Origin of the sequence: Chitinophaga sp. RCC_12 (assembly GCF_041360695.1) — a bacterium.
Taxonomy (GTDB): domain Bacteria; phylum Bacteroidota; class Bacteroidia; order Chitinophagales; family Chitinophagaceae; genus Chitinophaga.
Genome location: NZ_JBFUPS010000015.1, coordinates 57,375 through 115,045, shown reverse-complemented (window position 1 = coordinate 115,045; position 57,671 = coordinate 57,375). Strand labels below are relative to the sequence as shown.

Genomic DNA, 57,671 nt, shown 5'->3' with positions numbered 1-57,671 from the left:
TTATACCCATGAAAACGTACTTTCAAAATAAAACGGTTGTCATCACAGGCGGATCGTCAGGAATTGGAAAAGCCCTTGTAACAGAATTACTGGGACATGGCGCTCATGTGGCTGTGTGCGGCAGAAAGCAGGCTGCCCTCAACGACCTGCAACAGGAAGTCAATAACACCCGGCTGTTTACTTTCGTCGCAGATGTTAGTGTAGAGGCCGAATGTAAAGCCTTTATCGAAAGTACCATCCGTCAATTCGGAAAAATAGATATCCTTATCAACAATGCAGGCATTTCCATGCGCGCCCTGTTCCGCGATCTGGATGTAAGCGTGTTGAAATCACTTATGGATATCAATTTCTGGGGAACCGTATACTGTACCAAATTTGCATATCCCTCTATTCAGGCTAACAAGGGAACGATTGTGGGAGTATCTTCCATTGCCGGGTACAGGGGCTTGCCGGCGCGTACCGGCTACTCCGCTTCCAAGTTCGCCATGCAGGGTTTCCTGGAAGCACTGCGCACCGAAAATTTACATACAGGCGTTAACGTGATGTGGGTATGCCCCGGATTCACGGCCTCGAATATACGTAACACCGCACTCAATCCACAGGGACAGGCACAAAGCGAAACCCCGCTGGACGAAGGTAAGCTGATGAGCGCAGAAGCAGTAGCAGCCGCTATTGCCACCGCTATCGCCAAACGTAAACGTACGCTGGTACTCACCAGCCAGGGCAAACTCACCGTGCTGTTAAGTAAACTCCTCCCCGGCTTCCTGGACAAAATGGTTTATAATCACTTTAAAAAAGAACCCGGTTCCCCTCTTCAGTAAGTAACCATTCTTTTCACTGTAGCCGTTAACGTTAGTGCAAAAAATTCCGCTTAAAATACGATCGCCTCGGCTTTTTTGTCTTTATTTGCACTAAGTTTAGTTCACTTAACCCCCAATGGCATCTTTTTTGGAAGGAAAGCGCACTTTTAATTTGCCATTCCGGATAAATGAAAAACGGATAGACGAGTGAGGACGGGAATTGATTCGTGGGTTTTGAACACTGGGATTTGGATTTAGATTTTCGGGCATGTCCATTATAACTTTAACATCAGACATAGGAATGCAGGATTACCTGGTAGGTGCCATCAAAGGGCAGCTCTGGCAATACTGCCCGGAATGTCATGTTACGGACGTCACACACCATATCAGCCCTTTCAATCTACCACAGGCTACTTATATCTGTAAAAGCGCCTTTGCCTATTTCCCGCTGGGCACCTTTCACTTTGTATTAATCAATTTATTCGATAAACGCCCGGATCATGTACTGGTAGCAGAACATAACGGGCAATACATCGGCTGCGCAGACAATGGCCTGCTCACCATGATTGCCGGAGGTATGCCGGAGAAGGTCATTAAACTGCCCCTTCCGCCGGATGCACCCAAAAATACATTTACCATCATCCAGCTGCTGGCATCCGCCGCCCGGGAGCTAAGCCGCGGCAAAGCCCTCGGTGAACTCGGCCCGCTCACCCAGCAGATCCACGTAAAACACAACCTGCAGCCACTTGTGGGCGACGACTTCATAGAAGGACAGATCATTCATATCGACAGCTTCGAAAACGTTGTCGTGAACATCACACGGCAACAGTTCGATATGCAGTGCAAAAACCGGAAGTTCCGCATCTTCTTCCGACGCGATGAAGTCATCAGCCAGATCAGCGAAACCTATGCAGACGTTCCCGAAGGCACCAAACTCGCCCTATTCAACGCTGCCGGCTACCTGGAAATAGCCATCAACAAAGGAAATGCCGCCGGCCTGTTCGGCCTGCAAGGCTTCCGCCGCGACCAGCTCACACAGCCAGCCGGATACCAGCAACTGTCATACTACCAAACTGTTAGAATAATTTTTCAATGATTAACCGTATCGTTAAAATGGAATTCGACCCGGGAAAAGTAAACACCTTCCGGGAACTCTTTGCCAAACAACAGGAACTCATCCGCCACTTCCCCGGATGCCTCCACCTCGAACTGTGGGAACACACCGCCTCCGGGAATACCTGGTTCACCTTCAGCCAGTGGGAATCTGAAACGGCACTCGAAAAGTACCGGCAATCCCCCCTCTTCCGGGAAACCTGGGCCGCCACCAAAGCGCTTTTCAATGCAAAACCTGCCGCCTGGACCGTCCAAACTGCCGTGAGCCTGTAACCAACAGCGCCTGATCATTGAATTATAATGCTTTTTTAATCTCCCGGAAAACTCCCTTCCGGCGCCCGGATGCGGCTAGCCAAAAGGGTAACAGCTAAAAAGATATTTACAAAAAGTTAAAACTGTTCGCCAGATTAGCATAATTTGCTGTTTTTTATATTTTTGTCGGACCTTAAAACAACCTTATGAATTTTAAAAGGACCAACAACATGGTCGGCTGGGTCATTTGCATCATCGCCTGCTTTGTTTACATTAAAACGATGGAAGCTACAGGCAGCTTGTGGGACTGCGGCGAGTTTATTTCAAGTGCTTACAAAGTACAGATTCCCCATCCGCCCGGAGCGCCATTGTTCGTGTTGCTTGGAAGATTGTTTAGTATGTTCCTGAAACCATCTCAGGCCGCCCTGGGCGTAAATACCATGACAGCCCTGGCCAGTGGTTTCACTATCCTGTTCCTGTTCTGGACCATTACCCACTTCGCACGCAGACTCATGGTGAAAGCCGGTGAAGAGATCTCCCGTGAAAAAATGATCGCTATCATGGGCGCAGGCGCCGTAGGCGCTTTAGCATACACCTTCTCCGATTCATTCTGGTTTTCCGCCGTGGAAGGTGAAGTATATGGTATGTCCTCCTTCTTTACCGCCATCGTTTTCTGGGCCATCCTGAAATGGGAACATGAAGCCGATGAACCCTATGCCGACCGCTGGATTGTCCTTATCGGATACCTCCTCGGCCTCTCCATCGGTGTCCATCTGCTCAACCTCCTCACCATCCCCGCCATGGTAATGGTGTACTACTTCAGACGCTTTAAAGTAACCGGCTGGGGAACCTTCTGGGCCTTTGTTATCGGTTGCGGCGTCACCGGCCTCGTGCAGAAATACCTCATCCAGGATACCGTAAAGGCCTCCGGATATATGGACGTTTTCTTCGTTAATAGCCTCGGAATGGGATACTTCTCCGGATTTACCTTCTATTTCGTACTCATCATAGCCTTACTGGTAATTGGTTACCAGAAGCCGAAGTTCGGTATCTACGCCCCCTTCATCGTAATCGCTACCATCATCCTGGTACCCGCATTTAACGAGGCAGGCTCCGGTGCTATCTTCTTCAAATTCCTGCTGGCCGCTTTCTTTATAGCCATCCCATACCTGCTGAAAGCAGTAGGCGTGAAAATGGATATATCCAGAACAGCACACTTCAGCCGGCTCACCATCTCCTTCGTGCTGTTCATGCTCGTAGGATACTCTACTTATATTACCACCATGGTACGTTCTACTGCCAATCCTTCAGTAGATATGTACAACGTAGATAACCCCATCTCCCTGGTAGGTTACCTCGGTCGTGAACAATACGGCGACTTCCCGCTGGTATACGGCCAGGTGTTCACTGCCCGCCCAACAGGGTACAAAGAAGGCGGCAACATCTACGCACGCGGTGCAAAAAAATATGAAATCGCCGGCAAGAAAATGGAACCGGAATATGACCCGGCTGATATGATGCTCTTCCCACGTGTTTGGGACGCCAGCAACGATCAGGGTCACGCCGATTACTACCGCACCTGGCTGGGCCTCCAGCAAGGTGAAAGACCAGGATTTGGCGATAACCTCAAATTCTTCCTGCAATACCAGGTGAACTTCATGTATGCCCGCTACTTCCTCTGGAACTTTGCAGGTAAACAAAACGACACACAAGGCTACGGCAACGTACGTGACGGTAACTGGATCTCAGGCATTCCGTTCATCGATAACTTCTTATATGGCGACCAGTCCATGATACCGGACAGTCTGAAAAATAACAAGGCTCACAACACCCTGTTCTTCCTGCCATTCATTCTCGGGGTCATCGGTTTCTTCTATCAATATAATAATCACCGTAAAGATACCCTCATCGTATCTCTCCTGTTCTTCTTCACAGGCTTCGCTATCGTCATCTACCTCAACCAGGCAGGTAACCAGCCGCGTGAACGTGACTACGCCTACGTAGGCTCCTTCTACGCATTTGCTATCTGGATCGGTTTAGGCGTACTGTCGGTATACAGCTTCCTGAAAAAGAGGATCAAAAGCGCCATCACCCCCGTATTGGCTACAGCTATCTGCCTGCTCGCCGTACCGGTATTAATGGCCTTCCAGGAATGGGACGACCACGACCGCTCCACCAAATACGTAGCCAGGGACGTGGCCAAAGATTACCTGGAGTCCTGTCAGAAAAATGCGATCCTGTTCACTGTCGGAGATAACGATACCTATCCCCTCTGGTACGCACAGGAAGTAGAAGGCATCCGCCCCGATATCAGGGTGATCAACCTCAGCCTCCTCGGGGTCGACTGGTACATCGATCAGATGCGCAGAGCCGTAAACCAAAGCCCTGCCATCCCAATGACCTGGTCTGCCGATAAATATAAAGGTGAAAACCGCAACTATATCCGCTTCTTCGATCCGGGAAATATTCCTGCCGACAAATACTTTAACCTGAAAGAAATCATGAACTTCATGGGAAGCGATGATGTAAACAGTAAAGTAACCACGCAGGACGGCGGCGCAGAAAACTTCCTCCCTACCCGTCAGCTGTTTATTCCGGTCGACAAACAAACGATCCTTGCCAACGGCGTAGTAGCGGCGAAAGACAGTGCGAAGATCCTGCCTTCCATGCCTTTCAAAATCACCAAAAGCTACCTGCTGAAAAACGACCTCGCAGTATATGATATCATCGCTGCCAACGACTGGAAACGGCCTATCTATTTCACCAGCCCTACCGATCTTGGCCTGAATGAATACATGCAAACCGATGGTCTTACCTACCACCTGGTGCCTTTGCCTAAAGCTACATCTACCGATCCGCTGGGCATGGACATCAACGCGAACGTAGGCGTGATGTATGATAACCTGATGCACAAATTTGAATTCGGTGGCGCTCAAACACGCGGTACCTACTTCGATGAGCCCAACAGGAAAATGATCATGTACCTCCGTCAGGCATTTACCAAACTATCTGTAGCCATGACGCAGGAAGGCGCCTCTAAAGACAGCGCCCTCAACGTGCTCCGCTACATGGACAAAAACATAATGGAAACCAACTTCCCTTATGCCATGACCACTCCGGGTAATATGCACAACTATACTTCTATTCAAACCATCTACGCCTACTATATGGCCGGTGATGCGAAAAGAGCAGAAGAACTGTCGAACCAGGTGATCAAAGACTGCGAACAGCAACTGCGCTACTACAGCTCACTGCCGCCAAACAGAATGACCAACGACTTACAACGCGATGGTCAGAATGCACAACAGTTCATTACCTGGTTAAACCAGATGAAAGGCGAGTTTGGCCCTAATGGTACCAAAAGAAACAAAGACGGCGCCGGCGCCATACAAGTAAATACGGAAGATTCTACACCGGTGCCAAAGCCGGCAGATTCAGCGAAGTAACCGTTCTTCCGGATATAAAAAAGAGAGCCCGTACCATTGGTACGGGCTCTCTTTTTTATCAACATTAATTACTCTGCTCTTAAACTCTTAACCGGGTTGGCCAATGCAGCCCTGATGGCCTTATACCCTACCGCTATCCACGCAATTAAAACGGACAATACAATAGCCAATACAAAAATGCCCCAGCCTATGTCTATATGATAGTGGAAACCAAGTAACCACTTCTTCATAAAATAATATCCCACCGGAGCTGCCACCAGGAATGCAATACCTATTAACGTGGTAAACTCCCTGGAAAACAGGTACAGTATGCTTTGTACAGAAGCCCCCAGTACTTTACGGATACCTACCTCTTTGGTTTTCTGTACCACCATAAAAGAAACCAGTCCATATAATCCAAGGCAGGAAATAAAAATGGCCAGGAAGGCAAATACCTTGAACAATGCCGCAGTAATGGCTTCAGCCCTGTAGAAGTTTCCTATCTGGTCATCAAAAAAAGTACAATCATAAATGTAAGTAGGATATACCGCAGTGAATATTTGCTCCACCTGCTTTAAGGTAGCGGGTACTTTTTCAGGGTTCAGGCGGAGCGCCAGTGTGCCATAATCATTATTATCAGCCGAAATTACAGATGGTGAAATCTCATCTCTCAGTGAATTATTATTAAAATCGCGTAATACGCCAGCCACCGGGAATTTACGGGAGCCGTTATCAACCGCAACTATTTTCCCGATAATATCCTCTGCAGAACGCAATCCCAGTTTTCTGACTACCGTTTCATTTACCAGTACTTCCCTGGTGCTATCGTCGGAAAATGGATAACGCCCTGCCACAAGGCCCAAACGGAATGTATTGAAATAACCGGTATCGGCATTAATCCGCTTCACACTGTAAGGCTGCCTGTTAGCTTCGTTATTATAATAGAAATCAGTGAAGCGCCCGAAATGGGAAGATGGCTCTATAGAGCATAAACTGCCCGCTTCTACTCCGGGCAGCTGCAAAAGCCGCGATTTCAGGTGGGAATATTTTAGTCTTAAAGTACTGTCGCTGGGCAGGTCAAGCAATACCACCGCTTCTTTTTCAAAGCCCATAGGTTTTTCCCTGAAATACTTCATTTGCTTTACCACCACCAGCGTGCCTATTACCAGCAACTGCGCTACCACAAACTGGAACACCACTAAAGCCCGGCGTAAGGAAATACCGTTTGCCGGCCGGATGCTGATCCTGCTCTTAATAGCGGCCACCGGGTTGAATCCCGAGAGCACAATAGCAGGGTAAAAACCAGCCAGGAAAGTAACTATCACACCGGATAATATTAAAAAGAGTAATATCGACGGATGGCGCAGCGGGTTCAACTCCAGCGTTTTTCCTACCAGGTTGCTCAGGTAAGGAATAGCCAGCCAGGCCATTATGCTGCCCAATATGATGGCGGAAGCCGTGATCAGGGCAGTTTCTCCCAGGAACTGTTTTAATAACTGGAGACGGTTACTGCCCAGTACTTTTCTGATACCAATTTCTTTGGCCCTGTTAACCGATTGTGCTGTAGCCAGGTTAATGAAGTTGATACAGGCCACCATTAATAGGAACAGACCGATGATAGCCAACGCCCATAGTTCTGTGGCCGACAGCGAGTCGTCTTTTACGGTAGCATAACGTTTGTCAAGATGCATTTCCTTCAGCGGCTGAAAAGTCAGGCTGCTAAAGCCTGTTGTCTGATTCACATCTTCCCGGTAATTATTTTTCACAAACGCCGGCAGTTGCGCCTGCAGCTTGCCTATATCATCTTTCGGGGAGGTGAGCGCAAAACATTGTGTTCCGCCACTAAGCGAGCGCCAGTCTTCCCGGGTTTGGCGTTCATGATCATCCATCCTGAGCCAGGTAGCATGAGATGCTGCCATGCGTACCGGCAGATCTGTGTTATACGGCAGGTCCTTAAAAACGCCGGTCACACGCAGCGGCACACGGTAAGACCATAGTTGTATTATTTTGCCAATGGCGTTTTTATAGTTGCCAAAATAGGCCTCGGCCATACTTTGCGTAAGCGCCACGGTGTTGGGCTCCTTTAATTCCGCTGCACTCCCATAGAGCCAGGTAAAATCGAAGATGTCGAAAATAGCAGGTTCCACAAAAAAGAGTCCCCCGCTTTCTTTAAATTTTTTCTCTTCTCCCCCGTTTTCCCCCGGAACATATACCTGCGCGCCGCCGATATATTCTGCAACCGCTACTTTTTCAAGGGAAGGAAAATCCCGTCGCATAGCAGATGCCAGCGGCGCCGGCACCATACTATGCCTCCACTTTTCACCGGTACTGCGGTTGGTGAAAGTAGTCACTACCCGGAAAATTCTTTCGCGCTTACTTTGATAAGTATCATAACTCATCTCGTTGCGGATCACGAGGAAGATCAGCAGGCTGGCGCCGATGCCCACGGCCAACCCTACGATATTGAGCAGGGAGAATGATTTCTTTCTCCAAAGAGTTCTGAATGATAATTTGAAGTAGCTATTGATCATAACAGGAAGTATTGCCGCTTTGCCTGCAAAAACCGGGACAGGAATATATTTGTTTAATTTTCAAAGAGATATAAAAAAAAGAAGGCGTGCGAATGTTCAGTAAAGAACAGGGAATGTCCGGTATTGAACATCCATAAAAAAATCCGGAGATCCCGGCCAGGCCGTTATCTCCGGATTAATTGTCCGTAAGGACAATAATTTATTACAGGTTGCTAACGATCGTTCTCCAGAACGCAGCGCTGGCCTTCACTTCAGGAACATTGTTATCCCAGTTGTATTCATATTCCGCAGAAAACAAACCTTTGAACTTCTGGGTTTTTAATGTTTCCAGCACTTTCGGCATCTGGCAAACACCATTACCCCAAACTACATCATGGGAATCAGCAGATTTGTTGTTCAGATCTTTGAAATGCAGGCTTACAATATGACCATCCAGCTTTTTGATACATTCTACCGGATCAAGGCCAGAGCGTACCCAGTGACCAATATCCGCACAGGCGCCCATTAATTTACTTCTACCTTTGATCGCTTCCAGTACCGTTTCAGGGTTCCAGTAACGGCTCGGTTTCGGGTGATCATGTATCGCCAGCTTAATCTGGTATTGATCACACAGGGAAGAGATCAGGTCCAGGTCTTCCGGCTTAGGCTCAGAAGTAATGCTCTGGATACCCATCCTGTTGGCAAAATCAAACAGCATACGCCATTCAGCAGCCGATTCCGGCACTACCACGCCAAATGCCTGCAGCACCTTGTGCTTTTTCTTAAACAACGCCTTTACTTCTTCCTGTTTGGAAGGCGACATATGGTAATCAAATTTACCTTCTATACCACCGCCAATCACTTGTCCGGGAAATGCTTCCACGTACTGGATACCACAGCTGTCCATCTTATCCAGCGCCTCTGCCAGCGTAAAATGATTGAATGTCCACGCCTGCGCTCCCAGCTTCCATCCCAATGCATCTGCCCTGCTCTGGGCAACTGCCGATTTTGCAAATAATGCAACCGCCAGGCCGCCTGCCAGGATCAACGCATTTCTCAGTTTTTTCATATAGTTATTTTTTTGATGATTGAAAGTAGTTGGTTTCAATCTAAAATGCAAGTTTTAAGCGAAGAAAAATCCGCGGAGGATCGCCTTCGGCGATTTTTAAATTGTCTTACTGCCTGATTACGCTGATTATACTGATCAGGATGATTTGATTATGTTTTGATTATAATGGATTTTATAAAGGATGAAAGAATATATAAGCGGATATCAGCTTTTATCTCTCTTAATTATTATTAATCATAAAAAAAATCAAGCATAATCAAATCATCCTGATCAGTATAATCAGCGTAATCAGGCAGTAAGACAATTTAAAAATCGCCGAAGGCGATTCTCCGCGAAAAGTGGTAAATTTAATTCAGAAGATGAGCTAAGCTATGAGAGGAATACAATTTACCAGGTTCAACCCGGACGAAAACAAAAAACCACCTTTCCAGAAATTACTGGACCTTTTTACCCAACTCCTCACCTACACCAGCGGAGACGTGTCAGAAGCCCTGCAATGGCTCACTGAGCTGGACAACGAATATAATCTCACCAGCCAGGATTACGGCATCGGCGATTTTATCCAGGAGTTGAAAGATAAAGGATACATCCGCGAAAACGAGGAAAGCGGCGCCATAGAAATTACTTCCAAAGCAGAACAAACCATCCGTAAAAACGCATTGGAAGAAATCTTCGGTAAACTGAAAAAATCAGCTACCGGCAATCATAATGTCCGCAAATCAGGCATGGGCGACGAGCTCAATGCCGAAACACGCCCCTTCGAATTTGGCGATGGCGTGGATCAGCTGGATATTACCGCCTCCATCCGTAACGCACAGATCAATCACGGTATAGACAGTTTCTCCATCAGCCAGGACGACCTGGAAGTAAAAGAAACCGACTTCAAAACACAAACGTCTACCGCCCTGATGATCGATATCTCCCATTCCATGATCCTTTACGGGGAAGATAGGATCACGCCCGCTAAAAAAGTGGCCATGGCCCTGGCAGAACTGATCACCACCCGCTACCCGAAGGATACCCTCGACATCATTGTGTTTGGAAATGATGCCTGGCAGATAGAAATCAAAGACCTTCCCTATCTGCAGGTCGGCCCATTCCATACCAATACTGTAGCAGGACTGGAACTGGCCATGGACCTGCTCCGCCGCAGGCGCAACCCGAACAAACAGATCTTTATGATCACAGATGGAAAACCCACCTGCCTGAAAATAGGATCACAGTATTATAAAAACAGCTTTGGCCTCGACAGGAAAATACTCAACCGTACCCTCAACCTGGCCGCCCAATGCAAAAAGCTGAAAATTCCCATCACCACCTTTATGGTAGCCACCGATCCGTGGCTCCAGAAGTTCGTAACAGAATTTACCGAAACCAACAACGGTAAAGCATTCTTTTCCGGCACCGATAAACTGGGACAGTTTCTTTTCCGCGACTTCGAAAGCGGCAAAAGAAAGTTTTATTAATAGTAAACAGCAGCATAGACAAAAACGGATCCCCGCATCCGCCAACAGCTACTGCCAATTTGTAATGCGTAATTATTAAAGATGAACACAAACATAAAAACACTAGGCGAACTCAAAAAAAGCGGCTATAAACCAGTTTCCGTAAAAGAAGAAATCAGGCGTAACCTGATCAGAAAATTAAAAGAAAAGGAAAGCACTTTCCCCGGCATCATCGGCTATGAAGACACGGTGATCCCCGACACCGAAAGAGCCCTCCTGTCAAGACATAATATCCTCTTCCTCGGTTTACGCGGCCAGGCCAAAACACGCATGGCCCGCCAGATGACCGACCTCCTGGATGAATATATTCCCGTAGTGGAAGGATCTGAAGTAAATGATGATCCCTTCCACCCGCTCTCCCGCTACGCAAAAGACCTGATCGCCGAAAAAGGCGACCAGACGCCCATCACGTGGCTTCACAGCAGCGCACGGTACGGCGAAAAGCTGGCTACACCAGACGTTTCCGTTGCCGACCTCGTAGGCGATATAGACCCTATCAAAGCCGCTAACCTGAAACTCAGCTACGCAGATGAAAGAGTGATCCACTTCGGGATCATCCCCCGGTCAAACCGCGGCATCTTCGTCATCAACGAACTACCCGACCTCCAGGCACGTATACAGGTATCCCTGTTTAATATCCTTCAGGAAGGCGATATACAGATCAGGGGCTTCAAAGTGAGAATGCCGCTCGATATCCTGTTTATCTTCACCGCTAACCCGGAAGACTATACGAACCGCGGCTCTATTGTAACCCCGCTGAAAGACAGGATCGAAAGCCAGATCATTACCCACTACCCGAAAACAATAGAAAACTCCCTGCTCATCACAGAACAGGAAGCCGATATCCACGAAGATCAGCAAGCCAAAGTACAAATCGCCGATATGGTAAAACGCCTTATCGAACAGGTGTCCTTTGAAGCCCGCTCCAGCGAATACGTTGATAAGAAAAGTGGTGTTTCTGCCCGCTTAACCATCGCCGCCTACGAAAACGCGGTGAGCGCCGGCGAACGCCGCGCCATCATCAACAAGGAAAAGGAAACACAGGTGCGCATCGCCGATCTGCAGGCCATCATCCCTGCCATCACCGGCAAAATAGAGTTGGTATATGAAGGCGAACAGGAAGGTCCGCTCCAGGTGGCCCATAACCTGCTCGACAAAGCCATCCGCACCCTCTTCGCCATCTACTTCCCCAACCCGGATTCCTTCAAGAAAAAGAAAGCCGGCGCACCTGCTGAAAACCCCTACCGCAGCGTTATCCAGTGGTTCGATAAAGGCAATTCCGTTCAGCTCCTGCAGGATATCAGCGACAAACAATACGACGCTACCCTCAGCAAAGTAGACGGACTGAAAGAACTCATCAAAGCCCGCTTCCCGAAAGCCAACAGCAAAGAAGCCCTGCTGCTCATGGAATTCGTACTGCACGGCCTGTCGTCCTACTCACTTATCAGCAAAAAAGTAGTAGAAAACGAAACCCGCTTCAGCGACCTGCTGGGCACCATGATGAACTTCAGCCTCGGCGGCGAAAGCGGCGAGCCGGAGGAGGAGTAATCGCCTTCGCGGATTTTGTCTTGGCTCAGGATTACGCTGATTTTACTGATTAACTGGATTTTTACTTTTGGATTTTATAAAGGATTAAGGGAGATAGAAGCGGATATTCGCTTTTATCTCCCTTAATTATATTAATTATATTGAATCTGAAAAAAATCCAAAAAATCCAAGTGGATATATTCGCTTTTATCTCCCCTAATTACTATTTTAAGAAAATCTAAAAATCAAAAAAGTAAAAATCCAGTTAATCAGTAAAATCAGCGTAATCCTGAGCCAAGACAAAATTCGCATCGAAGGCGATAAACTCCACTTTTTTCCCTATTTTGTATTTTTAATTGTCAATTTAACAATTCCACATTCCACAAAACGTTTTATTACATGAATAACTCCCGTAGAAACTTTATCAAATCCGCCTCCACCCTGGTGGCAGGAGCAGGATTGGTGTCTGCACTGCCAGCCGGACTGCAGGCATTCCCATTGCGAACCGTAGCCGCCAGCGACCGGCTCAATATCGCCGCCATCGGTATTAACGGTATGGGATGGGCCGACCTTACCTCCATGCTGAAAAACCCTGCCGCACAATGCGTTGCCCTCTGCGACGTAGATAAAAACGTGCTGGATAAACGGGTCGCCGAACTCGCACAAAAAGGCATCAAGGTAAAAGCCTACAGCGATTACCGCAAGCTCCTGGAAGACAAAAATATCGATGCCGTTGTTATCGGTACACCTGACCACTGGCACTGCCTGCAAATGACAGACGCCTGCGCCGCCGGTAAAGATGTGTATGTAGAAAAACCCATGGGCAACTCCATCATAGAGTGCCGCTCTATGGTAGGCGCCCAACAGAAATATAACCGCGCTGTACAGGTGGGGCAATGGCAACGCAGCCAAAAACACTTTAAAGACGCCATCGAGTTTGTACACTCCGGCAAACTGGGCAAAGTACGCCTGGTAAAAGCATGGGCCTATATGGGCTGGATGAAGTCCATTCCCGTAAAACCGGACGGCACCCCGCCCGAAGGCGTGGATTATAAAGCCTGGCTGGGACCGGCCACTACCCGGCCCTTTAACCCCAACCGCTTTCATTTTAACTTCCGCTGGTATTGGGATTATGCGGGCGGCCTGATGACCGACTGGGGCGTGCATCTGCTCGACTATGCCCTGCTGGGTATGAAATCCGGCGCACCAAAATCCATCATGGCCGCAGGCGGTAAGTTCGCCTACCCCGATGATGCCGCCGAAACACCGGATACACTCACCACCGTTTATGAATTCGATGACTATAACATCCAGTGGGAACAAGCTATAGGCATTGATGGCGGCCCTTACGGACGCGATCACGGTATTGCCTTTATCGGCAACAACGGTACACTGGTGCTGGATCGCGGCGGATGGGAAGTGATCCCCGAAAAAGGGAAAATGGAAGCCGTACCACGTCAAAAGTCCGTTGATAACGGCCTCGACCTCCATACCACCAATTTCGTGGAAGTAGTGAAGTCCAGGAAACTCGACGACCTCCACGCCTCCGTACAGGTAGGCTCCCTCGTAGCCACCACCGCACAAATGGGGAATATCGCCTATCGCACAGGTAAAAAAGTATACTGGGATCAGCAAACAGGTAAATTTACCGACAGCGATGCCAATAAACTGTTAGCAGCCCAATACCATAACGGGTACCATCTGCCTAACGTTACCGCCTGAACGAAAACACATATTTAAATATCATCTACCCAATAAAAATAAAAAGACACATGCGTACGCTACTGCTATCTGCCTGTACCCTGCTTGCCGTTACCGCAACAGCGCAAAACAAAGAGCAGATGAAACCTGAAGCCACGGAAGTATGGGAGCCGGTACCAAAAGTAATTACACCAGGTACAGCAACCCTTACGGCGCCATCAGATGCGATCATACTGTTTAATGGCAAAAACCTCGACAGCTGGGAATCAGAAAAGGGAGGACCCGCAAAATGGGAGGTGAAAGATGATGCTATGACAGTTGTAAAAGGAGGTGGTGTTATTAAAACAAAGGAACAGTTTGAAGACTTCCAGCTGCATATCGAATGGCGCACCCCTGCTGAAGTAAAAGGCGAAAGCCAGGGCCGCGGCAACAGCGGTGTATTTATGCAGGAACAATACGAACTGCAGGTATTGGATAACTATAACAACCGCACCTATTCCAACGGGCAGGCCGGCAGCTTTTACAAACAAAAAATTCCGCTGGTAAATGCCTGCAAAAAACCAGGCGAATGGCAAACCTATGATGTAATCTGGACCGCTCCCCGCTTTAATGGCGACGGTTCCCTGAAATCTCCTGCAAGAGCCACTGTACTGCAAAATGGCGTACTGGTGCAGAATAATGTGGAGCTGGAAGGTAAAACAGAATATATCGGTAAACCAACCTATGTAAAACACGGTGCCAAATCCATCGCACTGCAGGATCATGGAAATCCGGTAAGCTTCAGGAATATCTGGATAAGACCCCTGTAAGCTATCATCCTTTTATATGTTGTGCAGCGGAGGAAAATCCTCCGCTGCATTTTTTTTAAGTTAAACTGTCCTCTTCAATATTCAGCGATAAATACACTGCGTCGCTGATGGGATTGTCATAATACGCAGCGATCGGCTGAAATCCGAGTGAGGTGTACAAATCAATTGCAGGACGCATATGCGCTAATGTATCCAGCAGGATCCGCTTGTATCCAAGCTCCCGGCTCTCTGCAATGGCGGCACTGGCCAGGGCCTTCCCTACGCCGTGTCCTTTAAAGGCATCCTTTACGAAAAGACGCTTCATTTCTGCGGTACTGTTGTCGAATGACCGCACGGCCACACATCCGGCCAGCTGTCCATCTACCAATGCCAGGAACAATGCGCCGGTTGGAGGCACATACACACCCGGCAGGTTCGCCAGCTCATCTTCAAATTGTTGAAAACTAAGATCTACATTTAGCCAATTGGCATATTCGCGGAAAAGCAGCTTCACCTGGTTAAGGTGCTTGGAATCTTCGGCGGTTACTTTAATAATCTCTGTCATAACCACTTCTTTTTAATGTATATAAAACGCAACAAGCCTTCTGCATGCAGAAGGCTTGTTGACCGGAAAATGATGGCAGCTCCATATTTTAATAGAAAATGCCGCCGATATCTTTATTATCAATTACACACGCTGTGTTTAGATAGCTATAGTAAATTATTGATAAATCTCTTGCCTTCTGATAACCTCACCTGCCTCTTGCGGGGTATGCAATATAATCTTTTGATTTGATATTTCAACACACTTTGCATTATTTCTTTTTGACCCCTGAAGCCAGCCAGCAGCGGGCATCTCCACCTCAAACACACCTATACTTCTCAGATACCCCCGTATTCCACCCAGCCCCTTTGGCACATAATATGCCGGTTGCCATTACAAAAATCTATTACAGTTTTACCGGAAATGAAAAAGCCGCGGTGTACGCGGCTTTAAGAAAGAGATATGTAGAGGTTCCGAGCGGATTCGAACCGCTGTACGAGGTTTTGCAGACCTCTGCCTAGCCACTCGGCCACGGAACCATCAGTTTCAAAATGTTCGCCGTAAGTCCCCCACTGGCGTACATCTCATTCGTTTTGTGGGATTGCAAAAGTAGTGAATTTCTAACAACCACCAAATATTATTTAAAAAATATCTGAAAAAATATTTTGATAATATAGCAGAACAAAGGAATATTGACACTGGAAATGTTGATTTGCGAATAATAAAAATTAGTACAATGGATAACCGTATTGCAGAATCAGAACTGATCATCAACAACCGCGGAGCCGTATATCATCTTGATGTAAGACCGGATGAACTGGCCCATACCATCATCACCGTAGGCGACCCAGACCGTGTAGGCGCAGTAAGCAAACACTTTGATAAAATAGAAGGCAAATACCAGCACCGTGAATTTGTAACGCATACCGGCTATATCGGCAACAAACGCCTCTCCGTAGTTTCTACCGGCATCGGCACCGATAATATCGATATCGTGCTCAATGAACTGGACGCACTCGTAAATATAGATTTTGAAACACGCCAGGTGAAACCAACCCTCACCTCCCTGCAAATCATCCGCCTCGGTACTTCCGGCGCCCTGCAGGAAAATATACCGGTGGATAGTTTTGTGGTATCCTCGCATGGCCTGGGCCTCGACAACCTCATGAACTATTACATGTTTGAAAATACCAGCGCAGAAAAGCAGCTGATGGAGTCGTTCCGCGGACAGGTATTCCTGCAGCCCGGTGGCGCCAACCCCTGCCTCTTTGAAGCATCTGCAAAACTACAGGAACATTTCACAGATGGTTTTCATACAGGCATCACCGTTACCTGCCCCGGTTTCTATGCACCGCAGGGCCGCGTACTCCGTGGCGCCCTGTCTAATCCAAACCTGATCGATAAACTCACCAGCTTCAGCTACGAGCACCACCACATCACTAACTTCGAAATGGAAACCTCTGCCATCTATGGCCTGGGCCGCGTACTCGGACACGAATGCCTTTCCATAAGCGCCATCGTTGCCAACCGCATCCGCCAGGAATTCAGTAAAGATGGCGGCGCAGCAGTGGCAGCCCTGGTCGAAAAAGGACTGGGCATTATTGCCGCCATTTAACAGTGCGGATTTTGTCTGAAGCACTGATTACGCTGATTTTACTGATTTTACTGATTTTACTTTTTGGATTTTTTTGGATTTTTAGATTTAATAATAAATAAGGGAGATAGCAGCGAATATATCCGCTGCTATCTCCCTTAATCCTTTATAAAATCCAAAAGTAAAAATCAAACTAATCAGTATAATCAGCGTAATCCTGAGAAAGACAAAATCCGCGCATCGGTTAATTTTTTATCTTTGTACCCATGAACAAAATCCACTTCTATAAATATCAGGGAACCGGCAATGACTTCGTCATTATGGATAACCGGGATGGACAATACGACTGGCTGACAGACGAACAGGTGAATGAACTATGCGACCGCCGCTTCGGCATTGGCGCAGATGGCCTGATGCTGCTCAATAAAAGCGAGGACTACGACTTCGCCATGAAATATTACAACGCAGATGGCCGCGAAGGCACCATGTGCGGTAATGGCGGCAGATGCCTCGCGGCTTTCGCCCACAAAATGGGCGTAGGCGACGGTAACCTCTATTTCATCGCAGTGGATGGCGAACATCAGGCTACCATGGATGGTAACAACTGGGTAAACCTGAAAATGCAGGATGTAGATGATGTGGAACATGGCCCCCTCTACTACTACCTCAATACCGGCTCACCACATTTTGTAAAATTTGTGGAAGACGTACAGGCAGTAGATGTGTTTAATGAAGGCCGTGGCATCCGTTACAACGACCGCTTCGCAGCAGCAGGTACCAACGTGAACTTTGTGCAGAAATTTGAAAGTGGGATATTTGTCCGCACCTACGAAAGAGGCGTAGAAGATGAAACCTACTCCTGCGGCACCGGCGTAACCGCCGCCGCACTTACTTTCGCCGGCACAGAAACAAAAGAATACACAGTGCCGGTACAAACTTTAGGTGGACAACTGGAAGTACGCTTTACCAAAACCGGTGAACGCACTTTTGAAAACATCTGGCTCTGTGGCCCCGCCACACTGGTGTTTGAAGGGGAAATCTCCAAATAATCAAAATATAAATAAATGAGAAAGCCGCCCAAAATGATTGGGCGGCTTTCTCATTTATGCCTGTATCCTTATTTCCTTCTGAATACCTTGTTGGCTGCCTTACGTAACGTAGCGGCAACAGTATGATTAATATCTTCGGATACCTGCATCAGCAATATGGCACCTCCAAACAACACCAGGAACAATACTCCGTGTACCACAATACTGATAAAAGGATTACCTAACGGCGGAAGCAGGCTGCTGATATAGTAAATGGCCACGCTGGCCGCTAATGCCTTTAATGTGTTAATAGAAAACGGCTGCAGTCCAAAACGCTTCCGGATAAACAATAAACGGATACCGTTAAACACAAACTGCGAGATCATCATGGAATAACCTGATCCCACCATCCCGTACTTCTTTATCAGGAAATAATTCAGCGGAATTGACAATATCACCAGCACCGTGGCCGAAGTAAGATCAAAGCGCCAGAAACGGGAAGTAGCCAGCAACTGCTGATTCACCCCCGTGCCCATGTCAATGATCTTGGCTATGCCCATGAAAAAAACCAGGTATTTAGCCGAAGAATACGCATGCGGCATAATCCGGTATATATCATCAATGTTGAGCCATATCTCCCAGAAAATAAAAAGCGCAGCCACCAGCTGTAAAATCGATGACTTCTTATAAATTTCATCAATCTTTGCCATGTTCTTGTCCTTCCACGACTGGGCAATAATAGGTGTGGCAATCGAGGAAATGCTTCTTTGCGGTACTTGTATCAACTGCGCCATGTAAGTGGCAATGGTCATATACGCGGCCTCGTCCAATCCGCTGATGCTCGCAATGATCAGCGCCCCGATATTCTGCGACAGGAGATTAAAAATAGTAGCTGAGGTAAGGGAAAACGCATAGATCATCATTCGCTTATACAGCCGCGAGGTAACACTGCTCACCTTTATGGAGAAATACAACAGGTTCTTACGCCAGAGATAAAAAAGCAACAACACCAGCGCAATAATGTACAGCAGGCTGAAAAGCCACATGAAAACAATAAAACTGATCAGCTTGAATACATACAGCCCTATAATGGCAGAAGTCATAATCCTGATCAGCAACTCCTTCAGGAAATTAGGCGCTACCGTTTCGTGCCGCGACCAGCTATAGCTTTCAAATACAGAAAACAATACGATCCCCGTCACAAAAGGATACAGGAAATAGAAATATTCTATCAGCAGGGGCGACTTCGTTACATATTTCCGGACAATCAGGTCCTTAAACACCACCGTTCCCACAAAAAATAACGCCAGCCCTATCAGCGTGGCAATTACCACCCACCCCATCAGGTCGTTTTTCTTCTCCGGCAAATGATAGGCATAATAGGGATAAAACCGGTTAATCATCAAACCCGTGCTGAAGGTACAAAACGGCACCACAATCACCCCTATATCCCCTATAATCCGGGTTAACCCGAATTGATCCCCGCTGAAAAATACCGGAAACAGTAATAACGTATTGATCCCGCCTATCGCAAAGCCCAAATAAATCAACACAGACGACCGCAGACTCTGATGTTTTACAACTCCCATTTATATATAAAATATTTTAACTGTTTCCTGTTGCACAATATTACATCAAATGAAAACAGGATTCAACATTTTAACTACCTTTGCGCCCGATGATCCAGTATTTTACAAATATAGATTCCAAAACTGTAGAAATACACCAGCCGGAAAACGGCGCCTGGGTAAATATTACCCCACCGCTTAAACAGGCCGAATTTGAACAGTTATCCGAGGAACTCGATATTCCCCTGGACTTCCTCACGGATTCACTCGATATTGACGAAAAATCCAGGTTTGAGCTGGAAGACAATGTAAAACTCATTGTCCTGAAAACGCCGACCGAAAACAATTCGATCAATGAAAGTGAAGCCTATTACATTACCATCCCCATCGTAATTATCCTGACCCACCACCAGATCATTACGGTAAATTCTTTTGATAATACCGCTATCAAAAAGTTCCTGAATACTTTTCATAACCGCTCTCCCGAAAAAAGGAATATGATGGTCCTGAAAATATTTGAGAAAGTGGTGATCAATTTCCTCGATTACCTGAAGGAAATTAACCAGCGCAGGAACATGCTGGAAGCTAAACTATATGATTCCAACCGGAACGAGGAACTGCTGGGTATCATGCGTATCCAGAAAAGCCTGGTGTACTTTGTAACCGCGCTGCGCAGTAATGAGCTGCTGCTCATGAAACTGGAACGGACTAACTTCCTGGGACTGAACGAAGATGAAAAAGAATTCCTGCAGGATCTGATCGTAGATACCTCCCAGGCCCTGGAAATGGCCAACGTATATACGAATATCCTCAGCAGCACCATGGATGCCTTTGCCAGCATCATCTCCAATAACCTCAACGTGGTGATGAAGCGGCTCACCTCCATTACCATCATCCTTACATTCCCCATGCTGGTGGCCAGTATCTATGGCATGAACGTGGATATCCCCTACCAGCATACCCTTCATGCCTTCTATATACCGGTTATCTTGTCTATCGCTATTTCTGTAGTCATCAGCTGGTATTTTATGAAGAAGAAATGGTTTTAAGCCCTTTTAATTAAGCATATGCAAACAGGATTTAACGTAAGAGTATACGGCATCATGATCAACGATCAGAAGCAGGTGCTGGTGAGCGATGAATATATCCGTGGGGGTTATTATACCAAATTCCCCGGCGGTGGCCTGGAATTCGGGGAAGGCACCCTGGAGTGCATCGTACGCGAATGGCAGGAGGAACTGGGCCAGGATGTAAAAGTGGTAGAACATATTTATACCACCGACTTCTTCCAGATCTCAGCGTTCGACAACGTTACACAAATCATCTCTATTTACTACCTCGTAACGCCACTGTCGCCGTTTACGGCATCCGTAAGCACCACGCCGTTCGACTTTACCATACCGGAAGGCGTGGAAGAAGTGGAACGCGCCCGCTGGATCAGCTGGGACGACTTTTCATCAGCAGCCGTTACCCTGCCCATCGATAAGGTAGTGGCCGACCTGGTAAAAGCAAAATATTAAAAAGAGAAAGGGGCTGTTTGATCAAACAGCCCCTTTCTCTTTATCAGTCGTTCGTAACAGGTTCTTCAAACGGTTGCTCCTTCCCCATCGCCGCCGCCTTCATCTGCTTAGCGGTATCATGCCCCAGGTAACGCTCTATCCGGTGTTCTATCAAATAGATCAGCGGCGTGAGCACTACCGCCACCACAAACTTATAGCTGTAGTTCACCAGGCATATGGCCAGTACCCGCTGCCAGCTCCAGTCGTTGCCCAGCTTAAAGGCGATATACAATACAATAAAACTGTCCACCAGCTGCGATACAATGGTGGAACCGGTAGCCCTCAACCATACATGCTTCTCTCCTGTACGTTTTTTAATTTTATGGAACACGGTCACATCCACGATCTGGCTCACCAGGAAAGCCGTTAAGCTGCCAAGTATGATCCACATGCCCTGGCCAAAAATACTGGTGAAGGCATTCTGCATGTCGGGAATACCGGCATCCGCCCGGCTGCCCTTCCACCAGCCATCTGCAGGCACGCTCATGGCTACCCAAAACATAATAAACGCATAGGAGATCAACCCCACCGCGATATAGGAAATACGGCGCACCGCCTTCGGCCCGAAATACTCATTGACAATATCCGTCATTACAAACTCCAGTGGCCATAACAACACCCCTGCCGTTAAGGTGTACGCCAATCCGCTTTCGCCAAAAAGGGTGAAAGTATGCACGGGCAATCCCAGTAACTTCTCCAGGGAAAACAACTTACCGCCAATACATTCTGCAATCAGCGCATTGGCTACAAAGAAGCTGGTAAATATCACGAACAGTTTAGTGGGCTTATCGTTTAACAGATTTCTGAGCATTAGTAATTAACTATAAGTTGAAATATAAGGATAGCAATATTGAACAAATATAACCAGGGCGGCAATGTTTTCCATTGTATTTTTTTTAACAATAATAACACGCCCGTCAGCACACACAAAATGGCATTCAGCGGGAAAGCAATACCTACACCCAATACCAGTATGTGATTCACCACGTTATCAAAAGAATGATCATAAGCCGTGATGCGCAGGATTTCACTGGTTATGAAGCACAGATTGCATATAAATGCAAATTTTAAGAGGAACCGGATCCTGCGCATATTGAAATTTCGGATAAATTACAGTTATTTTTGTTTCTTTAAAACTAAATCCAAAATATCCGATGAAGCAAAACTGGCTAAAAGCCATTCTTCCACATGTTGCAGCAATAGGGATCTTCCTCCTGCTGGCATTTGTGTATTGCGCTCCTGTCCTTGAAGGCAAGGTGGTGAATCAGAGCGACATGAAGAATGTAAAAGGAATGGCGAAAGAGGCAAAGGACTTTTATGAAGCAACCGGCGAACGTCCGTTATGGACCAACAGTATGTTCTCTGGTATGCCCTCCTATGTGATATTTACAGGTCCCGGCGCCAATAAAATAGCGTACATGAATAAAATTGTGACGCTGAATACGCCGGATCCCGTTAATATGCTGTTCCTGGCCATGATATCCATGTACCTGCTCCTTTGTATATTAGACTTCAAATACTGGATCAAGGTAATGGGCGCCATTGCATTTGCTTTCTGCTCCTATAATGTGATCCTCATTGATGTAGGTCACGTTACCAAAATGTACGATATTGCCCTGATGCCCGCGGTACTCGCAGGCATTGTCCTCACCTACCGTGGCCGCCTGCTCACCGGCGCTGCGTTAACCGCCCTGGCCACGGCCATGCTGGTTTATAATAACCACCTGCAAATCATTTACTACACACTGATCATGGTGTTTTGCCTGGCCGTGTGTGCATTTATACATTTTTTCCGGGAGAAACAATTGCTCCAGTTCTTCAAAGCTTCGGCCTTACTGGCCGTGGCCGGCATATTGGCGGTGCTCACTTCTATGGACAGTCTCATGATCCTGCGTGAATACACCGACTACACCATGCGCGGCAGCAAATCGGAACTCACACTGGATAAAGATGATGTAAACCAGAAGAAGTCTACCGGCCTGGATATCGATTACGCCTACGACTGGAGCTATGGTAAAGCAGAATCGGGCACCCTCCTCATACCTGGCTACGTGGGTAATTCCTCCGGCCAGAAGCTGAAAGTAAGCTCCAACTTTGGCCAGCAAATGATTAGCCTTGGCGCCGCAGAACCACAGGTAGAACAGTTCCTGAGCCAGCAGAAATTACCGCTCTATTACGGCGCCCAGTCGAAAGGTACTTCCGGTCCCGTATATGTAGGCGCTATCATCTGCTTCCTTTTCGTATTATCGTTACTGTTAGTGAAGAGCTGGCATAAATGGTGGCTGATTGCTATAACGGTTATCGGCTTCATACTGGCATGGGGTAAAAACATGGCGTTCATCAATGATCCGCTGTTTTACTACCTTCCGCTGTATAATAAATTCCGCGCACCTGCGCAGGCGCTGGTATTGCCGTCACTCACCTTTGTGGTGCTGGCCTGCTGGGGCTTGCAGGAAATTGCCAATGGCAAGCATACCACCAAAGAATTATTAAAAAAACTGAAAGAGTCGGCGCTGATCACCGGCGCATGTATCCTTGGCTTTATTCTCATCAGCTATTTCTTCGTAGGCTTCAAATCTGCCAGCGATGAAGGCATGCTGCAATATTTCGCCCAAATGATGGGTGGCGAGGAAAACGGTAAACTGCTCATCCGCGCGCTGGAGAAAGACCGCGCCAGCCTATTGCTTACAGATGCGTTCCGCTCCGTGTTCTTCATCCTCGTGGCCGCAGGTGCTATCTGGGCTTTCCTGCTGAATAAAATGAAGTGGCAGGTATCAGCGATCATTATCACCGCAGCCATTACCATCGACCTGTGGCAGGTAGATAAAAACTACCTCGGCAGCGACAGTTTCGTGGATGATATGAGCTATATGCAGGACCTGCAGCCATCCGCTGCCGACCTTCAGATCAAACAGGACCCGGACCCATACTACCGCGTGTTCAATCTTACCACGTCCCCGTTTGATGATGCGTCTCCTTCTTACTTCCACAAAAATATCGGTGGCTACAGTCCCGCGAAATTGTGGGTTTACCAGGATCTCATCTCCCACCAGATCGCCAAAAATAATATGCATGTGCTAAACATGCTCAACACGAAATACTTTATCGTTCCGGATCAGAAAACAGGGCAGCCTGTAGCACAACGCAACCCGGACGCCTATGGCAACGCATGGTTTGTGCGTGATATCGTATGGGCGCCCGATGCCAATACAGAAATGAAAACGCTGGATGCGCTGAATACCCGCGACTCCGCAGTGATCGATAAACGGTTTGAAAAGCAACTGGGCAGCTTCAAGCCAGGCGCCGACAGCACCGCTGCCATCAAACTCACCAAATACGGCCTGAATAAACTGGAATATACCTCCCGTAACAGCCAGGAAGGTTTCGGCGTGTTCTCTGAAATATACTACCCCGCCGGATGGAACGCATTTATCGATGGTAAACCCACCGATATTATCCGTACCGACTACGCACTGCGCGGACTGAAAATACCCGCCGGGGAGCATAAAATAGAAATGAAATTTGAGCCGCAGACATTCCTGACAGGACTCAAAATTGCCAATATCACGTCTATCCTCCTACTCTTGCTGGTAGCGGCTTCCCTCATATTTGAGGTAATCAGGCAAAACAAAACAGGTGTTGCACCCGAACCGGTGGCCCCGGAAAAACCTGCCAAAAAGTAAACATCTTACTATGATATAAAAGAAGAAGGGCGGAGAATCATCTCCGCCCTTCTTCTTTTATATCATTTATTGTTATTGCTCGCTTCTGCCTTTTTTCACTACCGGGTACAATGATATCAAACCGGCATAGGTGACGATGATTTTCCACGCATTGCTCCATTTCAATTTTGCCACTGCCAGGAGGAATGGCTTCCCCAGGTCTTTCAGCACTTTGAGATAAGCAATAAAAAGGTTGCTTCTTCGTATATCCATTAAGGTAACCAAACCATACACCTTGTATTGCTTAATGATCATGTCTTCGCTTTCCTTCCGGGCGTGGCGGTCATGGCAAATGGTTACCGCGGGGCAAATACCTATCTTAAATCCGTAATAAAGCACCCGCTGCGCCAAATTATTATCTTCTCCATAATGAAAAAATACCGGGTGAAACAAACCCGCTTTTTCCAGGCACGCCTTACTCATCATCCAGGCGGCGGCATTCACAAACTCCACAGGGTATATATCCTTTACGGGTTCTCCGGGAGCCACTTCGCCGGCACGGTAATACTGCGCAAAACCAGCATCCATACCACTGTAATCACCACTCAGATGCACCGGGCTTATAATCCCGTATTCCGGGTGTTGCTCCATCATATTGATTAGCACAGCAATGGTGTTCTCTTCTGTCCAGGCATCCTGGTTCAGCAGGAAAACATAGTCCGCACCCTGTTGCAACGCCTGTTTAATAGCTTTGTTATTCGCCTGCCCAAATCCCAGGTTCTTGCCCGAACGTATCAGCGTTACTTCCGGGTAATCCGCTTCCAGCATAGAAATGGTAGCATCTGTTGAGCCATTATCCACCACGATGGTTTGTACCGGATAACTGCCCGACCGTAAACTGCCAAAACATTTATGTATCCACTTCGTCCCGTTATAGGTGACAATAACGACAAATACCTTTTTCATTCCGGCTATTTTCTGTATTTCTCCTGCAGGAATTCAAAGAAGTAATGAGAAGGTTTCAGGTTAATCAGTTCATACCGTTTCTTTTCAAGATCGGCATAGCTCATAGCTTCAATGGCAGGTATGCTTACATCCAGCACACTTTCCGGAGTGCCTTTGGTAATAACCCCAATACCCCAATCGCTGTCGATGGTAAACACCTGCAGATCCTTACGGGTACGGAGCATGGCAATCGACTTCCATACATCACCAGTCCAGGCGCCTGTCCAGTCGGGGATTTCCCCTCTTTCCGCCTTTGCCAGCACTTCCTGCTGGGAAGCACCCGCCGGCGATTCGCAGGCAGCATTGGGTGGATTCACATCATGTACTACAATAAAACCACCGTCGTTCAGATACTCCAGGCAGTTAACGATATCCTGGTAACATTGTTTGTAGGTATGTAAACCATCCACAAATGCTACATCAATGCCATCCCGGCGAAGCATCTCTTTCTGATCTGCAAAAAACTGGTCGCTGGTTACCTGGAAATATTTGGCATTGCCTGGCTTCAGCTTTGTGCGCAACCAGGCCCTGAAGGAAAACCTGAATTCAGGATCTACAGCAATTTTTGCTTTTACCGGTGCATTCAGGGAAAAGAAAACATATCCTGTATCCACTCCTATTTCAACGTAAACTTTGGCCTTTGTTCTCTGCAACAAAGATTTAATGACAGCAATGCGATTCATTATAATGGTTTAATTTTTTAAATCATTCACTTTCCGCAGAAAGACGACCCTCACAAGATAGACATCATTTTGAATATACGATATCCGTTGTGGTTCATTTTACGGAACAATTAGTACTTTTTGCGGACCAGGTATCTGCTGGCAATAAACAGGTGATTCACCAGGTTGGCTAGTTTACCGTAGTAGTGGTTCAATATCCGGTAACGTTCCTTCCAGGCCCGCTGCTGGTGCTGCTTGGAAGTGCCCCCCACCCTGAACCTGGCCACTACCAGGTGCGTATTACATACTTTACGCGATGCCTTCAACGTGCGGATCATCCAGTCGATATCCGCGCAAACCCGGTATTGTAAATCGTATAACGGGCTCAAACTGCGACGGATCACATAGGCCTGGTGAGATACTACCATGCCATGTTTCAAGCTCTTCCAGGTAAGCTGTTCCGGTACGCGGTGTGGTGTTTGCTCAGATCTCAGCCCTATGTCCTGCCCGTTCTCATCCATAAACATGGCCTCACCATAATACACATCCGCATCTTCGCAGGCAGCGAACATTTTCTCCACCACATTGGGTGCCGCCAGTACATCATCAGCATTAAGGAACAACAGGTAGCCCCCTGTAGCAAGTTGCATGCCTTTATTCATCGCATCATACAAACCATTGTCTTTTTCAGAAATCACGGTGGCAATACGGGAGCGGTATTTTTCAATCACGCCCATCGTATTATCGCGTGAAGCGCCGTCCACGATGATATATTCAATATGCGGGTATGTTTGCGCCAGCACACTCTGAATGGTATTCTCAATAAATTTCTCGGCATTAAAACATACCGTAATGATGCTTAATACCGGTGAAGAGGCTTTGTTCATGTATCTGATTATTGCGGGTTCCTTACCACGGATTGAAACAGGTGATAGTACTGCCCGGCTACTACTTTCATTCCAAAATACTGTTCTGTAAATGTTCTGGCCGCTTTGCCAAACTGCCGGCAAATATCCGGGTGGTTCAGCAAATGCAGCGTTTTTGCAGCAAACTCCTGCTGGTTACCAGGTGCTACCACATATCCTGTTACGCCGTCCCGCACTATTTCCCGGCATCCGCCTACATCAAAGGTAATACAGGCCGTTTCACAACTACCGGCTTCTATCAGCACATTGGGCAGGTTATCTGCCTTGGTGGGATAGAAAAAAATATCGCTGGCGCTGTAGCATTGCATCATTTTCTCCGTTTCCTTCACATAGCCGGTATATACGCATTCCAGGTGCTTAAATGTTCCGGGCAACTGGTCCCTGCCTATCATGAGCAGGTATACTTTCCGGTCCAGCTGTGCATCCAGCAGGTGTAAAATATGCAGCAATTCTGCACCGCCTTTAAACTCGCTGTTAAACAACCGCTCGGATACAAAGGTAATTACCTGTGCATCTGCCGGGAGGCCCAACGCCTGGCGGGAAGCGGTTTTATCCTGCGGCCGGAAATAATCTGTGTCAATAGGATTAGGAATATGATACAGCGGTTTATTCTTTGTAAGCGGACTTTCAGCGGTCATGTCATACAACCACCGTGAAGGCGAAACAATGTGCAGGTCGCTGCCGGCATAGAGCCGCTGTTTTCTCCTTATGAGATAATTGCCGGTAGGCAATCCCATAGCAGGCGCACGTTTGTGCTCCCCTTTGCCCGCCCTCCCTCTTTTCCAGGAAGTATCGCCAAAGGTATGCGCTGCGTTGCCTGTAATGGCCCACATATCATGCAGCGTCCACACAATAGGCGCGATAGCAGACAAGCGTGGCAGTAAGGTAGCATCAAAATATCCGCCGTGAATATTATGCAGGCTGATCACATCGGGCTGGTAAGCCTGGGTATGCCGCATAATAGCGGAAGTGGAAAAAGGAAAATACAGATATTGCAGCCCCGCCCGGTTACTTAATACATTGAGTCCTCTTTCAATAACATTCCGCACGGCACCCGGACGGGTAACCGTGGCGCGGGGAGAAGCCGTGTGGGTGCCTACCAGGAAATCATTGGCGGTATGATAATACTCCGCCAGCCCGGCTGCAATCCTTTGCGCTGCTATAGCAGCACCACCGCTGTTCTCATATTTATTGATAAAAAGTATTTTCACCGGCTAGTATTTAAAGAACTGTTGCATTTGTTTGCGGAACACATCCGGCGGCCAGTTGCGTACCAGGATGCGGGGTAGCGCATACGGATTGCTCCAGCTGTGCACCTGTCCGTGGTAGTTGGCGCACACCATTTGTAAACCCAGCGCCTTGCAGGCTTTGATGCTGTCTGCATTGTAATAGCGTTTGGTGCCGAGGAATTTCCTGCCGCCAAAAGGATAGGAAAAATGTACCTGCGGAGCGCCCAGTACCCCTTCCAGGATTTCTTTGGACATCCCTATCTCGGTATATTGTTCTTCGTAGCTCAGCATGCCCACAGCCGGATGGCGGTGGGTATGACAGCCGATAGTAGCATAGGCCGCCTGGCCCATTGCTTTTACCTCTTCCCAGGTCATTAACCGGTGCGAAGCGCGGCCGGTAGCGGTTTTACCGGACCAGTCATATAGCTGCTGCATGGCAGATTCAATTTCCGCCGGTTTACAAAAGCGCAGCACCTGTTGCAGCGCATAATATGTTTCGCGTATAGCCGCAAGCGTATCTGTGATATACCGTGCCAGCTGCCCGTTGATGGTGATCTGTAAAACAGGGGGCAGGTTGCCGGGCGTAAGCAATACTCTCTCAAGGTCATCCCACCACAATTCGAAGGCGGTATTGATCTTAGAGGTGGTAATATAAAAGAGGGCAGGCGCCTGGTGCTTTGTCAGTAAAGGCAACGCCTCCAGGTAGTTGTCTGCATAGCCATCATCGAACGTCACAAATACAGAGCGTTCGGGGAAAGCTTTTTTATTTTTTACATGATAAAGGAATCGTTCAGCATCCAATAGATTATAGTCAGTGGCCAGATGCGCAAGGTGTGAGTTGAAGTGTTCCGGCGTAACTGAAAGGTCCTGTGGGTCCTGTTGCAGGGTGGTAACCCGGTGGTACAGTAAAATAACCGCCGGTTGCTGCACTTTGTTGGCTACATAATGCGCAACAGAAAATATTTTTTTGCTCAGGTTTCCCATCAGATAATGCTACATTTTATAGGCGTATACATTCAACTGCATGTCCATGGTATCGTTTGCCGCTTTATTAACAAAAGGAACAGCTCTTTCTGTCGCCGATTCAATGAAGTACCTGAAACCATTCCGTTGAAGGGTTTCAAGGATCTCTCCCAATCCCTGCGGCGATTTACTAAAGGAATGATATTCTATAAAGATGTTTTTTACCACAGACAAAGCGGTGTCGCAGTCTTTGATCACAGCTACTTCCGCACCTTCGATATCCATTTTAAGAAAGTCAACGCTTCCTGCCTGTTCCAGTAAGCTTTTGAGGCGCACCGTTGGTACTACTACTTTGGTTCCGCTCCCATTTCCGAATACACTGCCGCCATCGGCATTATCGCTGTAGAAAGTAATACCTGCTTCATCCGTCCATACGGCCCGGGGCACTACGGTAACATCAGCAAAATTGTTTTTCCGGAGATTATCACCAAGAACACCCGCTATGAATGGATCCGCTTCAAAAGCCGTAATCCGGGCTCCGGGAAAAAGCGATTTAAAATAGATACAGCTTAAACCCACATTAGCGCCACAGTCAAAGATCACAGGGGCTTTATTACTGCTCTCAAACTGGTATACGCCGGAAAAAAATATCTCCTTATACTGAAATACAAAAGAAGGTCCGTCTACAATGTTTACATGGTAGTCCAGAAAATCAGCAGGCGCCTGCTCCTTTATCCGCTGTTGATAATGTTTGCGGTGTAAGCGTAAAAACTCCCGGTAATACTTATTACTGATAACCTGTTTAATCTTCTGCAGATTTTCACTGATCAATCCCATGTAATCTTTTTTTTGCTTTAATGGTGATAATTACCGGGTATACCGGATCGTTAAAATCCAATTCTGCGGCTGTTAACTCCTCTGTCACAATTCCCTGCAATATGGCGGTGCAGGCAAGTACATTTCCAGATGACGATACTTCTATGTTCCCTTCTCCAAAAACTTCACCAAACGCTTTAGCGGCCGATTGGGTAGTAAATCGCCAGTAATCCCCCCATTGTTTCATATCGGTGGCAGACAATTGGGTAATCCCTGCCAGTGTTGCCAGTAACACTCCCCCCGGCTTCAGCAAATAATAGGCGCCGGCAATGGCCGACTTAAAGTCATATATAAAATTGAAGGTCTGTGTGCAAATAAAGCAGTCAATACAATTTTCAGGCAAGGTAGCCGGGGAGGTTAAATCCCCCACAATAGTTACCTGTGGTTCCTGCTTCATATGCAACACTTCATATTTACTTACCTCCTGTCCAAATTGCCTGGAGTATTTGCTTTCTGCTATTTCAAGTACACTTCCGGTAATATGTGTTCTGTTCATTTTCAGGAACTGCTCAATGTAATAGCGGTCTACCGGCGTTCCACGGTCAAAGCCAAAAGTGGTGGAAAGTGGTTGCAGACTTCTTAAATTAGTCCACGACAGCGGCGAAACAGTATTCCTTTTTAAACGCTTTATAATCTTCCTGACCAGCTTAACCATTTCCAGTAATTTTTTTCCAGAATTTAGCAATCCGCTGCTTAACCTTTGCTTCAAAGGTCATTCCGGCATTACGCCTTAAAAAAGTACCGAATTTCTTTTCTATCAACAGGTAATTGCTTACAGGAATATCTTCCACAGGAATCCTTTCCTGGTAGATTTCTGTATAGGTGTAATCGTATTCCATAAAATGGTGTGTAGCACTGGCTACATTGCCATCGTGCCTCACCAGTGATTTCACTGGATAAAGGGTTAACATATCATTCAGATATGCGGTGGCCCTCCAGCGGATAGCCCAGGAACTTACCTTTCCATTCTTCTGCTGGTGCAACATCCTGAAAAACGGATACCCTCCCCAAAAATCAAACTCCTTCTTCAGTCCTCGTTCCTTTATTTGCGCAATTACCTTTTCTGTATCTCTTTCAAACTTATTCCATGCCCTCGACCAGGTACCCCAGCCCAAACAGCCGGGATCATGTATCATAAAGGTAGCCGGCTTATAATCTCCCGGCATTTCTATCGGGTACAGATAGCCATGGATCGCAATCATCTTTTCTTCGTGCTCGTACTTCCGGAGACCATCGTTCATATACTGCAGAAAATAAGGGGACACTGCGAGGTCATCTTCCAAAACGATTACTTTGCCATGTTTACGGATCACCTCCGTTACGCCATCTATCACTGAAGTGGCCAACCCTTTATTCTTCTCAGCCTCCAGCACCACTACTTCCTTGCACCATTGCCTGCTATGCACCACTTCACGGGCCTTTTTAACCAACGCTACCTGTTCCGGTGTGGCATTCTCTTTTGCACCGTCGCAATATACATACAACGTGCTCTCCCCTGCTTCCCTGTTTTCACTCAGGTGTTGCAAAGTGCTCAGCGTCAGCTCTGGCCGGTTGTATACAAATAATACGATGGGAGCAAATTCCATAATACAAAAAAGTACTGCGCAGCGCAGCTGTTAGGTTAAAAAAGTAAAAATCGTATAAAAATAACAATAAAACAAATGTGTAGAAGTGGCTATAGTCTTCCTCCGCCGGCAAAATAACGCTTCCAGTAAGGCTCTTTCAGATCGCTGATCATGACGCCGGCACTGGTAGATGCATGAACAAATTTATCATTCTCCAGGTAAATACCTACATGAGAAATACGTTTATGATGGATCCTGAAAAATACCAGGTCGCCTTCATGCAGGTCATGCGGTTTTAATCGTTTCACCTGTGAAAACAGGTCGGTGGAGTTTCCGGAAAGCCCCAGCTGAAACACGGTGTTCATCAGGGTATTTACAAATCCCGAACAATCGATGCCGTCTCTCGTTTTCCCACCCAGCCGGTAGGGTGTACCGTACCATTCGTCAATAAAACCATACAGCTTCTGGTTCAGTACCTCTTCTACCGGAACATCCAGTAACTGCGCATATTTAAATTGCCAGCTCTGCGCATTTTCCAGGTTGGCACTACCCCTGGTGATGTTTTTGCTGATGCTTACATCTTTGCTGTTATAGTGAGAAGTATTATTGCGGGGGGGACGGCTGGTAGCAATACCATCTATAAATTGAATACGGTTGTTGTTGGCAGCAGCAGGTGTGGTGGCAGCTTTTTTATTAGCATTTCCTTTCTTTAATGAAGCGCAGGAACTGAGCGATAATGCACATATCGATAACTTCACAAGTAGATGTCCCTTTACTCTGATCATAAGCGCTGGCTAAATTTTCGCTAAAATACAAATATATAGGGATTTACAAATGTCGATTTTCGCGAGAGGGATCGTTTGTCGCCTTCGGCGACGGAAATTGTCTTACTGCCGGATTACGCTGATTAACCGTGATTACGCTGATTTGATTATGTTTTGATTTTATATGATTAACAATTCTGTAAGCAAATATATCCACCTATATCTTCTTATATCTTCCCAAATCCTCTATAAAATCCTCATAAAATCCTCATAAAATCAAAACATAATCAAATCAGCGTAATCACGGTTAATCAGCGTAATCCGGCAGTAAGACAATTTAAAATCGCCGAAGGCGATTCCTTTGCGCTAATTACATTACTTTTGTCGCTTGACGAAACAGATTAGCAGATGAATTTTTCCCACTTACACGTTCATACCCAATACTCTTTACTGGATGGGGCAGCCGACATCAAATCGCTGTATAAAAAAGCGATGGCTTCCAATCAGCCCGCACTGGCGATTACAGATCATGGTAATATGTTTGGCGCATTTCAGTTTGTGGCAGAAGCATACAATAATAAATTAAACCCGGGCGATCCGAAAGATAAAAGACTGAAAGTAAAACCTATTGTAGGCTGCGAATTCTATGTGGTGGAAAATCGCCACAAGAGAGCTTTTACAAGGGAAGAAAAAGATGTGCGTTATCACCAGGTGTTACTGGCTAAAGATGATGAAGGTTACCGCAACCTTATCAAACTTTGTTCCCTGGGCTATATGGAAGGCCTGTATGGTAAGTATCCCCGTATCGATAAAGAACTCGTATTACAATATCACAAAGGACTTATCGCCACCACCTGCTGCCTCGGCGCCTCTGTACCCAGGATCATCCTGCGCAAAGGCGAAGAAGAAGGAGAAAAAGAATTCCGCTGGTGGCTGGATATTTTCGGAGAAGATTTCTATGTGGAATTGCAACGCCACGGCATCCCGGAACAGGAACAGATAAACGTAGTACTGCTCCGCTTTGCTGAGAAGTATAATGTAAAGGTGATCGCTTCCAACGACTCCCACTATGTGGACCAGGCCGATGCCAACGCACACGATATCCTCCTCTGTATCAATACCGGTGAAAAGAAAAGTACCCCCACCAATAAAGACTTTTCAGACGATGATAGCGGTGGCGGAAAGAACAGGCGTTTTGCTTTTTATAACGACCAGTTCTATTTCAAGACAACGGAAGAAATGAGCAAACTGTTTCATGATCTTCCGCAGGCGATTGATAATACCAACGAAATTGTAGATAAAGTACAGCTGCTGGATCTTAAAAGAGATATCCTGCTGCCCAACTTCCCTATTCCGAAAGAATTTATTACCCAGGACCAGTACCTGCGCCATATCACCTATGAAGGCGCCCGTACCCGGTATATGGAAATGACCGCCGATATTGAAGAACGTATCAACTTTGAACTGCAGGTAATCGAAAACATGGGTTTTGCCGGTTACTTCCTCATTGTAGCCGACTTCATCAAGGCCGGTCGTGAACTGGGCGTATTTATCGGCCCGGGCCGCGGATCCGCCGCCGGATCAGCAGTGGCCTACTGTATCGGTATCACCAATATAGATCCCATCAAGTACAACCTCCTGTTTGAGCGTTTCCTTAACCCGGAACGTAAGAGCATGCCCGATATTGATACGGACTTCGATGATGAAGGCCGTCAGAAAGTTATTGACTATGTAGTACAGAAATACGGCCGTAACCAGGTAGCGCAGATCATTACCTACGGTACCATGGCCGCCAAAATGAGTATCAAGGACGTGGCCCGCGTAATGGACCTCCCCCTGGTGGAGTCCAATATCCTCGCTAAAATGGTTCCGGATAAACCCGGCATCCAGCTGGATCGTATCTTCAACGCCCCCCTCGAAGGAGAAAAGAGCCTCGCCGATAAGGAAGGTCTCGCCGGTGAAGATATTGAGAATGTAAAAAAGCTGCGCGAACTCATCAAAGGCAACGACCTCCAGGCAGAAGTGCTCCGCGAAGCCTGCGTACTGGAAGGCTCCGTACGCAACACCGGTATCCATGCAGCAGGTATCATCATCGCCCCGCAGGACCTGTACGACCTGATCCCCGTATCCACCGCAAAAGACTCCGACCTGCTGGTAACCCAGTTCGAAGGAAGCATCATTGAATCTGCCGGCGTAATCAAGATGGACTTCCTGGGGCTGAAAACCCTTACCATCATCAAAGGTGCGCTGGAACTGATCCGCCAGAACCATGGCATCTCCATCGAAATAGATAATATCCCGCTGGACGACGCCAAAACATATGACCTCTACCAAAAAGGTGAAACCAACGCTACGTTCCAGTTCGAGTCGCCCGGTATGCAGAAATACCTACGTGAACTGAAACCCGATAGGTTCGATGACCTCATCGCCATGAACGCCCTGTACCGGCCGGGACCACTGGAATACATCCCCTCCTTTATCCGCCGTAAACACGGCCTGGAGCCAGTGCAATACGACATCGCCGAAATGGAGGAATACCTCAACGATACCTACGGTATCACGGTATACCAGGAACAGGTGATGTTGCTGAGCCAGAAACTGGCAGGCTTCTCTAAAGGTGATGCGGACGTACTGCGTAAAGCAATGGGTAAAAAGCAGATCGCGGTACTGAACAAAATGAAGGCGCAGTTTATGGAAGGTTGCGCCAAAAACGGCCACGATCCAAAGGTTTGTGAAAAAGTATGGACCGACTGGGAAGCATTCGCCTCCTATGCGTTCAACAAATCGCACTCCACCTGCTATGCTTTTGTGGCCTATCAAACGGCCTACCTGAAAGCCCACTACCCTTCTGAATACATGGCGGCCGTACTGAACTGCGCCAGCAATATTGAAAAGATCACCTTCTTCATGGAAGAGTCCAAACGCATGGGCATCGACGTATTACCGCCGGATGTGAATGAATCTTTCAAGGGTTTCGCAGTAAATAAACAAGGCCAGGTACGCTTCGGTCTTGGTGGCCTGAAAGGCGTAGGTGAAGCCGCCATCGAAAACCTGCTGGAAGAACGTAAAAAGGACGGCCCTTTCAAAAATATATTCGACTTTATCAAACGCGTTAACCAACGCGCCGTCAATAAAAAATCCCTGGAAGCCCTGGTGATGTCAGGCGCTTTCGACAGCTTTCCCGAACTGCACCGTGCGCAATATTTCCATAAACCGGAAGGCGAACAGCTCACCGGCCTCGATAAAATCGTGAAATTCGGACAGCAGGTAACAGCAGGCTCTTCCAACATGGGCAGCCTCTTCGGCGCCGACGATCTCCCGGATGTAGAGCCACCAAAGATCCCGGCCTGCGATGCCTGGCCGCTGATCATGAAGCTCAACAACGAACGGGATATCACCGGTATCTACATTTCCGGCCATCCACTGGATGATTACCGCTTTGAAATGAAGTATTACCACATGAATACGGTTCAGGAACTGGTGGAGTATCAAACAGAAATAGCCCAACCAGGCGGCAACGGCGGCCGCTCCAGGGAACGCAATTTCCGCCTGGCAGTATACATTACCAATGCCCAGGAAAGGATTTCCCGCAACAACCGGCAATTTGGCGTAATGACCATCGAAGACTACACCGGAAAGTTTGAATTTGCCCTGTGGAGTGAAGATTTCATCCGCTTTGCCCCCTATCTAAAACCAGGCCTCTGCCTGTTCATCAATGGCGGCTTCAAATCCAAACGGTTCAATGACAATGAATATGAATTCAAAGTAGGCAGCATCCAGCTCTTACAGGAAGTGAAGAAAACACACACTAAACAGGTGTACCTAAACACAATGCCTAAGTTTATCAAAAAGGAAACAGTAGACTTCCTGGTAGACAACGTAAACCGCTTTCCGGGCAACAGCGTGCTGCATGTACACCTAACCGACCGGGACGATCAAACCCAGGCAAAACTGCATACTTTTAACCGGAATATTGAGATGAATGACGAGTTGGCTGGTTTCCTGCACAAACAGCCGGATATTGATGTGTATATAGAGATAATCAATAAGTAATTTCAGGAGGCATACAAATTGATTTACATCGATTTACGAAGCGTAAAATATAAAATAAGAATAGGTTTGTTTGACTTTTTGTTTGACAAATATATAATAAAAAACGAGAGACAAAGCGGTTATCCGAATCTTTATCTCTCGTTTTTTATTGAAATAATTCTTATTCAATATAATGCTGTTAGTACCTCTACTGTTTAAACACAGCATGTCCTTTATTTCAGAGTAGCCATTAATTCACTGGCGGGGAATTTCCAGCCGCCGCCTATTAGGGACTGGATGATTTAAGAAAAAAGGCATAGTTTCTGTTGGAAAAGGCCATGACCGGTATAAAGTTTACAGACAGACGTGGACGGAAAGTTGATCTCTCTAAACCACATGGAGCGTTCGGAAATGTATATTACTTGACGGTCAACAACTTCCATTGCGGCCAAATTGTGAAGGTTTTAGGCGGTAAATGGATAGCCTACCCCAATAGCGAGACACTGCCCAAAGCATATTGGGACGCACTTATAAATTGGATTGAAGAAAATGAAAACCGGAAAGATGATCCAGCTGGAAAGCCGAGTGGATAGAAATGTTTCGATGAACAAAACGGCCGGGGAAATCCCCAGCCGTGGCTTAAACAATCACTATAAATCAAAAGTTTCACTCCAATAAAGTTCCGGAAATCCAATGTCACATATTTACGGGAAGCCGTAAAGCTCTGGAAAAGGTTTAATGGCCCATACTGGGAGCATTAGTTATTTCTGGTAGGAACCGTTAACCCTAGCATTGGCAACCTTCCCTCCACCGAGTCAATGCAGTCATGAAGCAGTTTAGCGTATGTAGGTTCCGTCGCATAGCCGGCAGCAGCTATTGCTGTGGCAAATTCATGCGCTTCTCTGTACTTGAAGGCCGCGGCATAACGAGGATTCTCCTGCAGGAACTTCCCATGATCTGCAAATCCTTCCGCGGCTGTGTCGTAGGCCCGGAACCAATCATCCACATACCAGCGGTACACGGTTTCCCCATGCTGATTTTTGAATGGTACAATTCTATGCACAGCAGGAAATTTGTGAAGAGATCTGTTGCAGTCTGGAAACACTTCCTGCGTCGGCAGCTGCTGCCTCTTGCCTTTCCACGACTTACCAGCTTTGATTCCGAAGAAAGCATTCTGGGGCGCTTTGTTACCCCAATCACTTTCAAGTCCTGCATCCCCCAATACAAAAGTTACCGGCTGCCCTGTCTCTCTCCAGGATTTCACTGCAGCAGCAAAATACAGCTTTATAAAAGTGCTTATCTTATCGTTCTTGTTCATGGTTATTGCTTTTCTATATCTCCGTTATCATAAACCCTCAGTGTGGCAATTAGCTTCCGTGTTACTACTGGCACTGTATCCGTGGGTGGCCGTGTAACCGGACCCCGGCCGTTACTCAGCATCCATTCGTATATGTTCAGGTTCTTACCGTTTACCTGGCGGGTTGTAGTTCCGTTGTACATTGCATCCCATCCACCATGGCCACCGCGATAAATCGTGGTATAAGCGGATCCGCCGGCATTCGTGATTGAGTTTGTATAGGCTTTCGCATTATCCGTAAAGCCATCCTGATCACCTGAGATGAACCAAACTGGGGTATTGTATTTCGCGAAGAAAGAAAGGTTTCTCACAGCCTGCGCTTCCAATGCCGCCGGCGATAAACTTACAACTGCAGCTATCTTCCCCGCAAAGGATTCATCCCAACAGGCGTACATGACAGATGTTTGGCCGCCGCTGGAAAGTCCGGTTGTATAAACCCTATTGGTATCCACCCTGAGCTTCATATTGGCTATTATAAAATTCCGGGCGTAACGCATCGGTACTGGATAGGGTGACCAGTTGGCCGCATCCTGAACGGCGATAACGATAAATTTCTCCAGCTTCCCGGTAACCGGATTCACCGCCTGCGGCTCCCATCCGTTCTTAATTCTCCCCAGCAGATAACTTCCGGTGAGCCGGGTAACATCTTTTCCCGCCTCGCCAACACCGTGGAAATAGATAATGGTTGGATAGTATTTCTGTGAACTATCCTGGTATTCTTTTGGGGTATACACAACCGTATTGGATGGAAAGGCCGGCAGTGGCCACTGCGTGCTGGGGCTTTGAAAAGTCGTGAATTGCGCCGAGGCGAAAAGGGAGCATAGCAACAGCCCTGTGATCAATTTTAGTTTCATATAAATACTTTAAAAAGTTTAATAAGTCCCCATCCCGCAGGAATGGCAATGAGTCCAAAGGCAAATGCATACCAGTTTTGCCGATTATTAGCCGTTTTCTGCCCGGCCAACTGCGCAATGAGGGTTTGTTTATCCTGGGATAATGCCGCGATCTTTTGGTTAGCCGCTGCGAGTTTGGCGCTATCTACAACTGGATAGGGCGCCGGCACAGTGTCAGGCTTACATGGTTTATATAATTCACGCAGGCGTTTTATTTTGGCAGACAGGCTATCTACCTGCCGGGAATAGCCGGCTACCAGGTCAGCACAAGCCCGGGAAATACTGTCCGCCGCACGGGTACTATCTCGCTTCAGCCTTTCCATGAGAAAGTCACCGGCGCCAATCAGGCTATCGATATTTGCAGAGTAATCGGTATTGTTGGCTGGGCGATATACTGGAATAGGGCCGGAAATAACCGGGTAATAGGTGCCGCAAAAGTCCGCGAATTTGTCCGGGTGATCAGTCGCATAGTGTCTGGCGCCACGTTCAGTTACGCACCCGGAGGCCACAATCAGTAAAACAAGGAACCATCTCATAAGGGATATATTACAGTGTGAGTGTATAGGGTATCACGACCTACCACCTGTGCCCATGCTTCCCATATAAAGGCACTTCCATCCGGGCGCCGGTCGAGATCCTGATACAGAATAATGTTTATCGGCTTACGGCACATACTGTCGATTCGATCTGCAGCAACATAAGCAACACTATCTGCTTTCCGCTGGATAAGTGGGATAAGAGATATTGAATCAATGCCAGGCGGTTGCTGCTGGTAGTAGTTGCCGGCGGAACCGGCGAAAATAAATGGCGACAAAACGAGCGCCACGAATGCCTTTTTCATAATTGACTGTTTTTTATACTATCAATTCGGGGCTGGATAATTCTCCTGTTGGCGTTTCTCATGGCCTCTTCCATTAATCTGTCTATCATTACGCTATCCGCCTTTCGCTGTGTTCCTTTGTCCATTAGCCAACCCTGGTTACAATCCTCCCACTTTTTCTGCATGGCCTTGCGTTCCTGCTCCGAGAGTTTGAGGAAGTAAAGCAGGGTGCCTATTACGCCACCCCAGATATATTTTCTCCACGCCTGTGGTATTTTAAACTGCCGAAATTCTCTTTCCACCGATTACGATTAAGGCTATAAGAAATAGAAGTACATACTCATTTACCTGGTAGCTCTTCGGATCGAAAAACAATTCATCGAGCAGGTTATTCAATGCACACAGAGTGCCGCACAGGACTACCTTTTTATGAAAAAGAGGATATCTATTCGGTAGGTAGTCGGCGGTCCAGTGGGCCAATACAGCCAATGCTACCCCCTGATAAAATGCTCCCTTCCATAAAAACGGCCACACTGTAAATGTCACAATGTACATGCACAGCGCGGCAGCCTTTATGACGGCCCGGTCTATCATCTGTCGCCCGGTCTGGTACCAATGAGATCATCTTTCTTTGCCTTGTTGGCGTCCCCAGACACTCTGCCCAGTACAGCTATCGCAGCGGCTATGGCGATACTTATCCAGTTTGTTTCTCCGGCCTTCTGCATCTCCTGAACAACTAACAGCCCAGCTACTATATAGCCCGCAATAGAAGTAAGGGAAGATTTTCCGAAAATTGTTTCAATTAACTTCATGGTATATTATTTTAAAGTGTTGAAATGGGTATTGATGCGAACTTATGCGCCAGCTTTCCGGCTGCGCTATTGGCTTCCCAATAAGTCAGTAGCAGATTATCATTATATTCCACGGCTGAAGAGTAGCTGAAGTTGTATCCAGCCGTATATCCTTCCAGGTCTATGATTTTTACCCATGTGGCACCATTATCTGTGCTCCCGGATAGCCGCAACACATTCCGCGGATCCGTCATTCCTGTGCCGGTTGGATTGTGAATTGCTATCAGTTTGCCAGTACTGAGTTTGATTATCTTCGCCGGGGAATCGGTTGTTGTTAATGTGGAGGCCACCGGCGCGGTCCAGGTAGCCCCATTATTTGTACTGGTGCTGAAGTGCTGAAACCCTGAATTGTTCCGTATGACCATTAACAGATTACCGGCAGAGGTCTCCACGGTTGAAGGCTCAGTATATCCAACACCGATGCTCCGTGTCAGATTTGGAGTACTCTTCGTCCAGCTGGTTCCGTTATTATCCGAGTACCAGCAGTAGGCCATGCAGTAATTTGGCGGGATAACACCCACATTGGCGGAGAAGTAAATAGATATGATCAGCCGGCCGGACGCCAGCTTGCGAACGGTATTATTCAGCGCTGGCATGTACCCATTGTCGTTAATCACTTCCGTAGGAGAGCCCCAGGTCACGCAGTCGTCACTAGATATCTTCCGGTAAATACGCAGATCGGTATTGCTGTTCTTTACGCAGAAATACAGATGCACAACCGTGCTGGATATACGAATAAGCGAAACGGAAGTAGTGGTCTGTAGCCCTATGTTCTGCTGAATTACCCCCAAGTCAGTCCAGTTTCGGCCGCTGTCGGACGATACTTTTGCCGCAAGATCAGCCACCGCTGCATCATCCAGATTGTTGTGAAACTTTCCCCATACCGTGTATAGCTGGCCGTTGGTCTTAACGATGAGGTCCCCTTCGGTATTCCGGTAGGAACCGGTAGTAAAGTATTGGATGTAGGACTTAAATCCCTGCGCCTGCGCTGTTGCTGTGAAAAGAAGTATTGCTAATATTAGTCTCATGTTTAAAGTGTTGTCGCAGCAGCGTGTGAGGAAAGGATGTTCCATTTTGTACCGTCGCACTGTATCATAACACTGCTGAACTGAAGTGTTAATAGTTTTGTGGTACCCGTATCAATAGTTTCAGAAGCATTGGGATCTATGGTAACATCGTTACTTGCGGCACTGAGCTTCTTTATTACTAAGATTGTCCCCGTAGAAGAAGATGCGGCCGGCAGGTTAATCGTTACCGCGCCGCTGTTATTCACAAGTATTGTATAATCGCTAATAGTTGCCGTTGTCGTAGTTGTTACCGTCCTAACAGGAAGCTGTAACCCGGCCACAATATTTACCGCGGTTGCCGAAAGTTTAATCGGCTTCAAAGTTGCCGCAACCCTATCGTATCCCTGCAATACTGCCTGCGTTCCGTCGTAAAACATCTCCAATCCTCCATTGGTGCCCGTTAGGGAGCCGGTGGACCCGGTGATCTTGATTATATTTCCCGTTGTATTACCGGCAGTGGTGGCTGCTTGCCAGGTAGCATTAGCCGCTTTCAGATAGGCCTGGGAAACTATCCAGGAGGACGTAACAACAGTCTTACTATTATCGGCCAGGGAAAGGCTGTAATCCTGAACAATCCTATTTACGGCCCGTATTGATGTATCCTGAATGCCTATTACATCTATCGGATAGCGCCCGAAAACATTACTGGCAACACTATCACCAAACACCGTTTTGCCACTCCGGGCTTTTATAAAGGTATTGCCGGGCGTTACTGTGCCGTAGGAGGTTATGTTTAGACTTGTGGAGTCCGGAGCATATAAAGCCAGCGGGCCATTGCTTGCGGTCACCACAAGGCTATTACTTCCGATACTGGCTGCGCCGAAATAACCGGTTTGAACGCCACCAGTTAAAATGGAATACGCGGCAGTTGTAGAGGTGTTTGCCCTGTTCAATGTAGCATTGCCAGTAAGGTTAAGGGCCGCGCCGGATTGAGCAGCAGCGGGGCTTAATTGAACATATTTCGCATTGTACCCCGCTATCTGATCTTTTACATATTTGGTATTCGCTATTACGTGACTACTGTCTGAGGTAGCCAAGTTCACATCGGACACTATTTTATGTAGTGCGTATATACCAGTATCCGCAGCATTACTCACGTGTATAGGCGCTATTGCTTCCGCGGAAGCTTGCATGCTATCACCCATAAGCAACTTTTCATTCTTGAACTTTGCGAACATCCGAAGGCCACCGTATTGTGACACACCAATTAACTGCACCCCACTGGTGTCAGCATTAACCAACCGTGTGCGAGCGGTAAGAAATTGAATTGAATAGTCATTGTTGTTCCGGTTGCCCAATCCAGCCCATCCTACGACTGTTCCGCCTACGCGATAGCCGAGGGCTGCATCGTAAGAGATGTTATCCGGACGTTCTATGTTGAGACCATAACCATTTCCGGATATGGTGGTAACATTCACGGTACCGGTGGCCTTTGCGTTTACTCCTGGTTGGGATAATGCAGGATTGACTTCCAAGAACTTACCAGAAAAATCATTTATCTGCTGCTGCAATTGCGGCAAGGCTTTTATAAGCGGTGTTGTTGGTTGGATTGGTATGCCTGGCTGTGTTAGCATGGGTGTTAGTGGTGAGTCCCATGTTAATTTTGTCGCGAATGTATCGGTCAGGTTCTTGATATTTGATTGGGGTAAACCGGTGATCTTAATTGATATATTGCCACCAATCCTGCGTATTACCAGCGTATCGTTGCTCAGCCAAACAGAATCAACTCGCCTTTTCAAACTATCCACTAACCCTGTTGAAACAGCCAATTCCCCTCCGGTAGTATATCTTCCGTAGAATATTCCAGTAGCTGGATCATAGCGGAGGGAGTCGAGGGCCATAAAGCTTTTTGATCCCATTTTAACCCATGAATATCCATTTGAATAATAATGTGATGTGTCTCCCGGCTGCTGCATGAACATAATTGCTCCAGGATATTTTGATGCAGGAACATCTGCAGTGTCTTGTGGAACTATAACAATAAAAGTATCTACTTTTTGCGCCCCCACATGTTGATATTTAGGTGAGGGAGTTGGCAAAAACTGAGAGTAGCCAAAATGAGCTATGAAACAAAATAAAAGTGTTATAATAATCTTTCTCATACTATTGGGTTAACATTTAATCAAACCTGTAAATCCTATATTCTTCATTGTATTTTCTGTAGATGATCCTGCATCCACATTTGTCAGCGTATTGCCCGTTTCGGTGTCTACATAATCATCCGCCCCGCCAGCATCGGAATTGGGTTTTAATTTTGGCTTTGAATATGCGTGGAAATGCGGCCCTACATAGTCTTTTTGATATCCGCCGGGGTTATCAAATGTACGAGGGGCTGTTTCCAGGCCACGGCCACCATCAAAGAACCTGGGAACTGTTCCGCGGAGATCAGGTATTCTGAAGGTTGTGGTTCCATTCCCATTTGAATAACAGCCGCAATAGTCGATACTGGTTAACCAAAGCGCATCTTCTATAAAGCTATCTCCAATTGTCTGTGCGTATTCCCATAACCGAGGGTAAGAGGATCTTTGCAGCTCCTGCCCCATCCCGACAACCGTATTAAGTGTGCTTGCATACCCAAAAACCGGCTGCCCTACATCATGAAAATAACCGTACGAGTTGTACACATACCACCCATCACTACCGGATATCAGCCATAGCACTTCAGACTTGCCCATGTAAACCTGTTGTCTACTTGTTCCGAGAAAATAAATGTTCTGGTTGGCCGCCGCTTTAATGGTAGCTTGGAATTGGTTATTTACAACCGTCTCTATTGGAACTGTAGTGTTTTCGTCTATTGTAGTGACATCAGGAAGTGTCAAAATAATCTTATTGGACCCGCCAGCTATATTAAACAAATTACCCATATCCGCTTTGACCAGTACAATGTCCATGTCTACCGTCTTAATGCCCGTGATGAATGATTTTCCGCCGCCATCGCCTGGCACTGGCCCTCCGCCGGAAAGTTCCACAACTCGGAAAAACAGCTTATCGCCTGTATAAAAAGCATCCTCTGGTATCAGTGTTTCCACGCCACCGGTGCTGAGAATATCAAATTCATCGGTGGCATATGTCCCAAATCCACGACGATTAAATTCAAAATTCTTTCCGGCAAGCGCAATGATATCAAGCCTGGTGCTACCATTCTGTGTTTCGTTTACGGTGTATTCCAATACACCATTCTGAAGCACTGGTGTTTCGGGGGTGGCGTTACCGATAAACTTTTCTCTTAAAAGAGAAGTGGTTGCTGTCCTGGATTTATTATCCGACTTGTCCCATCCTATCCATATATCATCATCAGCTATCTCAGAAAAGACTGGCATCTCTGGCGCGCGCACAGTCGGCATGGTGACTATAATCTCCTGCCCGGTCCCTACTATGTATCCACTTACATCTGCCATCACTAAATCTTTTTAAATACTTTGCCTGAACTGTTTACATAAAGGGGGAACATGCCGGTCGTATCAGATGTGCTCTCCACATCCGCCATGAAGACTTGTCCCACAAAGTTATTTTCACTCGATCGGTTGTTTAACCGGGAATTGATGTCCTGTATTTGTCGACTGTTGTCCCCAGTGGCCCCGTATAATTCCGTAATCGGCTGCTGAGTTACTGCATCTGCCAGGGTCAACTGGTAATTGAACTCATCATCAAAGGCCCTGGTAAATGCCGCAACACGGATCCTTTGATTAATCCCCATTTGTAAGTCATAGATCCAAATAAGATCCCCAATATCAATTTTCAGGTTCTTCCTACGGAAATATGCCGGGTCACAGTCCACCTGTAACTGGAACTGTGGGGCACTCGCAGTATCCAAAAGCGTCTGGGCTTTTTGGGTCAAGGCCGCTTCGGCCGCCACCACATAGCTATTCGGCATCTGGATGTCAACCAATACATATTCATCCCCGATTTGCGGCCGGAGCAATGTGCTGGGTACATCAATGGCTTTTTCATCCTTATTCAGATTTATGGTAAACCTCTTTGTTGTATTATTAAACTGCGCGATATCAAATGTGTATCCAGCCAGCTGCCCAGTGTTGAAAGTGACTTTCGCAGTTACGCCTGGTAACAGCTGGGCATTTACATCAAAATCAATGGCAATGTCGGTAAAGACGAAGGGGTTTGTAATATCGCTACCGGTGACTTTTCCGGTCCGGTGAGGGTAAACATCATCCAATACCACAACGCTCTCAATGAGCCCATAAGTTGCTACATTCTTTTCCAGGTAAATAGCTCCGCCGGTCATTCTTAACCTGGTTGCATAATCCCTGTAGTCGGGAGGGAGATTCTTGTCTGAGCCAAAGGCGTATAGCCTGGTAATAATCTTTGCGTCATTGAGTGTCTGCCGGTTTATCTCGTACAGCCCTTTATTTTTACCATTGCTCAGTGTGATCCCGGTATCTTTTTGCTTCTTGTCCAGGTAAATCTTTTTTCCCTGCAGGTAGTATTCTGTCCCGAACTGCTGGGCAAGCCTACCCAGGACAGACAGGCAGTCCTCAGAGTTAAAGGTCATATTCTGGTAAGTAGATGTTATGGCCGTTCCTTTTGACCATCCGGCGCCTATCCGATTAGCATTTTTAACGAGAAGGTCGAGGAAGGTATCTGCATTTCCCATAAGGGAGAAAGCGCCCTCCTGAAGCTCATTGCTCGCATCCAGAAACATATATTGAGCCCTTACAAGCTGATAATAGTCGCTTTCCATGGTAAAGGAATACTCGTAGCTACGGGAAGAAGTCTTTTTAACTACAGGCAACTTATTGATATAGTAATTCTCTCCGTATACAGTACACCAGTCATTTACCTGAAATTGAACCATTGAGTTGAGAGTAAACTGGAGATTCAATAAGTTCCCGCCCATCACCTCTTTGGTTTGGTTGCTGGATGAATCAGGACTGATCACCACCACTACAGCGCTTCCTCTTTTTACCTCAATGTCAATCATGATATAATAAACCTATTTTCGTCATCTACCCAATACTGATTACTGGCATCTAGTGTAGGCTCTTTCTCCACAAGGGTGAGAGAGAACTTTGATGCTATGTAACCTTTAAATGTCCCCTGCTTAACTCTGGTGAACCGCTCAAACGAAGAGCATGCCTTGTAGTACACATAGAATGAGCTTGACAATTCGGCAATCTCTAACCTTCTCAGGTCCGGCCGGGTGATCATCGCTAAAAAAGCGTTATAGTGTTCCCAGAACTGAACCTCTGTCCTAGCGAGTATAGCCATGTTAAAAGTGGCCTCCCGTGCTTTCAGGTATACCCTTGAAAGATCGATATCAAGCCCGTTTTCGTCCTCCCAGTCATGCGAAATGCTATCCTTTCTTTCAGGAAACTTCATCAGGTCATTACTTCCGGCAGAATCAGTAACGATAATCCCGTAGACCATCCACAAGTCCCCCCCATCTAATATGTACTGTCCTGCTGGATATGCCATTACTTCACGATTTTTATGCCTTGGATCTTCAAATAATTAATGTTCGCATCAATTCTGTCAAGCTTAGATGTATTTATATCTATTCTATTCAATACCGCCAACTGTTGCGTACATATCTGAACCTGCTGTACCATATTTATGCGAAGTCCGCCAAACTGTCCCGCGAGGAGATCGGCCTGTTGTTCTGTGATTCCTCGTATTGCCCCCGATAAAGAATTTTGACTATTACCATTGGCGGCCAAATTCAAACCTGTGATATCCTGCAGTTGGTTAAATTGATCCCCAGCATTTTTTATGATCTGGTTGTATTTGTCTTGTAGATCCTGAATTTCTTTTTGGGTAAGCGTATTATCGCTTTCCGACGCCTGGGCGAATTGATTGTAGAACGCCTTTAGGGGCTCTTCCAGGTATTGGAACTTCAGGGCATTCAGAGCAGCCCCTCGCATTAAGTCTTCAAAGTTTCCGGCAAAATCCTGCGCGGCGAATTGCCCATTCTTGAAGCCATCTACTATAGAATCGGTTATACTGTCCGCAGTGGTGCCGGTAAAAATTTGATCAGTTTGATCCTGAAGGTCCTGAAGCGTTTTGGCAATATCTTTCCCTTCCTGTTGGAGGGCTTGTAATTGCTCAAACAGTGCTTTGGCCTGGCCGTCCAGCTTCCCGCTCTGATACAATGCTTCGATCTGGTCAATAGTCATTCCCAATAAAGCCTGATATTGGTTAACAGGCATTTTCTTGCGCCACAGCCCTAGGAAGCCGCCATACTTTTTGGAGTCAACACCGGAAATGAAGCTCTGTTGCTGCAGCTCTGCAAGTATCCTTTCTTGATCTGCTTTGTTCTGCTGCTGGTTTAATGATAATGCCTGCTGCTGGGCCTTAATGCCCTTAAGCGTAAGTTCTACCTCCTGGGCCTTCAGTAGATTTCTTTGCCGGAGCAAGGCGTTTATACGGTATTCCCCCAGTTCTGCATTCAACTGGTAAGAAGCGATTGCTTCATAGGTTTTCTGGAGAGATTCCCGGACTTTTTTGCCACCTTTGAGAATCGTGACAACTGCACCTGCCAATGCTCCAACAACTGCACCTATTGCCGCCGCGGGTATCGAAAATATACCGCCGCCGATGGCCGCGCCGATAGCCGCGCCTGTCCCTGCCAATCCTCCTATTGTACCTAAAGCACTATTTCCTTTGTCGGTAAGCTTTCCTCCCTTAACCTGACCCAATACGCCTGCTACGCCGACTATCTGCTGGATATTGTCAGTCAAGTCTGCCATTGTGTTCAATGTGTCCGCCAGCCCATCGTTGATGCCGGACAAATCAGATGCGAATCCACGAAGAGCGCTGCTTGATGTTCCGAGTACCTTTGTGAGTTGTTCAAATATCTCTATCAGGTGCTGCTTGCCAGTATTGCTCAATTCAGAGTTCACGGCCGCAATTTCTTGTTCAAGCTGAGACATTTCAGCGTTTAGCTCCTTAGTATCCCCCAGTCCGGTAAATGAAAACTTCTGAAGAGCAATAAGCATATCTTGTAATGCTTTTTTATTTCTATTCAGTATTCTTACCTGGGCTTCATATCGTTGGTTGAGGGTCGCTGTTGGGTCATTTGTGATACGTTGATCCTGAATGTTATTGATATCTGCTTGATTCTTTATTGAGGCCAACTGAGCATCAACTGCCTTTTTTGCAAAATCCTTCCGTAGATCAAGTTTCGCCTTTTCAGAGTTTGCAACTATCTCTAACTCTTTCTTTGATAGTGCTGTTTGGCTGCTTAGAGATGAGTCATACTGGCTCTGTATGGCCGCAAGCTCCAGCTCAGTTTGTTTATCTATTGCTTCTTGTCTGAATGCAAGTTCTTGGCTGCTATCTGGGGTTACACTGCTCAAATCGATGTTGATATCAGACAGTTCAGCATTCAGTTTGTTTTGAAGATCGCGGGCTGCCGACTTAGCCGCTGCATCATCAATAATTATTTGACCCGCCCGTTTAATGCGGATAATTATCCCTTCACCGGCATTGAGCGCTTTTGCCTTCTCCAGTAATTTTTTAACTTCATTCTGTAACTTTGCTACTGTACCATCTTCTTTGCCATCATTAACAGATGTGGCCCTTGACTCTAAATCAGCTATTTGTTCCAGTAGTGATTTTAGCTTATTTCCTTCTGTAACTGCCTCTTTAGCTGATTTTTTATGGTTGCCATATGGGTCAAGTTCCTTGATGCGCCTATCGGCTGCTTCTAAATCTTTTGTAAGCTGCAATCGTTCTTTCTCACCAGTGGAAGCTTGGTATTGCTTCTCAATTTTATCTCTTACCGCCTTAATATCTTCCAGGGACTGTGCTTGGGCGATAAGTTGGGCATTAGTTAGCTTTAGTGCATCTTTCTTTTGGACCTCACTCTGAACCTGTTCCAGCCCAAGCCGTTCGGTTTCTTTTATTTGCTCTTGTAGGAGTTTTTTCTGATCCTGTAACTGCTGTTGATATGTTGGGAGTAGATTTTCATTCTTCTCCACTCCTGTTGCATTCTTTGCTTCCTCAATAGCCTTCTCAGTTGCCTTTATTTGAGCACGAAATTTTTCTTCAATCTCAATAGATTCCTTGATTGCGGATTGATTAGCCTCCAGTTTATATTTTTCTCTTAAAGCCTCTGTATAGTTGTTAACATTCTCTGTGAGTCTTTCCTGGGAAATTGCCTGCGCATTGAGACCGGCAACAATCTTAGGGTTTATTTCGGCTAGCTTTTTTAGTGCTACCTCCCTTTCTTTCTCTGTGCTGTTGGCATTTTTTAGAATAGCTAAATAAGGTGACATGGCAGCAGTCTGCCGGGTTAATCCATCTGTAACCTTCTCGGCTGCCTCTTTGAGTAATACCTGAGCTGATTTAGTTTTAATAGTCTCCTCACGCATTACATAGAGAGCCGTAGCCAATGCCGCCAATACAGTTGCTACCGCTACATAGGGATTGGACAACATGGTGGCATTGAGCAGTTTTTGTGCTTTCTCTACTACAATAAGAGATTGAAGATAAAGGTATTCCCCCAATGTCATTGCGCCAAGTCCAGCAGTATTTGTGGCATTTATAACTGTATTTGCAGCTGTAACAATGTTGACGGCAATCACCGCCGCCCTATAGGCCCCGTATGTTACAATAAGGACCTCTAGAATATCCAGTACTGTTTGATAATTCTCTACCAGGGAAGTAAGAACGCCGATAGTTGTTGATGCAACTCCCTGCGTCTCTTTACCCAGGTTGTTGAGCATCATATCGAAAGCATCACTGAGGTTGCTTATCTGTCCTACAAGTGTTTTGGATTGCTCCTGCATGAGGTTGAAGAATATCCCCCCCTCTCCAGCCATGCTCTGAAACGCCTTCTCGATCTCCGGAAAGCCTACCTTCCCGGCAGAAACCAGGTCATTAACTTCGTCAGCTGTGGCGTTGAACTGTTTTTGCAGCTCAGCAATAATGGGTATGCCCCGACCAGTAAACTGTTTTATATCTTGCGTATAGGCTCGTCCCTGTGTACGCAAGGTACCATATAGGTAAACAATGTCATTAAGTGGAGCACTGACGCCAGAAGCAACATTTCCAAGTGTAGTAAGCGTGCCTACAATATCATCAGCCGCGAATCCATAGGCAAGAAGTTGTTTTGTTCCTTGAGCAGCATCTTTAAGTCCGAATGGTGTTCTTGCCGCCAGATCGGCCACATCAGCTAGGAGTTGATCAGCCTTTTCTTTGCTTTGCAACATGGTGGTAAAGGCGACTTCCAATTGCTGGAACTCCCCCCTTACCTCGATCATTTTCTGTACGAAATTGGTGGCTGCGGTAATAGATAAATAACTTCCAACCGCAATAGCTGCTTTCTGCGCAACATCCTCAATGGCAGATGCCTCTTTGTTAGCGGTGTCAGTTAATGAACGGAGCTGCCTTTCCATGGCGTTTATCTGCGCCTGAAACTGTGACCCGTTTATTACTGCATCGAACTCAAGTGCTCCCCCATTTACATTCAGCGCCATTTTCTCATTTTAGAGTCCTAAAAAACCGGCAAGTTCTTTCCCACCGAGGTCCTTAATGGGTGTGTTATCTACACCGTCTCCATCTTTATCCTTTTCGTAACTGGGAATAGAAGCGGCCAGCATCATTATGTTTGGCCAGCTCATTTCCCATAATACCGCATCGTATGTGAATCGGAAATACTTTACAATCCCTCCAATGGTTCCCCAGAGGCTATTGTCCCCCCTGGATTTAGTAGGCTCATCCCTCTTATGGAGATGATAGTAGTCATAAAATTCATGACATCCAGCTTCTTCAGCACTATGGACACCAAAGAGAGCAGTTCAGCTGCAGAAAGATTGTCTTGGATAAAATCAACCAGTTTGTTTGTCGGCCCTCTCTTGCTGTTGCTAATTGCAGTTGCAATCACTTCTGCCAAAACCCTACCATGAGCATCATATACCTGGTAGCTGGCGTCCAAAGGAGAACCTGACTGCCGGTAGCTATCTACATTGATGGACAACAGTAGTTTTGAGATTCGTATCATATTCCCCAGAGTAGTGGGGCGGATATTGAATGTCTTCTTAGCCGGCAACCAGCCAAATTTTATCGCTATCCGCTCCCACCATTTGGGATTCATCACATCAACTTCAAACTGCACTGAGTTGTCCAAAAGGGAATCAGCAGACGCTGATAATATTTCCTTTTCGTCTATCATACCTTAAAGTGGTGTTTTGATTGACAGCATCGGGGTATTTGCTTTTTCTGGAAGCAAAATGGTATATGTCAAATCCACTTGCGCCAGTTTGTCCTTCTGGAAATTCCATTGAAAAACGGCATCTATTTTACCACGAGGTACCTGGACAACGGTTCCGTCTTTCATTGTAACCTTCAGGGATTTTTCCATATTTGGCGTCTCATTGGGAGCATTCCAGGTTGTGCCGCTAGCGTCGGTTGTAACCGTGCCGCCTTTCACTAATACCAAAGATGCCGGCTCAACATTATAAGAGCTCCATGCGAGGGTCGTTTTACCATCAATGGATACGCTATAAAATGGCGCACTTTGTTCTTCGATTGGGAAATCTGTCACAGTTGGTGACTCATTTGCCAGAACTGCAGTCTGAGATACCGTTGCGCCAAATTCGGCAAGGACGGTCCCCATGCCGCCATCTCCGGCAACATCACCAAACTCTATCTTAGATAAGCCAATACGGGCTTTTGCTACTGCCATGGGTTAAACAAATTATTGGGTTAACAAAAATTATATATTGGTTGAGTAAAACTCCAACCGAATGTTTGAGTAATGCTCGTTAAGCTCGTTGTCACTAAACAATGCGTGTTGCTGAACAGTATAGTGTATATTTCCTGTCCATACATCTATTAAATCAGATATTGCAAGTGCTGTCAATGTTTTGAGCCTTACAAAATCAGGCTGACTATTGTCTTGAATACTATTAACCGAAATGATTAAGTTTGGCACATGTATATTCACGTTTAATATGCCTTCCTGAAGCTGTTCTGAATTTATAGACAATGAGTTGATGACAACATCCTCGCTTTTCGAGTTTGTAGGCCTATTTTCTTTGTACAAGCCACCGGTAATAGTGCCAGGCAATATGCCTACGGCCAATTTATGGTAAACAGAGTCAACTGCCTCTAATGTTGTTGTCATCTCATTTTTGTTATCTTCTGTTTGAGTGCAGTAATTGCATTTTGAAGATCTCTTTTAGCTGTAATACTGGAGGCCGTAATAACATCATATCCTTTAGATTCAACGGCTGCAGCATAGTCCATCCCCGCAACTACTATAAGAACATATCCATTGGTAAACTTTTTGGATGTTTCTTCGGCAAAATCCTTTCCGATTTGAACACCATCCGTACTGCCTTTTGTTCTTCTCTTCCCGCCTCTGTTTTGGCCAGCTGTTACTGTGACCTCAACACTTGCCGATCTTCGGAAATTTTCATACAACTGCACCCCATTCTTCAGTATGACATACCCTATTGAATTGCGCAAATTGCCTGTTCGGTCTGTGAAATCGGCTTTCTGTCTGGCATTTTTTACGAATGCTTCCCCTATGTACTGAAGGCGTGATATAATTGCTATATCTATCCTTTTAAGGCGATCCGTAAATATCTCACGTATTTGCGCGTTTGTAAACCGAGGCCTTACTCCTACAACCATAACCTGGTATTTAACTGGCCGTTCGAAAAACGAATAATCTTACCTGCGGCTATAATATTTCCATTCCAAGAAACTGAAACATCTGATCCAATCGGCATTACAGCAACTCGAAGGGGCATGAAAACAGTCCAATCGAACTGAATTTTAATCCCATCAATACCAGTTATCTGGTATGACTGCCTTTGATTAGGCTCTGCCCTGCATATTTCAGTCCTCGTAACTTCATTACCAGGTATCCAATTACCCTCAGTATCACGGCTACCGTCGGTTACAAATTTCACTGTTAAAATATGTGGGTATTGAATTACCATGGCCTTATACCAGTAACAGTTGGTCTGGGGAATAAATCATCAGGAAGCCCCAGTTCTCTCGCCAATGCGGAATACCAAATCTTTAACCCATCCAGGTTCCATTTTATAGAATATCCCCCTTCTGTTACATCCTGAGCACCTGCAAGCAATAATGGAATCTGGTAATACATAGCCTTTTCGAGGATTGCAATGTCCGCGGGGCCAGTAACCTCTCCGTTTGGATCTATGCCTCGCTTCAACATGATCAGGATTATTTCATCGGGGGATACCCCAAATTTTCCAAGTATGGTATTTAAGTATTCCTGATTAGTCATTAGTAGACCGCTTCCAGTAAGAAAATTCCATCAATAGCGTCCAGGGACGGGAACGCATTCAGCTCAGATTTTGTCCATTCGCCAAAAGGTTCATTATCGGACCACTTGGAAATTAACGCCCTCTGGTATGAAGCGTAGCTCACGCCGGATACCGGTTTTACCTGTTCGATGGCAATAGCATTTTTGATTAAACCTAATTGGCCGGCAGGAATAAAAACTGCATTCTCATCAGAAAACGGGCGCATTGCGCTTATTTTACCATCTTTTTCAATACCAATCACCTCATCAACAACTTCGATAATTGGCAGCTTGTTAGCTGATAAGAAGTTATTGATATTATCGAGGGTTGTTATTGCGACAGGATTAATACCGCCTCCGGGTTTTGCAGCATAATAATATGCTTGCATAGTATCAATCACCTCTTTTGAGGCTTTGAATTTTGCCCAAAGGGTGTCTGACATGAGAATTTTTGCAATTGATCTACCAAGATCCTTTGCCGCCTTCGTCTTATTCTGAATATCTGTAATTGGTTTGGAGTTGGTTGCATCTGCCCAAGTAACAGCGGCTTGAGATTTATTGCCAGATGGCATCAACAAATCAAGCGGTTCGCTCAATACAATACCATCAGGATTGTTTGTGATAGAGATATCCACCTTACCAGTAGAAACAGCCTGAAGTGTGATGAAGTCAAGCCGTTTCATTGCTGCGGTACCCACCTTCAATGTATCATTAAAGATAAAATCCAACATTTGATCGCGCTTGATTGTATCGGCAACCGGCATACTCTGCATAACCAGATAATCGCGGTAGTCATCCTCCGTCATTTTGTACATTTCCTTAATGGCAGGAATATTACCTGTCATTTTTGCTAGGTCTGCACGCGCCCTTAAAGGGGTTTCTGAATCTCTGCTAACAATAGAAGCAGCTGCCTCCAATCTGGTAGCGCCAATGATGGAAGTGTAGGAAAGACTCATCTGAGGCGGAGCCCAACCAAAATAATTCTGAAACCAGGTAGGGGCGAATCTGTCCTGGCTGCGATCGATCATCAGCTGCATACTATCAGCATAATTACCGAAGATTGATTTTAATTTTGCCATTTCTTAGTTCCTCCTATGGTTTAGAATGAGTTTGAAAAAATGATGAGAGGGAGTACTGATTTAATATCAGCTGTCGCACCTGGTGCCCGCCTTGCATAAACGGTACCTCTGATCACAACGGACAGGTCTTCATTAAGACCTACTGTGCCATCCTGATACAGTAAGCCCTGCGGTGTTACGGCTAATGCAGCAGATGTTGCGCCGGTTGCACTGGATTGGAAAACTCCATCGCCTGCATTCACTGCTCCGATAGAAGTTCCCACATTCAGCACATCATAGTCGCTAGAGCCGGAAGCGTCAATACTAGTAATAGCATAAGCCTTACCGCCTTTTACATTTCCGATATAGTCGCCAACAGAAAACAATGACCCTTTTTTTATCTTATACGCTGTTGCGCTTCCGCCAGCATTTTCTACCACCTCGGCGGTCTTTAGCACCTTTGCCTTACGTGTTGATTCATCGTAAGCGATTGGCGTACCGCCGGGGATAGTGGCTCCAGATGTGAGCCCAGTAGTGTCCAGCGTGAATCCACCGCGTGCGGTTTCGATCACCTTCTGAAAAACTGGGGCACCAGAGGAAACAACTTCTTTAGTTATTTTTAAACCCACGGTTCATTTATTTTTTTTGTGAATCAATAGGCTTATGACTATCAGCCCATGAGCCGATGTCCGCCTCTACCTTTGTCTTGGCAGCATCTACAGTCACTCCACCTGCCGGCGGTTTGCCACCCTTCAGTTCCTCATTAATCAGGCCCTGCTTATACGTGGTGTGGTCGGCCTCAATTTCTGCCACAACGGTATCCAGTTCCTCTTCCGATTCAACCACCCTGCCTTTTGCAAGCAGTGCTGGTATTTTCTTTTCAGCCAGCTTCTCGCTGAGTTTTTGTGAAAGCGATTTCTGTGTACCTTCTTTTTTGTAGTTGGTGAGTTCTGTTGTAAGGTTTGCTACCATGGATGTGAGTTTGGCAATAGGATCATCACCACCCTCTTTTTCTTTTTCCTTTTCTTTGGATTTATCCTTTTCCTCGCTTTCTTTTTCTTTTTTGGCTTTGAATGTCTTTTCAGCATCGGTTACCCTACGGTCCCCTTCCTTTTGATATTCGGCAGCCATGTCAGCGAGAGAAACAGGTAATTTTTCGAGTTCGGCCACGGCCCCCTCTATTGCAGATTCTTCTGTTATTTTTGTAGCCATTTTATCGGCAAAAAATCCCAGAAATAATTTGGACAGCCCTGGATATTTTTTACCCAGTTCTGCTAAAATCTTTTCCTTCATTTGTGAAAGATCATTTGGTTAACAATGCACTGTCTTAAAGAGGAATCAAAACCCATTGCAGGTTTTAAAGAGAGAGAAAAAAGGGGTTAACAAACAATGTTTTTTGATTCGTTCTGAAGCAAAACTATTTTATTTATCTGTTACGGAAGTAATTACCAAAATTATTTTGTGAATAAAAAAGCGTCGAATTATCTGCTTAAAATGGACATATATTCTGTATTATCTTTCACCCAATATGGTGTATTTGATAGCCTGTTAATCTTCTCCTTATTCTCACGCAGATATTGTAAAAAATCGGTAGGCGCCTCATCTATCTGGTTCTCGCTTTTCCCGTCCCATTTGCCTATACCGAGTATTTGATCTTCGTATTTATCCATTTCATCGGCTGAGATCAAAATAGGCTGTGTGTGGCAGCGGCATTGAGGATGCCACCCCCGGAATAGAAAGTTTTTAGGGTATTTGCCTGCAAGTTCATCGCAGATATCGTAATCTGGGTGGTTATTTGACAGCACAACTTCAACTCCAACTACGAATGGCTGCGATGCCCACCTTTCATAGTCTGCTGTTCGATATGCCATGTTAGTTTCTGTTCGAGTGAGCCTAAAGGCATTCTTTGCTGGGCTTCTGTAGACCCCTCTGCCAGGAGACGGGGCCCCTTTCGGGCTTAATAGGTAATTATGTAGAGTCTTTTGCAATTCTCTTGCTGGCTGCCCCCTGCCGATGCCCTGTTTAAGCCCATATTCAACCTCCTTTTTGTACTGATCCGCGATGTTCCACACTCTATCTGATAGATTTAACCCATCCTCCGTCCTATTTATGAATTTATTTAGGGCCGACTTATTACTATCGTAAAGTATTTTCTTATACTTAGGTAGCAAATCAGGCTTATTGAATCTCTGATCAAGAAAGACGACGTTTTTTTGGTCGGAGAGAGTCCAGGCGCTATTTATTCCATTTACCAGTGCGGTTTCGATATTCGTATGCATCTTAGACAATATTGCATCAATGCGTTTTTCAAGGGCTGGGTATTTGAGAAAAGAAAACCTTGTGTTTTTGAAGTTGATTGTTGATATCGCTTTAGAAATATCGAATGTATGTCGATACAGAATGATATCCATCTCCTGCTTTAACTTGTTTTGCAAGAGATTTAAGAGCTGATTATACCTTTTTGTAATAGCCTCAATAGATTTCCATTGATTCATTTTTACCTCATTTTAAAAGACACTACCGGTCCAGTATGGTAAAATATTATCAGGCGGTTTGTAATTCAGACCCCAGTGTTCCTTCTTTCTTCATTAACTCAAGCTCAGCATCTGGGTTGGTGACCAGTGGATTATTCCTTACAGCTGTTTCCTGGCTCATAATTGCCGTTCCTGGCTGTACCCCTTCAGTGAGTACCTGCATAGTCTCCAATAGATTCTGGG

51 protein-coding genes and 1 tRNA gene (1 of these 52 only partly in view) are annotated in these 57,671 nt (G+C 46.3%); 14 read left to right on the top strand and 38 right to left on the bottom strand.

Annotated features, from left to right (window positions below):
• The first annotated feature begins 8 nt into the window (after positions 1-8).
• The 4 genes from AB6805_RS30845 (at position 9) to AB6805_RS30830 (ending at position 5,611) form a co-directional block, all read left to right on the top strand.
• Complete coding sequence (locus AB6805_RS30845) at positions 9-821, top strand: SDR family oxidoreductase (RefSeq protein ID WP_370913289.1); 813 nt, start codon at positions 9-11, stop codon at positions 819-821.
• 247 nt (positions 822-1,068) lie between these two features.
• The gene (locus AB6805_RS30840; protein WP_370913288.1) at positions 1,069-1,896 is read left to right on the top strand and encodes an S-adenosyl-l-methionine hydroxide adenosyltransferase family protein; all 828 of its coding nucleotides are present in this window, start codon (positions 1,069-1,071) and stop codon (positions 1,894-1,896) included.
• Between the two features lie 17 nt (positions 1,897-1,913).
• On the top strand, positions 1,914-2,186 hold the full coding sequence (locus AB6805_RS30835) for a putative quinol monooxygenase (RefSeq protein WP_370913287.1): 273 nt from the start codon (positions 1,914-1,916) through the stop codon (positions 2,184-2,186).
• A 185-nt stretch (positions 2,187-2,371) separates the two neighbouring features.
• A complete protein-coding gene (locus AB6805_RS30830) occupies positions 2,372-5,611 on the top strand; it encodes a DUF2723 domain-containing protein (RefSeq protein ID WP_370913286.1) in 3,240 nt (1,079 codons plus the stop codon).
• 68 nt (positions 5,612-5,679) lie between these two features.
• On the opposite strand, the gene AB6805_RS30825 is transcribed toward AB6805_RS30830, so the two are convergent.
• Entirely contained in the window at positions 5,680-8,121 is a 2,442-nt protein-coding gene (locus AB6805_RS30825) for an ABC transporter permease (protein WP_370913285.1), read from the bottom strand.
• Positions 8,122-8,323: 202 nt separating this feature from the next.
• Entirely contained in the window at positions 8,324-9,169 is an 846-nt protein-coding gene (locus AB6805_RS30820; RefSeq protein WP_370913284.1) for a sugar phosphate isomerase/epimerase family protein, read from the bottom strand.
• 371 nt (positions 9,170-9,540) lie between these two features.
• Here AB6805_RS30820 and AB6805_RS30815 point away from each other — a divergent pair, with 371 nt between their 5' ends.
• The 4 genes from AB6805_RS30815 to AB6805_RS30800 all read left to right on the top strand — a co-directional run bounded on the left by AB6805_RS30815 (position 9,541) and on the right by AB6805_RS30800 (position 14,711).
• Entirely contained in the window at positions 9,541-10,635 is a 1,095-nt protein-coding gene (locus tag AB6805_RS30815; RefSeq protein WP_370913283.1) for a VWA domain-containing protein, read from the top strand.
• 81 nt (positions 10,636-10,716) lie between these two features.
• Positions 10,717-12,222 carry a sigma 54-interacting transcriptional regulator gene (locus AB6805_RS30810; protein ID WP_370913282.1) on the top strand — a complete coding sequence of 502 codons (1,506 nt, stop codon included), beginning with the start codon at positions 10,717-10,719 and terminating at the stop codon, positions 12,220-12,222.
• 378 nt (positions 12,223-12,600) lie between these two features.
• On the top strand, positions 12,601-13,923 hold the full coding sequence (locus tag AB6805_RS30805) for a Gfo/Idh/MocA family protein (protein ID WP_370913281.1): 1,323 nt from the start codon (positions 12,601-12,603) through the stop codon (positions 13,921-13,923).
• 50 nt (positions 13,924-13,973) lie between these two features.
• Positions 13,974-14,711, top strand: a complete 738-nt coding sequence (locus AB6805_RS30800) for a DUF1080 domain-containing protein (RefSeq protein WP_370913280.1) — start codon at positions 13,974-13,976, stop codon at positions 14,709-14,711.
• 55 nt (positions 14,712-14,766) lie between these two features.
• Here AB6805_RS30800 and AB6805_RS30795 read toward each other — a convergent pair whose 3' ends face one another.
• Together AB6805_RS30795 and AB6805_RS30790 are read right to left on the bottom strand one after the other, a co-directional pair.
• Positions 14,767-15,255 carry a GNAT family N-acetyltransferase gene (locus tag AB6805_RS30795; RefSeq protein ID WP_370913279.1) on the bottom strand — a complete coding sequence of 163 codons (489 nt, stop codon included), beginning with the start codon at positions 15,253-15,255 and terminating at the stop codon, positions 14,767-14,769.
• 447 nt (positions 15,256-15,702) lie between these two features.
• Positions 15,703-15,773: transfer RNA gene (locus AB6805_RS30790), tRNA-Cys, on the bottom strand.
• Positions 15,774-15,970: 197 nt separating this feature from the next.
• Here AB6805_RS30790 and AB6805_RS30785 point away from each other — a divergent pair.
• Positions 15,971-16,849, top strand: a complete 879-nt coding sequence (locus AB6805_RS30785; protein ID WP_370913278.1) for a nucleoside phosphorylase — start codon at positions 15,971-15,973, stop codon at positions 16,847-16,849.
• A 245-nt stretch (positions 16,850-17,094) separates the two neighbouring features.
• Positions 17,095-17,877, top strand: coding sequence for a diaminopimelate epimerase (gene dapF / locus AB6805_RS30780; RefSeq protein WP_370913277.1), 783 nt, complete (start codon positions 17,095-17,097; stop codon positions 17,875-17,877).
• 68 nt (positions 17,878-17,945) lie between these two features.
• Here the strand turns inward: dapF and AB6805_RS30775 are convergent, their stop codons facing one another.
• Positions 17,946-19,445 carry a polysaccharide biosynthesis C-terminal domain-containing protein gene (locus AB6805_RS30775; RefSeq protein WP_370913276.1) on the bottom strand — a complete coding sequence of 500 codons (1,500 nt, stop codon included), beginning with the start codon at positions 19,443-19,445 and terminating at the stop codon, positions 17,946-17,948.
• Positions 19,446-19,534: 89 nt separating this feature from the next.
• On the opposite strand from AB6805_RS30775, the gene AB6805_RS30770 reads away from it, so the two are divergent.
• Both AB6805_RS30770 and AB6805_RS30765 read left to right on the top strand, forming a co-directional pair.
• On the top strand, positions 19,535-20,473 hold the full coding sequence (locus tag AB6805_RS30770) for a magnesium transporter CorA family protein (RefSeq protein ID WP_370913275.1): 939 nt from the start codon (positions 19,535-19,537) through the stop codon (positions 20,471-20,473).
• A gap of 18 nt (positions 20,474-20,491) precedes the next feature.
• Positions 20,492-20,944: an NUDIX domain-containing protein gene (locus AB6805_RS30765; RefSeq protein WP_370913274.1), complete on the top strand. Its 453-nt coding sequence runs from the start codon at positions 20,492-20,494 to the stop codon at positions 20,942-20,944.
• Between the two features lie 43 nt (positions 20,945-20,987).
• Here the strand turns inward: AB6805_RS30765 and AB6805_RS30760 are convergent, their stop codons facing one another.
• Positions 20,988-21,794, bottom strand: coding sequence for a queuosine precursor transporter (locus AB6805_RS30760; RefSeq protein WP_370913273.1), 807 nt, complete (start codon positions 21,792-21,794; stop codon positions 20,988-20,990).
• Between the two features lie 343 nt (positions 21,795-22,137).
• Between AB6805_RS30760 and AB6805_RS30755 the strand changes: the two genes are divergently transcribed.
• On the top strand, positions 22,138-24,666 hold the full coding sequence (locus tag AB6805_RS30755) for a YfhO family protein (protein ID WP_370913272.1): 2,529 nt from the start codon (positions 22,138-22,140) through the stop codon (positions 24,664-24,666).
• Between the two features lie 72 nt (positions 24,667-24,738).
• Here the strand turns inward: AB6805_RS30755 and AB6805_RS30750 are convergent, their stop codons facing one another.
• The 9 genes from AB6805_RS30750 to AB6805_RS30710 form a co-directional block, all read right to left on the bottom strand.
• Positions 24,739-25,611, bottom strand: coding sequence for a glycosyltransferase family 2 protein (locus AB6805_RS30750; RefSeq protein WP_370913271.1), 873 nt, complete (start codon positions 25,609-25,611; stop codon positions 24,739-24,741).
• A 5-nt stretch (positions 25,612-25,616) separates the two neighbouring features.
• Positions 25,617-26,333 (bottom strand): class I SAM-dependent methyltransferase, encoded by a 717-nt coding sequence (locus AB6805_RS30745; RefSeq protein ID WP_370913270.1) that lies wholly within the window; start codon positions 26,331-26,333, stop codon positions 25,617-25,619.
• Positions 26,334-26,443: 110 nt separating this feature from the next.
• Positions 26,444-27,199 carry a glycosyltransferase family 2 protein gene (locus AB6805_RS30740; protein WP_370913269.1) on the bottom strand — a complete coding sequence of 252 codons (756 nt, stop codon included), beginning with the start codon at positions 27,197-27,199 and terminating at the stop codon, positions 26,444-26,446.
• 8 nt (positions 27,200-27,207) lie between these two features.
• The gene (locus AB6805_RS30735; protein ID WP_370913268.1) at positions 27,208-28,449 is read right to left on the bottom strand and encodes a glycosyltransferase; all 1,242 of its coding nucleotides are present in this window, start codon (positions 28,447-28,449) and stop codon (positions 27,208-27,210) included.
• 3 nt (positions 28,450-28,452) lie between these two features.
• The gene (locus AB6805_RS30730; RefSeq protein ID WP_370913267.1) at positions 28,453-29,451 is read right to left on the bottom strand and encodes a polysaccharide deacetylase family protein; all 999 of its coding nucleotides are present in this window, start codon (positions 29,449-29,451) and stop codon (positions 28,453-28,455) included.
• Positions 29,452-29,460: 9 nt separating this feature from the next.
• Positions 29,461-30,267, bottom strand: coding sequence for an FkbM family methyltransferase (locus AB6805_RS30725; RefSeq protein WP_370913266.1), 807 nt, complete (start codon positions 30,265-30,267; stop codon positions 29,461-29,463).
• Complete coding sequence (locus tag AB6805_RS30720; RefSeq protein ID WP_370913265.1) at positions 30,251-30,961, bottom strand: methyltransferase domain-containing protein; 711 nt, start codon at positions 30,959-30,961, stop codon at positions 30,251-30,253. The genes AB6805_RS30725 and AB6805_RS30720 overlap by 17 nt, the downstream gene beginning before the upstream one ends.
• The gene (locus AB6805_RS30715; RefSeq protein ID WP_370913264.1) at positions 30,954-31,892 is read right to left on the bottom strand and encodes a hypothetical protein; all 939 of its coding nucleotides are present in this window, start codon (positions 31,890-31,892) and stop codon (positions 30,954-30,956) included. Before AB6805_RS30715 ends, AB6805_RS30720 begins: the two co-directional genes overlap by 8 nt.
• An 89-nt stretch (positions 31,893-31,981) precedes the next feature.
• Positions 31,982-32,656, bottom strand: a complete 675-nt coding sequence (locus tag AB6805_RS30710) for a C40 family peptidase (protein WP_370913263.1) — start codon at positions 32,654-32,656, stop codon at positions 31,982-31,984.
• 387 nt (positions 32,657-33,043) lie between these two features.
• Between AB6805_RS30710 and dnaE the strand changes: the two genes are divergently transcribed.
• The gene (gene dnaE / locus AB6805_RS30705; protein WP_370913262.1) at positions 33,044-36,688 is read left to right on the top strand and encodes a DNA polymerase III subunit alpha; all 3,645 of its coding nucleotides are present in this window, start codon (positions 33,044-33,046) and stop codon (positions 36,686-36,688) included.
• A 736-nt stretch (positions 36,689-37,424) separates the two neighbouring features.
• On the opposite strand, the gene AB6805_RS30700 is transcribed toward dnaE, so the two are convergent.
• The 23 genes from AB6805_RS30700 to AB6805_RS30590 form a co-directional block, all read right to left on the bottom strand.
• Positions 37,425-37,985, bottom strand: a complete 561-nt coding sequence (locus AB6805_RS30700) for a glycoside hydrolase family 73 protein (protein ID WP_370913261.1) — start codon at positions 37,983-37,985, stop codon at positions 37,425-37,427.
• 2 nt (positions 37,986-37,987) lie between these two features.
• Complete coding sequence (locus AB6805_RS30695) at positions 37,988-38,878, bottom strand: hypothetical protein (protein ID WP_370913260.1); 891 nt, start codon at positions 38,876-38,878, stop codon at positions 37,988-37,990.
• Entirely contained in the window at positions 38,875-39,453 is a 579-nt protein-coding gene (locus AB6805_RS30690) for a hypothetical protein (RefSeq protein WP_370913259.1), read from the bottom strand. Before AB6805_RS30690 ends, AB6805_RS30695 begins: the two co-directional genes overlap by 4 nt.
• Positions 39,450-39,758 carry a hypothetical protein gene (locus AB6805_RS30685; protein WP_370913258.1) on the bottom strand — a complete coding sequence of 103 codons (309 nt, stop codon included), beginning with the start codon at positions 39,756-39,758 and terminating at the stop codon, positions 39,450-39,452. The genes AB6805_RS30690 and AB6805_RS30685 overlap by 4 nt, the downstream gene beginning before the upstream one ends.
• Complete coding sequence (locus AB6805_RS30680) at positions 39,755-40,039, bottom strand: hypothetical protein (protein ID WP_370913257.1); 285 nt, start codon at positions 40,037-40,039, stop codon at positions 39,755-39,757. Before AB6805_RS30680 ends, AB6805_RS30685 begins: the two co-directional genes overlap by 4 nt.
• Before the next feature lie 288 nt (positions 40,040-40,327).
• Complete coding sequence (locus AB6805_RS30675; protein ID WP_370913256.1) at positions 40,328-40,549, bottom strand: hypothetical protein; 222 nt, start codon at positions 40,547-40,549, stop codon at positions 40,328-40,330.
• 11 nt (positions 40,550-40,560) lie between these two features.
• Positions 40,561-41,616 (bottom strand): sialidase family protein, encoded by a 1,056-nt coding sequence (locus AB6805_RS30670; protein WP_370913255.1) that lies wholly within the window; start codon positions 41,614-41,616, stop codon positions 40,561-40,563.
• Between the two features lie 2 nt (positions 41,617-41,618).
• Positions 41,619-43,757, bottom strand: a complete 2,139-nt coding sequence (locus AB6805_RS30665; protein WP_370913254.1) for a hypothetical protein — start codon at positions 43,755-43,757, stop codon at positions 41,619-41,621.
• A 9-nt stretch (positions 43,758-43,766) separates the two neighbouring features.
• Positions 43,767-45,053 carry a hypothetical protein gene (locus tag AB6805_RS30660; protein WP_370913253.1) on the bottom strand — a complete coding sequence of 429 codons (1,287 nt, stop codon included), beginning with the start codon at positions 45,051-45,053 and terminating at the stop codon, positions 43,767-43,769.
• A gap of 2 nt (positions 45,054-45,055) precedes the next feature.
• The gene (locus tag AB6805_RS30655) at positions 45,056-46,594 is read right to left on the bottom strand and encodes a hypothetical protein (protein WP_370913252.1); all 1,539 of its coding nucleotides are present in this window, start codon (positions 46,592-46,594) and stop codon (positions 45,056-45,058) included.
• Positions 46,591-47,088, bottom strand: coding sequence for a hypothetical protein (locus AB6805_RS30650; RefSeq protein ID WP_370913251.1), 498 nt, complete (start codon positions 47,086-47,088; stop codon positions 46,591-46,593). Before AB6805_RS30650 ends, AB6805_RS30655 begins: the two co-directional genes overlap by 4 nt.
• Complete coding sequence (locus AB6805_RS30645) at positions 47,088-51,092, bottom strand: tape measure protein (protein ID WP_370913250.1); 4,005 nt, start codon at positions 51,090-51,092, stop codon at positions 47,088-47,090. The genes AB6805_RS30650 and AB6805_RS30645 overlap by 1 nt, the downstream gene beginning before the upstream one ends.
• A gap of 9 nt (positions 51,093-51,101) precedes the next feature.
• On the bottom strand, positions 51,102-51,236 hold the full coding sequence (locus tag AB6805_RS30640; RefSeq protein ID WP_370913249.1) for a hypothetical protein: 135 nt from the start codon (positions 51,234-51,236) through the stop codon (positions 51,102-51,104).
• 38 nt (positions 51,237-51,274) lie between these two features.
• A complete protein-coding gene (locus AB6805_RS30635) occupies positions 51,275-51,787 on the bottom strand; it encodes a hypothetical protein (RefSeq protein ID WP_370913248.1) in 513 nt (170 codons plus the stop codon).
• Between the two features lie 3 nt (positions 51,788-51,790).
• Positions 51,791-52,300 carry a hypothetical protein gene (locus AB6805_RS30630; RefSeq protein WP_370913247.1) on the bottom strand — a complete coding sequence of 170 codons (510 nt, stop codon included), beginning with the start codon at positions 52,298-52,300 and terminating at the stop codon, positions 51,791-51,793.
• Between the two features lie 30 nt (positions 52,301-52,330).
• Positions 52,331-52,741 (bottom strand): hypothetical protein, encoded by a 411-nt coding sequence (locus AB6805_RS30625; protein ID WP_370913246.1) that lies wholly within the window; start codon positions 52,739-52,741, stop codon positions 52,331-52,333.
• Positions 52,738-53,253 carry a hypothetical protein gene (locus AB6805_RS30620; RefSeq protein WP_370913245.1) on the bottom strand — a complete coding sequence of 172 codons (516 nt, stop codon included), beginning with the start codon at positions 53,251-53,253 and terminating at the stop codon, positions 52,738-52,740. The genes AB6805_RS30625 and AB6805_RS30620 overlap by 4 nt, the downstream gene beginning before the upstream one ends.
• Positions 53,254-53,557: 304 nt before the next feature.
• Positions 53,558-53,878 (bottom strand): DUF6706 family protein, encoded by a 321-nt coding sequence (locus AB6805_RS30615; protein ID WP_370913244.1) that lies wholly within the window; start codon positions 53,876-53,878, stop codon positions 53,558-53,560.
• Positions 53,878-54,975 (bottom strand): major capsid protein, encoded by a 1,098-nt coding sequence (locus tag AB6805_RS30610; protein ID WP_370913243.1) that lies wholly within the window; start codon positions 54,973-54,975, stop codon positions 53,878-53,880. Before AB6805_RS30610 ends, AB6805_RS30615 begins: the two co-directional genes overlap by 1 nt.
• 20 nt (positions 54,976-54,995) lie before the next feature.
• Complete coding sequence (locus AB6805_RS30605) at positions 54,996-55,583, bottom strand: hypothetical protein (protein WP_370913242.1); 588 nt, start codon at positions 55,581-55,583, stop codon at positions 54,996-54,998.
• A 7-nt stretch (positions 55,584-55,590) separates the two neighbouring features.
• Positions 55,591-56,247 carry a hypothetical protein gene (locus AB6805_RS30600; protein WP_370913241.1) on the bottom strand — a complete coding sequence of 219 codons (657 nt, stop codon included), beginning with the start codon at positions 56,245-56,247 and terminating at the stop codon, positions 55,591-55,593.
• 188 nt (positions 56,248-56,435) lie between these two features.
• Positions 56,436-57,449, bottom strand: coding sequence for a hypothetical protein (locus AB6805_RS30595; protein WP_370913240.1), 1,014 nt, complete (start codon positions 57,447-57,449; stop codon positions 56,436-56,438).
• A 49-nt stretch (positions 57,450-57,498) separates the two neighbouring features.
• A protein-coding gene (locus AB6805_RS30590) for a phage portal protein (protein ID WP_370913239.1) crosses the window boundary here: on the bottom strand, positions 57,499-57,671 show its 3' end. 1,231 nt of this gene lie beyond the right edge of the window; the window shows 173 of its 1,404 coding nt (coding positions 1,232-1,404); its start codon lies off the right edge, out of view; its stop codon occupies positions 57,499-57,501.

Coding starts and splice junctions, on each gene's coding strand:
- AB6805_RS30685 (WP_370913258.1), bottom strand. CDS start 39,758: ATGAAAAAGGCATTCGTGGCGCTCGTTTTGTCGCCATTTATTTTCGCC.
- AB6805_RS30665 (WP_370913254.1), bottom strand. CDS start 43,757: ATGAGAAAGATTATTATAACACTTTTATTTTGTTTCATAGCTCATTTT.
- AB6805_RS30695 (WP_370913260.1), bottom strand. CDS start 38,878: ATGAAACTAAAATTGATCACAGGGCTGTTGCTATGCTCCCTTTTCGCC.
- AB6805_RS30750 (WP_370913271.1), bottom strand. CDS start 25,611: ATGAAAAAGGTATTTGTCGTTATTGTCACCTATAACGGGACGAAGTGG.
- AB6805_RS30675 (WP_370913256.1), bottom strand. CDS start 40,549: ATGAAGTTAATTGAAACAATTTTCGGAAAATCTTCCCTTACTTCTATT.
- AB6805_RS30810 (WP_370913282.1), top strand. CDS start 10,717: ATGAACACAAACATAAAAACACTAGGCGAACTCAAAAAAAGCGGCTAT.
- AB6805_RS30730 (WP_370913267.1), bottom strand. CDS start 29,451: ATGGGAAACCTGAGCAAAAAAATATTTTCTGTTGCGCATTATGTAGCC.
- AB6805_RS30635 (WP_370913248.1), bottom strand. CDS start 51,787: ATGATAGACGAAAAGGAAATATTATCAGCGTCTGCTGATTCCCTTTTG.
- AB6805_RS30600 (WP_370913241.1), bottom strand. CDS start 56,247: ATGAAGGAAAAGATTTTAGCAGAACTGGGTAAAAAATATCCAGGGCTG.
- AB6805_RS30835 (WP_370913287.1), top strand. CDS start 1,914: ATGGAATTCGACCCGGGAAAAGTAAACACCTTCCGGGAACTCTTTGCC.
- AB6805_RS30650 (WP_370913251.1), bottom strand. CDS start 47,088: ATGGCATATCCAGCAGGACAGTACATATTAGATGGGGGGGACTTGTGG.
- AB6805_RS30805 (WP_370913281.1), top strand. CDS start 12,601: ATGAATAACTCCCGTAGAAACTTTATCAAATCCGCCTCCACCCTGGTG.
- AB6805_RS30760 (WP_370913273.1), bottom strand. CDS start 21,794: ATGCTCAGAAATCTGTTAAACGATAAGCCCACTAAACTGTTCGTGATA.
- AB6805_RS30640 (WP_370913249.1), bottom strand. CDS start 51,236: ATGAGCTGGCCAAACATAATGATGCTGGCCGCTTCTATTCCCAGTTAC.
- dnaE (WP_370913262.1), top strand. CDS start 33,044: ATGAATTTTTCCCACTTACACGTTCATACCCAATACTCTTTACTGGAT.
- AB6805_RS30840 (WP_370913288.1), top strand. CDS start 1,069: ATGTCCATTATAACTTTAACATCAGACATAGGAATGCAGGATTACCTG.
- AB6805_RS30740 (WP_370913269.1), bottom strand. CDS start 27,199: ATGAACAAAGCCTCTTCACCGGTATTAAGCATCATTACGGTATGTTTT.
- AB6805_RS30720 (WP_370913265.1), bottom strand. CDS start 30,961: ATGGTTAAGCTGGTCAGGAAGATTATAAAGCGTTTAAAAAGGAATACT.
- AB6805_RS30660 (WP_370913253.1), bottom strand. CDS start 45,053: ATGGCAGATGTAAGTGGATACATAGTAGGGACCGGGCAGGAGATTATA.
- AB6805_RS30595 (WP_370913240.1), bottom strand. CDS start 57,449: ATGAATCAATGGAAATCTATTGAGGCTATTACAAAAAGGTATAATCAG.
- AB6805_RS30710 (WP_370913263.1), bottom strand. CDS start 32,656: ATGATCAGAGTAAAGGGACATCTACTTGTGAAGTTATCGATATGTGCA.
- AB6805_RS30620 (WP_370913245.1), bottom strand. CDS start 53,253: ATGGTTGTAGGAGTAAGGCCTCGGTTTACAAACGCGCAAATACGTGAG.
- AB6805_RS30690 (WP_370913259.1), bottom strand. CDS start 39,453: ATGAGATGGTTCCTTGTTTTACTGATTGTGGCCTCCGGGTGCGTAACT.
- dapF (WP_370913277.1), top strand. CDS start 17,095: ATGAACAAAATCCACTTCTATAAATATCAGGGAACCGGCAATGACTTC.
- AB6805_RS30655 (WP_370913252.1), bottom strand. CDS start 46,594: ATGATTGACATTGAGGTAAAAAGAGGAAGCGCTGTAGTGGTGGTGATC.
- AB6805_RS30765 (WP_370913274.1), top strand. CDS start 20,492: ATGCAAACAGGATTTAACGTAAGAGTATACGGCATCATGATCAACGAT.
- AB6805_RS30775 (WP_370913276.1), bottom strand. CDS start 19,445: ATGGGAGTTGTAAAACATCAGAGTCTGCGGTCGTCTGTGTTGATTTAT.
- AB6805_RS30800 (WP_370913280.1), top strand. CDS start 13,974: ATGCGTACGCTACTGCTATCTGCCTGTACCCTGCTTGCCGTTACCGCA.
- AB6805_RS30645 (WP_370913250.1), bottom strand. CDS start 51,092: ATGGCGCTGAATGTAAATGGGGGAGCACTTGAGTTCGATGCAGTAATA.
- AB6805_RS30715 (WP_370913264.1), bottom strand. CDS start 31,892: ATGGAATTTGCTCCCATCGTATTATTTGTATACAACCGGCCAGAGCTG.
- AB6805_RS30785 (WP_370913278.1), top strand. CDS start 15,971: ATGGATAACCGTATTGCAGAATCAGAACTGATCATCAACAACCGCGGA.
- AB6805_RS30815 (WP_370913283.1), top strand. CDS start 9,541: ATGAGAGGAATACAATTTACCAGGTTCAACCCGGACGAAAACAAAAAA.
- AB6805_RS30745 (WP_370913270.1), bottom strand. CDS start 26,333: ATGAATCGCATTGCTGTCATTAAATCTTTGTTGCAGAGAACAAAGGCC.
- AB6805_RS30615 (WP_370913244.1), bottom strand. CDS start 53,878: ATGACTAATCAGGAATACTTAAATACCATACTTGGAAAATTTGGGGTA.
- AB6805_RS30820 (WP_370913284.1), bottom strand. CDS start 9,169: ATGAAAAAACTGAGAAATGCGTTGATCCTGGCAGGCGGCCTGGCGGTT.
- AB6805_RS30625 (WP_370913246.1), bottom strand. CDS start 52,741: ATGACAACAACATTAGAGGCAGTTGACTCTGTTTACCATAAATTGGCC.
- AB6805_RS30795 (WP_370913279.1), bottom strand. CDS start 15,255: ATGACAGAGATTATTAAAGTAACCGCCGAAGATTCCAAGCACCTTAAC.
- AB6805_RS30825 (WP_370913285.1), bottom strand. CDS start 8,121: ATGATCAATAGCTACTTCAAATTATCATTCAGAACTCTTTGGAGAAAG.
- AB6805_RS30700 (WP_370913261.1), bottom strand. CDS start 37,985: ATGAACAAGAACGATAAGATAAGCACTTTTATAAAGCTGTATTTTGCT.
- AB6805_RS30845 (WP_370913289.1), top strand. CDS start 9: ATGAAAACGTACTTTCAAAATAAAACGGTTGTCATCACAGGCGGATCG.
- AB6805_RS30755 (WP_370913272.1), top strand. CDS start 22,138: ATGAAGCAAAACTGGCTAAAAGCCATTCTTCCACATGTTGCAGCAATA.
- AB6805_RS30830 (WP_370913286.1), top strand. CDS start 2,372: ATGAATTTTAAAAGGACCAACAACATGGTCGGCTGGGTCATTTGCATC.
- AB6805_RS30630 (WP_370913247.1), bottom strand. CDS start 52,300: ATGGCAGTAGCAAAAGCCCGTATTGGCTTATCTAAGATAGAGTTTGGT.
- AB6805_RS30770 (WP_370913275.1), top strand. CDS start 19,535: ATGATCCAGTATTTTACAAATATAGATTCCAAAACTGTAGAAATACAC.
- AB6805_RS30670 (WP_370913255.1), bottom strand. CDS start 41,616: ATGAGACTAATATTAGCAATACTTCTTTTCACAGCAACAGCGCAGGCG.
- AB6805_RS30725 (WP_370913266.1), bottom strand. CDS start 30,267: ATGGGATTGATCAGTGAAAATCTGCAGAAGATTAAACAGGTTATCAGT.
- AB6805_RS30610 (WP_370913243.1), bottom strand. CDS start 54,975: ATGGCAAAATTAAAATCAATCTTCGGTAATTATGCTGATAGTATGCAG.